This is a genomic window from Enterococcus pernyi, assembly GCF_045371165.1.
GTDB lineage: Bacteria > Bacillota > Bacilli > Lactobacillales > Enterococcaceae > Enterococcus_B > Enterococcus_B pernyi.
This window is the reverse complement of the sequence record NZ_JBIQDM010000006.1, coordinates 115,343-173,013: the sequence shown is the minus strand read 5'-3', so window position 1 is coordinate 173,013 and position 57,671 is coordinate 115,343. Positions and strand designations below refer to the sequence as shown.

58 protein-coding genes (2 of these 58 running past the window's edge) are annotated in these 57,671 nt (G+C 38.6%); 9 read left to right on the top strand and 49 right to left on the bottom strand.

From position 1 onward, the window contains the following. The 4 genes from ACH0AK_RS09295 to ACH0AK_RS09280 form a co-directional block, all read right to left on the bottom strand. Positions 1-332 carry the 5' portion of an AraC family transcriptional regulator gene (locus ACH0AK_RS09295; protein WP_137072133.1) on the bottom strand. 472 nt of this gene lie to the left of the window's left edge, so 332 of the gene's 804 nt are visible here — the first part of the coding sequence; it begins with the start codon at positions 330-332; its stop codon lies beyond the left edge, outside the window. A 159-nt stretch (positions 333-491) separates the two neighbouring features. Next, positions 492-2,426 (bottom strand): threonine--tRNA ligase, encoded by a 1,935-nt coding sequence (thrS, locus tag ACH0AK_RS09290; protein ID WP_019723795.1) that lies wholly within the window; start codon positions 2,424-2,426, stop codon positions 492-494. Between the two features lie 324 nt (positions 2,427-2,750). Further along, complete coding sequence (gene thmT, locus ACH0AK_RS09285; protein WP_002287649.1) at positions 2,751-2,930, bottom strand: 2-hydroxymuconate tautomerase; 180 nt, start codon at positions 2,928-2,930, stop codon at positions 2,751-2,753. 110 nt (positions 2,931-3,040) lie between these two features. Then, entirely contained in the window at positions 3,041-4,852 is a 1,812-nt protein-coding gene (locus tag ACH0AK_RS09280) for a heavy metal translocating P-type ATPase (RefSeq protein WP_023519423.1), read from the bottom strand. Between the two features lie 196 nt (positions 4,853-5,048). Between ACH0AK_RS09280 and helD the strand changes: the two genes are divergently transcribed. Next, positions 5,049-7,331 carry an RNA polymerase recycling motor HelD gene (gene helD, locus ACH0AK_RS09275; protein WP_224434622.1) on the top strand — a complete coding sequence of 761 codons (2,283 nt, stop codon included), beginning with the start codon at positions 5,049-5,051 and terminating at the stop codon, positions 7,329-7,331. A gap of 199 nt (positions 7,332-7,530) precedes the next feature. Here the strand turns inward: helD and ACH0AK_RS09270 are convergent, their stop codons facing one another. The 16 genes from ACH0AK_RS09270 to ACH0AK_RS09195 form a co-directional block, all read right to left on the bottom strand. Then, the gene (locus ACH0AK_RS09270) at positions 7,531-8,169 is read right to left on the bottom strand and encodes a hypothetical protein (RefSeq protein WP_010735856.1); all 639 of its coding nucleotides are present in this window, start codon (positions 8,167-8,169) and stop codon (positions 7,531-7,533) included. A 480-nt stretch (positions 8,170-8,649) separates the two neighbouring features. Further along, a complete protein-coding gene (locus tag ACH0AK_RS09265) occupies positions 8,650-9,369 on the bottom strand; it encodes a YebC/PmpR family DNA-binding transcriptional regulator (RefSeq protein ID WP_029594248.1) in 720 nt (239 codons plus the stop codon). 98 nt (positions 9,370-9,467) lie between these two features. After that, the gene (locus ACH0AK_RS09260; RefSeq protein ID WP_499796864.1) at positions 9,468-10,649 is read right to left on the bottom strand and encodes a nucleotidyltransferase; all 1,182 of its coding nucleotides are present in this window, start codon (positions 10,647-10,649) and stop codon (positions 9,468-9,470) included. 77 nt (positions 10,650-10,726) lie between these two features. Then, complete coding sequence (locus ACH0AK_RS09255; protein WP_010735859.1) at positions 10,727-11,488, bottom strand: class I SAM-dependent DNA methyltransferase; 762 nt, start codon at positions 11,486-11,488, stop codon at positions 10,727-10,729. Between the two features lies 1 nt (position 11,489). After that, on the bottom strand, positions 11,490-11,843 hold the full coding sequence (gene rsfS, locus ACH0AK_RS09250; protein ID WP_034688417.1) for a ribosome silencing factor: 354 nt from the start codon (positions 11,841-11,843) through the stop codon (positions 11,490-11,492). 24 nt (positions 11,844-11,867) lie between these two features. Further along, a complete protein-coding gene (yqeK, locus tag ACH0AK_RS09245; RefSeq protein WP_023519420.1) occupies positions 11,868-12,452 on the bottom strand; it encodes a bis(5'-nucleosyl)-tetraphosphatase (symmetrical) YqeK in 585 nt (194 codons plus the stop codon). Beyond that, entirely contained in the window at positions 12,442-13,089 is a 648-nt protein-coding gene (locus ACH0AK_RS09240) for a nicotinate-nucleotide adenylyltransferase (protein ID WP_137072127.1), read from the bottom strand. Before ACH0AK_RS09240 ends, yqeK begins: the two co-directional genes overlap by 11 nt. Positions 13,090-13,101: 12 nt before the next feature. Further along, a complete protein-coding gene (yhbY, locus tag ACH0AK_RS09235; protein ID WP_010735863.1) occupies positions 13,102-13,413 on the bottom strand; it encodes a ribosome assembly RNA-binding protein YhbY in 312 nt (103 codons plus the stop codon). A gap of 15 nt (positions 13,414-13,428) precedes the next feature. Next, positions 13,429-14,538 carry a ribosome biogenesis GTPase YqeH gene (gene yqeH, locus ACH0AK_RS09230; protein WP_010735864.1) on the bottom strand — a complete coding sequence of 370 codons (1,110 nt, stop codon included), beginning with the start codon at positions 14,536-14,538 and terminating at the stop codon, positions 13,429-13,431. Next, the gene (locus tag ACH0AK_RS09225; protein ID WP_010735865.1) at positions 14,535-15,062 is read right to left on the bottom strand and encodes a YqeG family HAD IIIA-type phosphatase; all 528 of its coding nucleotides are present in this window, start codon (positions 15,060-15,062) and stop codon (positions 14,535-14,537) included. Before ACH0AK_RS09225 ends, yqeH begins: the two co-directional genes overlap by 4 nt. 315 nt (positions 15,063-15,377) lie before the next feature. After that, a complete protein-coding gene (locus ACH0AK_RS09220) occupies positions 15,378-16,112 on the bottom strand; it encodes an amino acid ABC transporter ATP-binding protein (RefSeq protein WP_010735866.1) in 735 nt (244 codons plus the stop codon). A gap of 13 nt (positions 16,113-16,125) precedes the next feature. Further along, on the bottom strand, positions 16,126-16,815 hold the full coding sequence (locus ACH0AK_RS09215) for an amino acid ABC transporter permease (RefSeq protein ID WP_226076818.1): 690 nt from the start codon (positions 16,813-16,815) through the stop codon (positions 16,126-16,128). Positions 16,816-16,826: 11 nt separating this feature from the next. Further along, positions 16,827-17,645, bottom strand: a complete 819-nt coding sequence (locus ACH0AK_RS09210) for a transporter substrate-binding domain-containing protein (protein ID WP_226076820.1) — start codon at positions 17,643-17,645, stop codon at positions 16,827-16,829. Between the two features lie 327 nt (positions 17,646-17,972). Then, on the bottom strand, positions 17,973-18,830 hold the full coding sequence (locus ACH0AK_RS09205; protein ID WP_194179747.1) for a nucleotidyl transferase AbiEii/AbiGii toxin family protein: 858 nt from the start codon (positions 18,828-18,830) through the stop codon (positions 17,973-17,975). A 12-nt stretch (positions 18,831-18,842) separates the two neighbouring features. After that, a complete protein-coding gene (locus tag ACH0AK_RS09200) occupies positions 18,843-19,436 on the bottom strand; it encodes a type IV toxin-antitoxin system AbiEi family antitoxin domain-containing protein (protein ID WP_195514478.1) in 594 nt (197 codons plus the stop codon). A 465-nt stretch (positions 19,437-19,901) separates the two neighbouring features. Then, positions 19,902-20,417, bottom strand: a complete 516-nt coding sequence (locus tag ACH0AK_RS09195; protein WP_226076821.1) for a hypothetical protein — start codon at positions 20,415-20,417, stop codon at positions 19,902-19,904. 180 nt (positions 20,418-20,597) lie between these two features. Here ACH0AK_RS09195 and ACH0AK_RS09190 point away from each other — a divergent pair, with 180 nt between their 5' ends. Then, positions 20,598-20,957 carry a hypothetical protein gene (locus ACH0AK_RS09190; RefSeq protein ID WP_499796863.1) on the top strand — a complete coding sequence of 120 codons (360 nt, stop codon included), beginning with the start codon at positions 20,598-20,600 and terminating at the stop codon, positions 20,955-20,957. Then, positions 20,954-21,286: a hypothetical protein gene (locus tag ACH0AK_RS09185; RefSeq protein WP_226076825.1), complete on the top strand. Its 333-nt coding sequence runs from the start codon at positions 20,954-20,956 to the stop codon at positions 21,284-21,286. Before ACH0AK_RS09190 ends, ACH0AK_RS09185 begins: the two co-directional genes overlap by 4 nt. A gap of 774 nt (positions 21,287-22,060) precedes the next feature. Here ACH0AK_RS09185 and ACH0AK_RS09180 read toward each other — a convergent pair. From ACH0AK_RS09180 to fabT, 11 genes are all read right to left on the bottom strand, one after another. Next, positions 22,061-22,846, bottom strand: coding sequence for an acetyl-CoA carboxylase carboxyl transferase subunit alpha (locus tag ACH0AK_RS09180; RefSeq protein ID WP_224434616.1), 786 nt, complete (start codon positions 22,844-22,846; stop codon positions 22,061-22,063). Further along, the gene (gene accD / locus ACH0AK_RS09175; protein WP_137072115.1) at positions 22,839-23,708 is read right to left on the bottom strand and encodes an acetyl-CoA carboxylase, carboxyltransferase subunit beta; all 870 of its coding nucleotides are present in this window, start codon (positions 23,706-23,708) and stop codon (positions 22,839-22,841) included. Before accD ends, ACH0AK_RS09180 begins: the two co-directional genes overlap by 8 nt. A gap of 1 nt (position 23,709) precedes the next feature. Next, complete coding sequence (locus ACH0AK_RS09170; RefSeq protein WP_137072113.1) at positions 23,710-25,089, bottom strand: acetyl-CoA carboxylase biotin carboxylase subunit; 1,380 nt, start codon at positions 25,087-25,089, stop codon at positions 23,710-23,712. 7 nt (positions 25,090-25,096) lie between these two features. Continuing rightward, on the bottom strand, positions 25,097-25,516 hold the full coding sequence (fabZ, locus tag ACH0AK_RS09165) for a 3-hydroxyacyl-ACP dehydratase FabZ (RefSeq protein ID WP_010735872.1): 420 nt from the start codon (positions 25,514-25,516) through the stop codon (positions 25,097-25,099). Positions 25,517-25,535: 19 nt separating this feature from the next. Beyond that, positions 25,536-26,015: an acetyl-CoA carboxylase biotin carboxyl carrier protein gene (accB, locus tag ACH0AK_RS09160; RefSeq protein ID WP_306795953.1), complete on the bottom strand. Its 480-nt coding sequence runs from the start codon at positions 26,013-26,015 to the stop codon at positions 25,536-25,538. A 2-nt stretch (positions 26,016-26,017) separates the two neighbouring features. Beyond that, entirely contained in the window at positions 26,018-27,253 is a 1,236-nt protein-coding gene (gene fabF, locus ACH0AK_RS09155; protein ID WP_010735874.1) for a beta-ketoacyl-ACP synthase II, read from the bottom strand. A gap of 12 nt (positions 27,254-27,265) precedes the next feature. Beyond that, positions 27,266-28,003, bottom strand: a complete 738-nt coding sequence (gene fabG / locus ACH0AK_RS09150; RefSeq protein WP_010735875.1) for a 3-oxoacyl-[acyl-carrier-protein] reductase — start codon at positions 28,001-28,003, stop codon at positions 27,266-27,268. Between the two features lie 10 nt (positions 28,004-28,013). Further along, entirely contained in the window at positions 28,014-28,934 is a 921-nt protein-coding gene (gene fabD, locus ACH0AK_RS09145) for an ACP S-malonyltransferase (RefSeq protein WP_010735876.1), read from the bottom strand. Positions 28,935-29,043: 109 nt separating this feature from the next. Next, positions 29,044-29,268: an acyl carrier protein gene (locus ACH0AK_RS09140; RefSeq protein ID WP_010735877.1), complete on the bottom strand. Its 225-nt coding sequence runs from the start codon at positions 29,266-29,268 to the stop codon at positions 29,044-29,046. A 54-nt stretch (positions 29,269-29,322) separates the two neighbouring features. Further along, the gene (locus ACH0AK_RS09135) at positions 29,323-30,285 is read right to left on the bottom strand and encodes a beta-ketoacyl-ACP synthase III (RefSeq protein ID WP_137072111.1); all 963 of its coding nucleotides are present in this window, start codon (positions 30,283-30,285) and stop codon (positions 29,323-29,325) included. Positions 30,286-30,294: 9 nt separating this feature from the next. After that, positions 30,295-30,735: a fatty acid biosynthesis transcriptional regulator FabT gene (fabT, locus tag ACH0AK_RS09130; protein WP_010735879.1), complete on the bottom strand. Its 441-nt coding sequence runs from the start codon at positions 30,733-30,735 to the stop codon at positions 30,295-30,297. A 309-nt stretch (positions 30,736-31,044) separates the two neighbouring features. On the opposite strand from fabT, the gene ACH0AK_RS09125 reads away from it, so the two are divergent. Next, positions 31,045-32,001, top strand: a complete 957-nt coding sequence (locus tag ACH0AK_RS09125; protein ID WP_010735880.1) for a GIY-YIG nuclease family protein — start codon at positions 31,045-31,047, stop codon at positions 31,999-32,001. 30 nt (positions 32,002-32,031) lie between these two features. Here ACH0AK_RS09125 and ACH0AK_RS09120 read toward each other — a convergent pair whose 3' ends face one another. The 6 genes from ACH0AK_RS09120 to ACH0AK_RS09095 form a co-directional block, all read right to left on the bottom strand. Further along, positions 32,032-32,262 (bottom strand): YkuJ family protein, encoded by a 231-nt coding sequence (locus ACH0AK_RS09120; protein ID WP_010735881.1) that lies wholly within the window; start codon positions 32,260-32,262, stop codon positions 32,032-32,034. Between the two features lie 85 nt (positions 32,263-32,347). Beyond that, the gene (locus tag ACH0AK_RS09115; RefSeq protein ID WP_194179750.1) at positions 32,348-33,235 is read right to left on the bottom strand and encodes an NAD(P)-dependent oxidoreductase; all 888 of its coding nucleotides are present in this window, start codon (positions 33,233-33,235) and stop codon (positions 32,348-32,350) included. An 87-nt stretch (positions 33,236-33,322) separates the two neighbouring features. After that, positions 33,323-34,546 carry a glycosyltransferase family 4 protein gene (locus ACH0AK_RS09110; RefSeq protein WP_010735883.1) on the bottom strand — a complete coding sequence of 408 codons (1,224 nt, stop codon included), beginning with the start codon at positions 34,544-34,546 and terminating at the stop codon, positions 33,323-33,325. 23 nt (positions 34,547-34,569) lie between these two features. Continuing rightward, the gene (locus ACH0AK_RS09105) at positions 34,570-35,610 is read right to left on the bottom strand and encodes an LTA glycolipid anchor biosynthesis glycosyltransferase, IagA/BgsA family (protein ID WP_137072109.1); all 1,041 of its coding nucleotides are present in this window, start codon (positions 35,608-35,610) and stop codon (positions 34,570-34,572) included. A 164-nt stretch (positions 35,611-35,774) separates the two neighbouring features. Beyond that, positions 35,775-37,502, bottom strand: coding sequence for a phosphoenolpyruvate--protein phosphotransferase (ptsP, locus tag ACH0AK_RS09100; protein ID WP_019723966.1), 1,728 nt, complete (start codon positions 37,500-37,502; stop codon positions 35,775-35,777). Continuing rightward, positions 37,502-37,768 carry a phosphocarrier protein HPr gene (locus ACH0AK_RS09095; RefSeq protein WP_002287602.1) on the bottom strand — a complete coding sequence of 89 codons (267 nt, stop codon included), beginning with the start codon at positions 37,766-37,768 and terminating at the stop codon, positions 37,502-37,504. The genes ptsP and ACH0AK_RS09095 overlap by 1 nt, the downstream gene beginning before the upstream one ends. A gap of 543 nt (positions 37,769-38,311) precedes the next feature. Here ACH0AK_RS09095 and ACH0AK_RS09090 point away from each other — a divergent pair. After that, complete coding sequence (locus ACH0AK_RS09090; RefSeq protein ID WP_499796862.1) at positions 38,312-40,549, top strand: ATP-dependent Clp protease ATP-binding subunit; 2,238 nt, start codon at positions 38,312-38,314, stop codon at positions 40,547-40,549. A 195-nt stretch (positions 40,550-40,744) separates the two neighbouring features. After that, positions 40,745-41,065 carry a DUF1827 family protein gene (locus ACH0AK_RS09085; protein ID WP_023519401.1) on the top strand — a complete coding sequence of 107 codons (321 nt, stop codon included), beginning with the start codon at positions 40,745-40,747 and terminating at the stop codon, positions 41,063-41,065. A gap of 18 nt (positions 41,066-41,083) precedes the next feature. On the opposite strand, the gene ACH0AK_RS09080 is transcribed toward ACH0AK_RS09085, so the two are convergent. From ACH0AK_RS09080 to ACH0AK_RS09065, 4 genes are all read right to left on the bottom strand, one after another. Beyond that, positions 41,084-41,305, bottom strand: a complete 222-nt coding sequence (locus tag ACH0AK_RS09080) for a hypothetical protein (RefSeq protein WP_010735888.1) — start codon at positions 41,303-41,305, stop codon at positions 41,084-41,086. 244 nt (positions 41,306-41,549) lie between these two features. After that, positions 41,550-43,130, bottom strand: a complete 1,581-nt coding sequence (locus tag ACH0AK_RS09075) for a peptide chain release factor 3 (protein ID WP_010735889.1) — start codon at positions 43,128-43,130, stop codon at positions 41,550-41,552. Positions 43,131-43,375: 245 nt separating this feature from the next. Then, positions 43,376-44,752 carry a hemolysin family protein gene (locus tag ACH0AK_RS09070; RefSeq protein WP_010735890.1) on the bottom strand — a complete coding sequence of 459 codons (1,377 nt, stop codon included), beginning with the start codon at positions 44,750-44,752 and terminating at the stop codon, positions 43,376-43,378. A gap of 126 nt (positions 44,753-44,878) precedes the next feature. Further along, positions 44,879-46,003 (bottom strand): AI-2E family transporter, encoded by a 1,125-nt coding sequence (locus ACH0AK_RS09065; RefSeq protein ID WP_023519400.1) that lies wholly within the window; start codon positions 46,001-46,003, stop codon positions 44,879-44,881. Positions 46,004-46,138: 135 nt separating this feature from the next. On the opposite strand from ACH0AK_RS09065, the gene ACH0AK_RS09060 reads away from it, so the two are divergent. After that, positions 46,139-46,573: a GNAT family N-acetyltransferase gene (locus ACH0AK_RS09060; RefSeq protein ID WP_023519399.1), complete on the top strand. Its 435-nt coding sequence runs from the start codon at positions 46,139-46,141 to the stop codon at positions 46,571-46,573. A 60-nt stretch (positions 46,574-46,633) separates the two neighbouring features. On the opposite strand, the gene ntdP is transcribed toward ACH0AK_RS09060, so the two are convergent. From ntdP to recX, 3 genes are all read right to left on the bottom strand, one after another. Then, on the bottom strand, positions 46,634-47,167 hold the full coding sequence (gene ntdP, locus ACH0AK_RS09055; RefSeq protein ID WP_010735893.1) for a nucleoside tri-diphosphate phosphatase: 534 nt from the start codon (positions 47,165-47,167) through the stop codon (positions 46,634-46,636). Positions 47,168-47,259: 92 nt separating this feature from the next. Beyond that, positions 47,260-48,444, bottom strand: coding sequence for an A/G-specific adenine glycosylase (gene mutY / locus ACH0AK_RS09050; RefSeq protein WP_010735894.1), 1,185 nt, complete (start codon positions 48,442-48,444; stop codon positions 47,260-47,262). Then, positions 48,437-49,237 (bottom strand): recombination regulator RecX, encoded by an 801-nt coding sequence (recX, locus tag ACH0AK_RS09045; protein ID WP_010735895.1) that lies wholly within the window; start codon positions 49,235-49,237, stop codon positions 48,437-48,439. Before recX ends, mutY begins: the two co-directional genes overlap by 8 nt. Positions 49,238-49,342: 105 nt before the next feature. Here recX and rlmD point away from each other — a divergent pair, with 105 nt between their 5' ends. Beyond that, entirely contained in the window at positions 49,343-50,719 is a 1,377-nt protein-coding gene (gene rlmD / locus ACH0AK_RS09040; protein ID WP_499796860.1) for a 23S rRNA (uracil(1939)-C(5))-methyltransferase RlmD, read from the top strand. Positions 50,720-50,834: 115 nt separating this feature from the next. On the opposite strand, the gene ACH0AK_RS09035 is transcribed toward rlmD, so the two are convergent. From ACH0AK_RS09035 to ACH0AK_RS09025, 3 genes are all read right to left on the bottom strand, one after another. Then, positions 50,835-51,551: a YcjF family protein gene (locus ACH0AK_RS09035; RefSeq protein WP_226076829.1), complete on the bottom strand. Its 717-nt coding sequence runs from the start codon at positions 51,549-51,551 to the stop codon at positions 50,835-50,837. 214 nt (positions 51,552-51,765) lie between these two features. Further along, positions 51,766-52,344: a lytic polysaccharide monooxygenase gene (locus tag ACH0AK_RS09030; protein ID WP_010735899.1), complete on the bottom strand. Its 579-nt coding sequence runs from the start codon at positions 52,342-52,344 to the stop codon at positions 51,766-51,768. Between the two features lie 365 nt (positions 52,345-52,709). Next, positions 52,710-54,260 carry a fibronectin type III domain-containing protein gene (locus ACH0AK_RS09025; protein ID WP_499796859.1) on the bottom strand — a complete coding sequence of 517 codons (1,551 nt, stop codon included), beginning with the start codon at positions 54,258-54,260 and terminating at the stop codon, positions 52,710-52,712. Positions 54,261-54,625: 365 nt separating this feature from the next. Between ACH0AK_RS09025 and ACH0AK_RS09020 the strand changes: the two genes are divergently transcribed. Continuing rightward, positions 54,626-55,108: a TspO/MBR family protein gene (locus ACH0AK_RS09020; protein WP_010735901.1), complete on the top strand. Its 483-nt coding sequence runs from the start codon at positions 54,626-54,628 to the stop codon at positions 55,106-55,108. Between the two features lie 113 nt (positions 55,109-55,221). Here the strand turns inward: ACH0AK_RS09020 and ACH0AK_RS09015 are convergent, their stop codons facing one another. Beyond that, positions 55,222-56,985 (bottom strand): carbohydrate-binding protein, encoded by a 1,764-nt coding sequence (locus tag ACH0AK_RS09015; RefSeq protein ID WP_499796858.1) that lies wholly within the window; start codon positions 56,983-56,985, stop codon positions 55,222-55,224. 397 nt (positions 56,986-57,382) lie between these two features. After that, a protein-coding gene (locus tag ACH0AK_RS09010; protein WP_137072099.1) for an LCP family glycopolymer transferase crosses the window boundary here: on the bottom strand, positions 57,383-57,671 show its 3' portion. It continues 926 nt past the right edge of the window; only the last 289 of its 1,215 coding nucleotides appear in the window; its start codon lies beyond the right edge, outside the window; its stop codon occupies positions 57,383-57,385.

The following is a 57,671-nucleotide window of genomic DNA, read 5'->3' as shown; positions in this document are numbered from 1 at the left end:
ATCGCTGCTGTTGCCTCTCGACCAGTGAAAGCAGAAAAAGCACCTGGCTTTAAGCGAAAACCAATATAGTGTTCGGGAAAACTTGAGAGAAAGTTGAAGTCCGTTTTACTTGAACCAGTATAGAAAACAGATTGCTCCAAAACATTGACAATCAAATCAATGCAACCGTCGGCGATGATCACGTCGGTGACCGTACCGCTAAAGTCAAATGAAATAGACTCCCACATACACACCAAGACATCTGCTAAGACTGGGAGAACCGTTTCTTTATAATGTATTTTTTCTTCATATGCTTGATGAAACAGATGATGAGGTTGGATTGGTTGATACATTCTCTACGTTCCCCCTTATTTATCTAATACATTTATTTTAGCACGATCTAGCGTTTTGACGTGTGTAATGAGTGCCCCATAAAAAAACAGGAAGGAACAATTCTTTGTTGTCCTTCCTGTTTTTATTAAATTAGGCGTTGGTTCTCTTGCTAACTCGTCTTAACGGCTGTAATTATGAACCTCTTCTGCCATTGCATCGACAAAGATATTCAAGTCCTCTACAGCAGTTTCTTTACTACCATATCGGCGGATATTGACTGTTGCATCTGCCACTTCTTTATCCCCAACTACGATTTGGTATGGGATTTTTTGCGTTTGTGAGGCACGGATCTTATAACCCATTTTTTCATTGCGATCGTCGACTTCTACACGCAAGCCTTTCATTTGTAGACGTTCTTTGATTTCATAAGCGTAATCTGAATGAGCATCAACTGAAACTGGGATGATCGTTGCTTGGATCGGTGCCAACCAAGTTGGGAATGCGCCTTTGTATACTTCTGTCAAGTATGCCACAAAGCGTTCCATTGTTGAAACGATGCCTCGGTGGATAACGACTGGGCGATGATTATTTTCGCCATCTTCTCCTACATAAGTTAAATCAAAGCGTTCTGGTAATAAGAAGTCTAATTGGATCGTTGATAATGTTTCTTCTGTTCCCAATGCTGTTTTAACTTGGACATCTAATTTTGGTCCATAGAAGGCTGCTTCTCCTTCCGCTTCGAAATAGTCAAGTTCCATTTCATCCATCGCAGCTTTTAACATGATCTGTGCTTTTTCCCACATGGCATCATCGTCAAAATATTTGTCTGTGTTGTTTGGATCACGGTAACTTAAACGGAAGCGATAGTCTGTAATATTGAAATCAGCGTAAACTGCGACCATCAACTCCAACGTACGTTTGAATTCATCTTTGATCTGATCAGGACGAACGAATGTGTGTCCGTCATTCAATGTCATTTCACGTACACGTTGTAATCCAGACAACGCACCTGATTTTTCATAACGGTGCATCATACCAAGTTCAGCGATACGGATCGGTAACTCACGGTAAGAATGGATTGTATTTTTGTAGACCATCATATGATGTGGGCAGTTCATTGGGCGTAGCACGAGCATCTCGCCATCTCCCATATCCATTGGTGGGAACATATCTTCTTGGTAATGATCCCAGTGACCTGAAGTTTTGTATAACTCTACGTCCCCCATGATCGGTGTATACACATGTTGATAGCCTAAGCTGATTTCTTTGTCTACGATGTATCGTTCGATCGTACGACGGATTGTTGCACCTTTTGGTAACCAGAAAGGTAAACCAGAGCCAACTTCAGGAGCTACCATGAATAATTCTAGCTCTTTTCCTAGTTTGCGATGGTCTCTTTCTTTTGCTTCTTCACGCATTTGGATAAACGCTTTTAACGCTTTTTTATCAAAAAATGCTGTTCCATAAACACGTTGCATCATTTGGTTATTTGAATTTCCACGCCAGTAAGCTCCTGCCACAGATAATAATTTGAAGACTTGGATACGACCAGTTGATGGGACATGTGGCCCACGGCATAAATCGATGAATTCTCCTTGTTGGTAGGCAGTGATGACTTCGTCTTCTGGTAATTCGCTGATCAGTTCCACTTTGTAAGGGTCACTTGCAAAGATTTCTAATGCTTCTTGTTTTGATAACACACGACGTTCGATCGGCAAATTTTCTTTGACGATCGCCATCATTTCTGCTTCGATCGCTGGTAGGTCTTCGGCACTGACTTGGCTCTCACCGTTATCAGTATCGTAGTAAAATCCTGAATCGATTGCTGGTCCTACACCAAAGTGGATATTTGGATATAAACGGCGCATGGCTTGTGCCATCAAATGAGCACTTGAATGACGAATCAAAGCAAGTGCGTCTTCATGATCAGGTGTCACAATCTCGATTGAGCCATCCTCTTCGATCCCGCGGTTCAAGTCGATCAGTTCGCCATTCACTTTTCCAGCTAAGGCTTTTTTGGCTAAACTTTTAGAAATACTTTCTGCAATTTCTGCAGTGGTGATCCCTGGCGCAAACTCTTTGACTGCACCATCAGGAAATGTCATTTTTATCATAGGGGTTCCTCCTTTAAATTTCCGTTTTTAGCCTCGCCACCAATAAAAAAAGTCCTAGTATCTGTACAGATACTAGGACGAAAAATTCGTGGTTCCACCTAATTTTGAATACGACATGCGTATTCCTCAAGCGTGATAACGGTACGACCGCCTCTGTTTCAACAAAGGTTTCGAAAGTGGTCATCCTTTGGTTTTCTCCTGGAAAAGTTTCAGCCTAGCTTTTCCTCTCTTATCGAAGACTCTCAAATTCAGTTGTCTTTCTCATCAATCATCTATGTGTTTATTTAACCACTATTATTTCAAAAAATCAAGTCTCGAATTCACTTATTTTTTCCATTCACCATTGACACCATACGTGCCTTTTTTCATTTCGTTGATAATTACATGAATGTGTTCTTTTGGTGCTTGCGTATTTTTATGGACCGCCTCGGTGATATCTTTCATCATGTTTTCTAATTGTTCTGGGCTACGTCCTTCGACTAATTCAACATGTACGAATGGCATGTTTTCAACTTCCTTTCATCGTTCACTTTTGTATTGATCAACTATTGCTTCTCTCTTTGCATCATACCGCAAAAAGATTTTGCTGAAAAGTCTCTTTTATCATTTTGCCTTTAATTTTGTGTGATCATGGCATGTGGTTGTTGTTTCGCTGATTTTTTTGCACGTAACGCACTTAAAATGGAAACTGTATCAACCACTTCTTGAAGCATCGCGCCAAACAATGCTGGAATGACTCCTGTACTGGCAACGAGCATCAAAAAGACACAGACAAAAATCCCAATCAAAACAGATTGTTTCGCTACTTTCATCGTTTCTCTAGAAATCATCACTGCTTCTGCTACTCGTTCTAAATCATCTTTCAAAATGACGACATCTGCGCTTTCACTTGCAGCAGTTGAGCCATGTGCGCCCATGGCGATGCCTACATCTGCGACAGTCAAGGCAGGAGCATCATTGACACCATCTCCTACCATCGTGACAGGCCGCTTTTCTTTGGGGATACTAGTTAAAATCGTTAATTTATCTTGTGGTAAACAACGAGCATGAACTTCGGTCAAGCCAACTTCCTCGGCAATTGCTTCTGCAACCGTACGACCGTCCCCAGTCACCATCAGTAAGTCGGTGATGCCTTGAGCTTTCAAGCGAGCGATTGTTTTACTTGCTTCTGGACGGATTGTGTCTGAGAAGTAGATCGTGCCGGCGTATTTTTCATCAATCGCCACATAGATCGCAGTTGTATCTGTTTTAGCTTCTGGAACATCAATAAAGCGTGCATTCCCTACTTTAACCTGCCTGCCATCAACCGTAGCGGTAATCCCTTGCCCTGAGATTTCTTTCAAATCAGTGACTGGCAACAATTGGGGAACTGCTTGAACTAAGGAACGGGCCAAGATATGGGCTGAGCCTTGTTCCGCACTCGCCGCCACACGTAATAATTCCGCTTCTGAAAACCCTTGAACGGGAGCGACACCAGTTACTTCAAGCATCCCTTTGGTGATTGTTCCTGTCTTATCAAAGGCAATCGTTTTAGTCTCTGCTAATTTTTCCACAGCGGTACCAGTCTTGACAACGATCCCACTTTTACTTGAACGACTCATTCCCGCTACTAGAGCAACAGGTGCAGCCAAAATCAATGGACATGGCGATGCTACAACTAAGACTTGCACAAAGCGTACAGGATCACCACTAGCCCACCAAGCGATTCCGCCGATCAAGTAAGCGATCAAAGTAAAGGGAACAGCATAACGATCTGCTAGACGGACAAAACGTGCGGGTTTTTCTTTCGATTCCTCTACTAGTTTGATAATTAATTGATACTGGCTATCTTCTGCCCGTTTCTCAACCACCATTTTGACAGATGAGTCCCCATTGACCGAACCGGACATCAATTCATCACCGACTTTCTTGCTCATCGGTTTTGCTTCTCCAGTCAATGACGCTTCGTCAAAAGTAGATTCCCCCATGATCACTCGTCCATCAGCTGGAACGATTTCCCCTGGTTTGATCACCAGATGATCGCCGATCTCAAGTGTGTCTACCGCAACATCAAGTTGTTGATCTCCTTGCAATTTATGGGCAGTTCTTGGCGTATTATCTAATAGGGATTGCAATTCCTGACCTGCTTTTTTTTGCGCATAGTCTTCCAAACTTTCGCCACCTGTCAACATGATCAAAATCATCAAACTCGCCCAATATTCATTGACGAGCAATGTCGCAACAATAGCTGTAATCGCTAAAATATCGACCCCATATTTCCCTGAACGCAGTGTTTTGATCATTTCGACAAACATCAAGAAGGCGAGTGTGCCACCGGTGATAGCAATGATCATAAACGCAAGGCGAGGATGGTCGAACATAAACTCACTGATGAGGGCCACCGCTCCAATCAGTAGTGTCATTGCAAATTTTTTAAAATGTGTCATTTCGTTCAGCTCCTTTCTCCACATTTAGAATACCTGTTCTCTAAAGCCATTTAAACTAAAAACCCCTAAATGAAAACAACTATCACTCTCATGTAGTTTTGCGTTTATTTTTAGTTAACTCACTTGTGTACCTTTTTTAGTCAAACTGTGCTATACTTTTAATTCGTTATTTACGGCGGAAGGAGTAAACGATGCAATGAATGAAAGACAATTAGAACAACAGCATGTGGAAGAAACCACACAAATGATCCAACTTGAACAACGCCTATTGAATCGCAAATTAAGCGACTTGACTGAAAAAATGAATGACTCCACAAAAGAAACAGCTAATCACAAAATACGTAGCGGCTCCAACGAGTCTTTTTATGAGTCAGTGGTCGAATACCGCCAACATGAACAAGAATTGCTTTTAAAATACCATACATTAGAATCTCAGCAAAAACGTCTGCAAACATTAGAAGTAATGAAAGAAAGTCCTTACTTTGCTCGTATCGATTTCAAAGAAGAGACGGAAAAAGAAACTCTCTATCTTGGCATCGCCTCATTGAGAGATACAGAAGAAGAAACCATCGTGATCGACTGGCGTGCACCGATCGCTAACCTGTATTACGAAGGAGAAATCGGCCCTGCTTTTTATGAAACAGATGTCGAAAAAATCGACGTCGAACTTCTCTTGAAACGACAGTTCAAAATCGTTGAAGGAAAAATCGTCTCCATGGTCGATACATCTGAAGTCATCAATGATGATTTTCTATTAGAAATCTTGGATGACGCATCAAGTGCTCACATGAAAAACATCGTGTCGACGATCCAAAAAGCACAAAATGCCATTATCCGTGACACCAACAGTAAAGTGATGCTGATCGAAGGAATTGCTGGAAGCGGTAAGACTTCAGCATTACTTCAACGTATCGCATTCATTCTTTATCACAATCGGAAATGGCTAGATGCTGAGAACGTCTTATTGTTCTCACCAAACCATCTGTTTTCTGATTACATCTCCACTGTTTTACCATCTCTTGGTGAAAGTGGTGTTCCGACACAAACCTTCAAAAATTATTTACAGCAATTAGTTCCTGAATTTGAGTTGACTGAAGAAGAACAACAAGAAGTCGGTTTCCTTTCTGGTGCTGATGACCCGATAAAAACGTTGAAATCCGGATTGACTTTCGTTGATCTCCTGGAGACTTACATCCAGACGATCACTGATTTTGGGCCATTGTTCCGTGAGATGAAAATCAATGGTCGAACGATCCTATCCAAAGAAGCGATCCGAAAATGGTACCAAGAAACCAATGAACTACTTCCATTGCATCAACGTCTATCTTTATTACAGACAAAGTTATTGAAAAAATTAGGCGGTCTGCAAAAGGATGAAACCCGTCAGAAGTGGGTCAAAGAGCTTGCTGAAGAACAACTTCAAGAACTATATGCAACCGATCCAAATTTAGAATACACCGAACAAAAAGAAAAATCATTGCGTAAAAAACTTACGAATCAAATCGTGAAAAAAAGATTCCGTAAAGTTCACCGAGGAATTTTACATTATCAATTCGTCAACTTACCGAAACAGTTTCTTCACTTTTTACAAACGATTCCTAAAACGATGTTAACCGCACATGGAATCAGCGAAACTTCTTGGAACGAACATCTTCAAGAAGTCAAAATGAACTTACGGAAAAGAGAATTGCCACAGGAAGACGCCGTCTTGTACTTCCTATTGATGCGTCGAATCCATCCTGTATCAGTCACACAAAAGGCAAGGTATATTTTTATTGATGAAATGCAAGATTTTGCTCCTTCGCAGGTCGCATTGCTGCAATCAATCTATCCAACTGCCAATCTAACATTTTGTGGGGATCTGAACCAAAATGTTTTTGGGAACGAGACGATCACTGGTTCGTTAGAGTCGCTTTTCCCAGAGAAAGAAGTGACCCAATTCCAATTGACGACGAGCTATCGCTCCACGAAGCAAATCACTGATTTTGCCAATCATTTCTTAGCTCACGACAATCTTGTAGAAACAACGGCTCGTGAAGGTCGCCTACCGTTGATCGTCCAAAGTGATTCATCTACAAGCCAAATCAACTGGTTGGAACAAACGATCATTGACACGAAAGAGCAAGCAAAATATTGGCGTACCGCGATCATTGGTAAAACGATCGCTGAATGTGAAGCACTCTATGAACAATTGCCTGTATCCCTGAAAGATCAAGTCCAATTGATTGCTGATGAATCTGATTTTATGAAACGTTCGATTATTCTTCTTCCTGCTTATCTAGCAAAAGGATTAGAATTTGACCGAGTCTTTTTATGGAATGTCGATGATGCACATTTTAATTCTGGTCATGACAAACAAATCTTATATACAATGTGTACGCGTGCCATGCATGAATTGATCCTATTTACATCAGCGAAAGACGCTTCTTTTCTACAAGCATTGGCTACTGAAAATCATGAGTCTCTCGCTTTAGATTGATTCGTTATTAAAAATAAAAAGCATCAGGGGAATCAGTCCTCTCGCACCACTTTAAACTGAATATACGGCGAGAACAGAAGTAACCTCTTCAAAAAATAAGGCGTCATCCACAAAAATTGAAAAAACAATTTTCGTGGATGACGCCTTATTTCTCGAGGCTAAACACTTCTGTCTCTGCCTCTTTTTATTCATCTATCGATCATAACATCAATTCTGTGTTTGGGTATTTCAAACGAACAAGTGCGACGATCATTCGCAATTCTTCGATATTTTCGGGATATTCTGGGTCAAATACTTTACTATGGCGACCAATCCCTCCGTTATCGATCAGACGATAAATACGATTCCAATCCATAAATTGTTCGACTGTTTGGAAATTACTGATCGGGTAACCCCCACTATCTAATATTTCTGATACACGAAAAGCCAAATAAGCTGTATCAATGACTTTTTCTTTTTTCGTATCTACTTTTTGACTTGTTTCGATCAATATCTTTTCTGGTTGATGCTTCAGACTCCAGTCCAATAATAAAAAGAAAGCTTCCATCCGATAATCTTCTTCAAACAACTGAAATGCTGAGTCAGAACGTCGAAAAAGCAATGGAATCAAATATTTTTTTTTATAGATCAGCATGGGCGCGCGATCAACCATACATTCTAGATAACGATTCAAATAGCCTGTGCCTATATAGTTTCCTAAACGATAGCCTTCTACCCCATAAGGTGCATATTTTTGTGCAAGCTTTGAGCAATCGGTGATATTGACTGCCAACTCTTCTACTTTTTGGTAACCGCTTAGAATACGTTCGAAAGGCTCTAGATTAATTTTTGCTTCCATTATTCTTTCCCCGCCTACATCAAATTACTATTCGTTTACTCACGATACTTTAATAATAACACAGGTTGAAATAGAAATGATAATAAATCACAAAAAAACTGTAACAAATAACACAGGATTTTTAATTTAACTACTCTGTATTTGTTCTCTTTCTTTCATATCGTATGACTATACTTCTTTTTTAGCTTCACCAATATTTTCTCTTCTCCGAAAAAATCGTATAAATAAAAGTACGAAAGCAAAACATGACATTAGCTTTTTAAGCAGGATAACAGCTGTTTGTTTTTTTAGGAAAATAAAAAAGTGTCTGGACATTCATCCTCTCGTAACACTTAAAACTGAACAAACGGCGGGAACAGAAGTATCTCTTCACAAATAAGGCGCCAGCCACAAAAATTTGAAAAACAATTTTCGTGGCTGGCGCCTTATTTCTCGAGGTTAAACACTTCTGTTCCGACCTCTTTTATCCGCTTTATTCGATTAATCTTCTAAAGCAACATTATGGAAGACATGTTGGACATCTTCTAGATCTTCTAATACATCGATCATTTTTTCGAATTGTTCTAAGTCTTCGCCAGTCAATGTCACTTCATTTTGAGGGATCATTTGGATCTCCGCAATTGAAAAGTCAGTGATGCCTTTTTCTTTTAGTGCTTCTTGAATACTGTGGAAATCTGGCACTTCTCCGTAAACGATGATTTGGCCATCTTCTTCCATGACATCACGTACATCGATGTCCTTTTCCATCAAGTATTCTAAGATCTCATCTGCATCTTCACCGGCAAAACCAAAAATCGCGGTATTGTCGAACATATAAGATACTGCCCCAGAGACACCCATATTTCCGCCGTTTTTACCGAATGCTGCACGCACATCAGCGGCTGTGCGGTTTACGTTGTTGGTCAATGTGTCTACGATCACCATTGAGCCATTTGGTCCAAATCCTTCATAGCGCAATTCAGAGTATGTTTCATCCCCTGAACCTTTTGCTTTTTCAATTGCTCGGTCGATGATATGTTTTGGTACATTGTAAGTTTTAGCGCGCTCAATGACGAAACGTAGTTTTTGGTTAGCGTGTGGGTCAGGATCACCTGATTTTGCTGCTGCATAGATTTCAATTCCGAACTTCGCATAAACTCGGCTGTTGTTTGCATCTTTAGCTGTTTTTTTAGCTACGATATTGGCCCATTTACGTCCCATAGTTTCACTTCGCTTTCTGATTTGATATAGGATAGATTCTTTTTGATTCGTGCGGGAACACACAAAACGTCCTGTTTCATTATACTTGTGAATCAGGTTTATGTGAAGCTTTTTTTCTCTTCGATCGTTTCGATAAAGACTGGTTTTCGCCCAAATACTTGTTCCGCTACCTCGCCACCTAAGCGATAGATTTGATCACTGCGAACGAGTAGTTTTGCCACTTGCGCTTCTTTTTTGCCGATTTTCACAAAAAGGGCTAAGGCTTTTTTATTTTTGAGACATGCTCTACCTGCTGCTGTAAAGCCCAACACATTGATGTATTCTTGCATCTGTTGCTCTCTCATCTCTTCTTTTTGGATATTCAATAACACGTAGCACGACAGGCGTTGGATCCTCGTCCACGTATAGCGTTTTGTTTTGACTTGTTCGACAAACTCGTAAAATGTATTAGCTGTCTTGGCCGCTTCTAACATCCTGATCTCTAAACCTTCCGTCATCTGGTAGATTTTTTGCAACGAGTCAACGGTGGAAGAAAGAAGACGGTATTTTAGCAAGGGCCAATAGGATGTCCAAGTTTGCAAACTTTCTGTCTTTAAAAATCTCTCTGTCTCTGAGGGAACTGTTGCAGAAATCGATCGATTTTCCGTTAATGCTTTACGAATCGCTGTGGCACTGGCTATTGTTTCTTTTGGTAACTCTTCATCATGATAACCAGCCCCTTTACGGTTGATCGGAACTAGTTCCATTGGATGTTCATAGGTAGCATTTTCTTTTGCATAGCTCAGCCCTAGAATATGATTAGGCGAGGAAAAATCAAGTGAGATTTCTGGGTAGACGTGCTTGAATACCTGTGTCATCTTTTGCGGATAACTCATTGTCTGATCGGGCAACTCTTGAAATGCTTTGGTGATTTGATCCTGATGGTGCAAAACAAATTGACCAAATGCTTGATAATCGAAGGTCGCTTCATCTTCTGTTCCAAAACATAAATAGTCACAGTTTAATTTTTGCAACAGTTGAACTGCTCCTTTAGCAAAATAATCAGCAGATTGTACTGCCCACTCGATTGGTAATTCAACCACGAGATCCACTCCGTTTTTCAAGGCTACTTCTGCACGTTGCCACTTATCTAAAATCGCCGGTTCACCTCGCTGCAAAAAATTGCCACTCATCACCGCAATCACTACGTCGGCACCGGTTCGTTCCCGTGCTTGCTGGACATGATAAAGATGACCATTGTGAAAGGGATTATATTCAACAATGATGCCACATACTTTCATTCGCTTTTCTCCTTTCGCCTAGTAAAAAAGAAGAGACTAAGCTTTTTGATCCAGCCGTCTCTCCTTTTTATTGTTTGCTACAGTTCGTCGATTTCGCCTTCTTCTTTCTGGGCGACAAAAAACCAACGTCTGGATTCTTCGTTAGGTGTTTCGTCTGTAAAATCAGCGAATACTTCTACTTTAGCAAATCCGCTATTCTCTAACATCCGCAAGTAGTTTTCTAGTGGATACGTACGTTCTTGATGTAATTCATCTTCACGTGTGAACGTACCGTCTTTTTCTTGTGATTCGACAAAGAATGTCAAATAATGTTCAATGCTATGTTTTTCTTTCCCCGTATAACTATCCCAAAGAAAGGCAAAATCGTCTCCTTGGTAATGATAACTATACTCCGGAAATACTTGATCGATTTGATAAACGGAATGGACATCAAACAAGAAACGGCCGTTTTCTTCCAATGCCTGATAGACTTCATCGAATACTTGTTGTACTTCTTGATCGTTTTGCATATAGCACAAAGAATCTGAGAAACAAGTGATGGCTTGGTATTGCCCACTCTCTGATAGATCTAACATATTCCCTTCAACAAACTGTACCGATGCTTCTTCTTCATAGGCACGTTGACTGGCGATCATCAGCATTTCTTCTGATAGATCCAAGCCAGTTACATTGTAGCCGTCTTTGGCAAAAGCCACAGCTAATGCTCCTGTACCACAAGCTAGTTCAAGGATGTTTTTAGTTGTTTCAGGCAAATGGCGTTTAGAAAATGCGAGCCATTGTTCATAAAGCCCGTCATCCATGACTTCATCGTAAATAAAGGCAAATGTTTCGTAGGCCATGTTAATCCAACCATTCAGTCAAATCGACAAGTGGCGCATCTGACCATAACTTCTCTAAATTATAAAACCCACGTTCTGGGGCATGGAATACATGGATGATCAAATCACCTAGATCGATCAGAATCCATTTGCCGCCTTCTTTTCCTTCTACGCGTTTTACTTCGTATTTGCTTTCTTCTTCTTTTTCAATGATTTCTTCCACGATGGCATTGATCTGACGTTCACTGTTTGCTGAACAGATCATAAAGTAGTCAGCTAATAGCGACACTTTACGGACGTCTAAAGCTAAAATATCTTCTGCACGTTTTGAATCTGCTGCTTGGACAGCGATTTTTAATTGTTCTTTACTATCGATGATGATTTCCTCCTAATGGGTCAGCTATTTTGCCACCCAATGATTATATGTTTCAATTGTTTTTGGATAAATTTTGCTCTCTTGCGCAATCAAATGTGCTAATGTATGTTTGGTTTCGAATGCAACTGCTTCATCTAAATCGATCATGGCGATCTCACGGGCTTCTTTGACACCTGGAAAAGAACGTCCTGGTTCGATATAGTCAGCCACATAGATGACTTTATCGAGTAAGGACATCTCAGCAGCTCCTGTCGTATGGAGACGGATTGCTTGTAAGATCTCCTCATCAGTGATGCCTAATTCTCGTTCAACAAATGATGCACCGACTAATCCGTGCCAAATTGCATTTCCATAAGCTAATAACTCTGGATCAAGTTGCTCACGTTCGATGAATAAGATAAACTCATCGTCTGGTCGTTCTTTCGCATAATCATGTGTCAATGCGGCGATACTCGCTTTTTCTGGCGAGCAACCATACCTTTCAGCAAGTGCAACAGCTGTTTGTTCTACACCCAAAACATGTTTGAAGCGTTGTTCACTCATTCTCATTTGGACTTTTTGCATCAAGATTTCTCGAGTATAGGCCGTATAATCTGTACTATAATTCATGTTGATACAATCCTTCTTTCTGAATATAATCCAAGACTTTATCTGGGATCAAATAACGGACGGAACAACCTTGTTGAATTTTTTGACGAATCTTTGTCGAACTTAGATCAATCTCAGGGACATCGACCCAGATCACAGGATACGGGGTTTCCACTTGATACCCACGTCGATGGATACCGACAAAGTGGACCATTGTCAATAACTCGTCGATTTTGTACCACTTTGGTAAATATTCGACCATATCACCGCCGATGATAAAATAGTAGTCCGTATCAGGATTATTTTGAGTCAAAGCCTTCATCGTGTCATACGTATAGCTTTTGCCGCCTCGTTCGATTTCAATCGTTTCAATCGTTAGAAAAGGATTGTCTTCGATCGCAAGTTCCAGCATGTTTAAGCGATGTTCTGCCGGTATAGTTGGCTTTTCATCCACATGAGGTGGTTGATAGGAAGGCATTAAACAGACATGGTCTAGTCCTAAATTCTGTCCTGCTTGTTCTGCCATCACTAGATGGGCTAGATGCACAGGATTGAAAGTTCCGCCCAAGATCCCCACCTGTTTTCTTTTCGCATAAAGATGGGGCATTTCTTTTGGAAATACTTGAGGTCGAACAAAGGATTTCGCTTGCGATTTCATCTTCGTCACTCCTTAGATTGCATGTACTTCTTTAGATATCCGTTGGTATTTCTCTTTAGATGATGCTTTGTATAAAACAAGCACGCGTCCGATGATCTGAACCACTTCACATGCGATAGCTTGTTCTAATACTTGTGCCGCATCTTCTGCGATCTCATCTGTATTTTGCAACAATGATACTTTGATCAATTCTCTTTTTTCAAGTGCTTCTTCGATTTGGACGATCATTGCTTCATTGATCCCACCTTTACCGATTTGGAAGATCGGTTGAAGATGGTGTGCCTGACTACGTAAAAATCGTTTTTGCTTTCCTCTTAAACTCATGTTTTTCCTTCTTTCTTAAATCAGTGCTTTTCTTCTTAACACATGTACCCCTTTTGGCGCCCAGCCTGCGATGACTGCTGGTTCCGTTACCGTGATCCAGCCTAGTCCTGCAAAGACGATATCTGTCTTTTCTTTTACAGAAAACTCAAAGCGAACAAGTTCAGGGAATTCACTGACTTCATTCGGACGTGGTGGTTGCAATAAGCCGCCTACATGTTTTTCATAAAAAGTATCGGCTTTTTCTAATTTTGTCCGATGTAAATTGACATCATTTGATACATAAGCAATAAATGAACCTCGTTTGCCACTGATAAAGTCGAATCGAGCTAATCCTCCAAGGAAAAGCGTTTGACCTTCATTCAGCTGATACACCTTAGGCTTGATTTCCTTCGTCGGTGCGATGATACGTAAGTCTTTTTTGCCTAAATAGTGGGCCATTTGATGGCGATGGATAATTCCTGGTGTATCGATCAAAAATTGGCCATCATCCAATGGGATCTCGATTTTATCTAACGTTGTTCCTGGGAACTGCGAAGTCGTGATCACTTCTTGGACGCCTGCCGTATTTTTGATGATCTGATTGATCAATGTCGATTTCCCGACATTCGTCACACCAACGATATACACATCTCGACCCTCACGATATTTTTCGATTTTCTCTAGAAGTGTTGTCATTTCAGGTGCTTTTTTTGCGCTTGTCAACAACACCTCGACAGGTCTTAGCCCTGCTTCATGGGCACGCTCATTCATCCATTGGATCATTTTTGATTTTTTTAATGATTTAGGTAAAATATCGACTTTGTTCCCAACCAAAAGAACTGGATTGTTTCCGACAAAACGATGTAATCCAGGAATCAGTGAACCGTTGAAATCGAAAATATCCACCACATTGACGATCAATGCGTCTTTTTGACCTAATTCATTTAGTAATCGCAAGAAATCATCATCTGTCAGTGATACATCTTGGATCTCATTATAATGTCTCAAACGGAAACAACGTTGACAATAAACATCCCCTGTTGCTAACCCTTTTTCGAGTGCTGCTTTTGGTGTATAGCCTAATTCATCAGGATGTTCAGTTTGGATCATCACGCCACAACCGATACATTGCAATTCTTCGTTCATTCAATGCCACCTCGCCAATCCATATCTGGATGTTTCTTTACTAAATAACTCATGATCTTACGTTCCCAGAACCGATTGAATTTCGTCTTCCAACTATCAGTTTCAATGATTGGTTTAACTAAGACACTACGGATACCGGCACTATTCGCGCCACGAATATCGGTCATGATCTGATCACCAATCATGATGATTTCTTCATCTGCCAGATCCAACATTTTTTTTGCTTTATTGATTCCCACTGGCAAAGGCTTCAAAGCTCTTGCAACATAAAGTAGCTCAAATTTTTTAACTGCACGAGCTACGCGTTCTGAGTTGTTGTTAGAAACAACGACTACTGGTATGCCCGCATTTCTCATTTCTAAAATCCAAGTGAACAATTCTTCCGTTCCATCTGGATTATTCCAAGCAATCAGTGTATTATCAAGGTCCGTCAAGACGGCTTTGATCCCTAGTTTTTTCAGTTGTGCAGGGGTAATTTTATAGACGGCTTCTACCATCCATGTAGGTTTATAATTTGAAAACATGTTGTCTCCTCATCTGCAAAAAATGAAGGAGCACGATATGTACTCCTCAACCCCATATTATACTGTAAAATCTAAAAAAAAACTACCTCTATACATTAAACCTTTTAATGGAGGTAATAACAGAAGGAACCAGCTCCAAAAAATAAGCAATCAGCTCATAAAATAGATTCTTCTATTTCTTGAGTTGGTTGCTTATTACTGAAAGAGTTGCTTTTGGAACATCATTCATATAATTTTAGAAAAACCTAAAGAACTGAAATCACTATCCATAGGTAATGTTGGAAAAGAGCGCCATTTCTTATATCTTATTTTTTACTACAATACTTTGGCCAAAAAATCGATAGTCCGAGGCTGGCTCGTCCGCTCCAGCACCTCACTAGGTGTCCCCTCTTCCACGATCTGTCCTTGATCCATAAAGATGATTCGATCACCCACTTCTTTCGCAAAGCCGATTTCATGAGTGACAATGACCATCGTCATCCCTTCTTGTGCCAATTGCAACATAACCGAGAGTACTTCACCCACCATTTCTGGATCAAGTGCCGAAGTAGGCTCATCGAACAACATGACGTCTGGTTGCATTGCCAACGCTCGGGCAATCGCTATCCGTTGCTGCTGTCCACCTGATAAAGAGTAAGGATAGGCGGTGGCTTTATCTGACAAACCAACTTTTGCCAATAATTCCAAAGCGATCGCCTCGGCTGCTTTCTTAGGCATTTTTTTCACTTTGATTGGTGATAAGGTGATATTTTCTAATACTGTCATATTGGGAAATAGATTGAACTGTTGAAAAACCATCCCCATTTTTTCTCTTGTTTTAAAAATATCGTGTTTCTTATGTGTGATATCCGTTCCCTCAAACTCCACCGTACCGGCTGTAGGAGATTCGAGTAGATTCAAACAACGGAGAAACGTACTTTTCCCTGAACCTGAAGGGCCGATGATCACTACGACCTCCCCGGCGGAAATAGTCGTAGTAATTCCTTTCAATACTTCTGTTTCCCCAAATGATTTATTTAATTGTTTGATCGTTACTATTGATTTTTCCATACGACATTCTCTCCTAACGTTGATACCCTTTTCCGAGTTTTTTCTCCCAACTACTCAACAACCGCGATGTTACAAAGGTCATAACGAAGTATAACCCTGCGGCAATAAAATAAGGTTCCAATGGGATATAGGAGTTTGAGATAACGATCTGAGCAGATCCCATCAATTCATTGATACCGATCACTGTCAGTAAAGAAGAATCTTTGATCAACGTGACAAACTCATTTCCTAATGGTGGCAGGATATTTCTCAACGCTTGTGGGAAAATGACATAACGCATCGCCTGTATAGGACGTAAGCCTAGTGAATACGAAGCTTCTGTTTGTCCCATATCAACAGCCGCAATCCCTCCACGAATGATCTCAGCAACATACGCCCCAGAGTTCAGTGATAATACGATGATTCCTGGTATCAAACGCCCTAAGTCGATGGTTAAAATCCCCACGGACCAATCCACCGCTGGAAAGAAACGTTGCAATAAGATGAATCCGATCATGATCTGCAATAACATCGGTGTGCCTCTTAGTAATTCGATATAACTATTAGCTAACCAATTCCAAGGCTTGATCTTTGAGCGCTTCATCAATGCCATGGCTAGGCCAATCATTGTACCAAAGATGACTGTCAAGATCGAAATGACGATCGTAACGACCGCGCCGGATAAAAAATACGGTAAGTACTTATCTAAAAACGAAAAATTCACACTGCGTCCCTCTATTCTGTCGCTGTTTGTTCAGCTAGTTCATGATTTTTTTTGATGAATTCATCGATTTTTCCCTCATCACTTAATTTTTTGATGATTTTATTCAACTCTTCTTGTAATTCTGTACTCCCTTTTGGTAAGGCAATAGCAAAAGCTTCATCATCTGATTGTTCCAAAGGGATATCTGCAATCATCAAGTTGGGGTTCTGAGCAATATATGCTTCGGCAATCGTTTGTTCAACGACCATGCCATCCAGTGAACCTTGATTGATCTCGATCACCATATTTGGCACTTTATCGATCGTGACTACTTTAGCTTCTTTGATTTGTTCGTTGATCACTGCTTCTTGGATCGAGCCTTTTTGCGCCCCTAAGCTTTTACCTGCCAAGCGATCAATGCTTGTGAACGTGTTTTCATCTTTTTTATTGATCACGAGAACTTGTGGCGGATTGTAATAGTTGTCGGTGAAGTCAAATTGTTCTTTTCGTTCTGCGGTCGCTGAAATCGCTGAGATCGCTACATCGACTTTCCCTTCTTTTAAAGAGGCTAACACCGTGTTGAAACTCATATCTGAGAGCTCCAATTTCACACCAAGCTCATCTGCGATGGCTTTAGCTAAATCAATATCCGATCCGACGATTTGATCTTTCCCATCGACGATCGTATGAAATTCAAACGGCGCATAATCAGCAGACGTCGCCACTTTCAATACACCACTTTCCTTGATTGCTGCTAATTGATCGTTTGATTCAGCTGCATCCCCATTCCCGCAAGCTCCTAATGCGAATGTTGTAACTAAAAATAAAATAATTCCGGAAATCTTTTTCATTGTCTCGCCCCTTATTCATTTTGTTCTGTCATTATAGCATGAAAATTTCAAAAATAAACTATTTTTTGTATATTTATTTAATTTAATTCGTTTTTATGCTTTTAAAATGAATAATAATCACAAATTAAGAATATTTATTTTAATATTTCAAGGGAAGAAATGAAAAAGCTGAGAACCAAGTCTCAGCTTTTTTATTTGATTTTCAGTCTATTTTACTTTGTTTCTCAAAGCCAAACACCTCTGTACCAAGCTCATTGGTTCCGCTGATTTACGCTAAATCACACAATTAATATCGTTTGTCATCTTGATTTGTTCAATTCTTGTAAACTATTGTTTTCTTTCTTGATTTTCAATTTTGATTACATTTTGCATTAGATAAGCAACTCCGTTAACTGTATCTGCAAATGAAATAGAATTCGCAAAAGAATTAACTGAGCGATATTTGTCCCATAGTTTTTCCAAATAACCGCTCCCTTTTATCTTTTCGATTTCCCTTTCATAATAAAAAGATAACGGTTTGTTGTCTCCACGTTTTGTAAATGTATTTCGGACACTTTTATATAGCTCTTTCATATCAATATTTTCTAGTTTTGGGATGGCAAATAGGTCGTAGTAATCTTTCAATCTCGAATTGTCTGTCCCAAAGTTAAATGTAGCACTCAGCTTTTCTGCAATAATCTGTTCTGTTGGATAAGCTGGAATCTCCACTTTTTTATCTTCAAACATCAATTGATGATGATGTATATCTACTTCAGGATAAATAGAATCTCCTGTTGTTACATCCAATTTAAATGGGACACGTATTTTTTCTAAATGAGCAATCAATTTAATTTGAAACCCAGGATAAAAATCAATTTCCCTTGTCTCTTTAATCTCTTGAACAGAGAAAACAATTCCCTCTTTCGTAGGTTTACTAGTTAATTCTTTAAAGATGTTCTTCAATTTTTCTTTAGTTAATTTACTATTTCTAAATGTCGTATCAATATCAATTGTTGTTCTTCTATCAATTCCATATTTTGAACCTAATAGAAAACCACCTTTCAAAATAAAGTCATTTTTATACTTCGATTCAGAGATTTGTTCAACTAAGCGATCCATCATAAAATGCCTTTGAACTAACTGTGCATTTAATCCTATACTTTTTGCAAGATTTCTTGTTTTTGCTGTAAATTGTGTAGGGGTCATATTTTCTCTCCATCAATACAAACTCTGCATATGATATTTCATTTCTTTCTCTACATGTAGTTTTGTCATATAATCTCTTAATTTACTTGGGTCTCTCATAGGATCTCTCATGTACTCTTTTAAAGCTTCTAATTTCATTTCATATTCAATTTCATATCTCGGATTCCAAATATCACAAAGAGTTCGTTCCTTATCGTATATAATAATAGGATTTCCTTGAAAGGAAGTGCCCTCCACTTTCCCTAACTCGTATACTTCCTTCTTCACAAAATGAAATTGTAACTGTTGCTCTTTCGTAATTGAACGATTCACATTATAACCATGTGGAAAAGTCAAATGAATGAAGTTCGGCATGTTTGTAGAAAGTTGATATATATCTAATGTCGTTTCATGAGAAAATATTCCTCTGGAAAATCGTTGCTGAAGACAAAATAAATCATCGATTCCATGACCAGTCTCTACATAATAACCACGATCAACTTTCATCAAAATTCCTTGATTCACCAATCTTTGTACAGTAGTTGCTGAAATTCCTAATTTTCTAGCTTCCTTCATAGATAAATTTCCATCGCGAATACGCAACAACTCTTTCAGCTTATCTTGCATTTAATCCCCTCACTTACGTTACAAATACACTACATTAAACTTATCATAATAGTGTAATTGTAACAAGGCATTCTTCATGCGGGAAAGAAATGGTCGATTACTGTGTAATGGATGTTTCGCGAATATCTGGACAATATAACTTCCTGAAAGCTATACCAAGACGATAAGATACGTTAGCAAGTTTATGCACACACCAAGAACGCCTTACACTATAACTATTCAGATGGCCTACTTAAATAGTTAAGTACCAATATCCAGCACTAAAAAGAAATACCTATGGTTTCAACAACTTTTAAAATTTCAAATCAAAAATCCTGATTCGGTACAGAAAAATATTTTTAATCAATTAAAAGAACAGGGAAAAGATGGTGCCCCCTTCTTTCTGTTCAAATTATTCTGAAATTCCTCTACTTCAATAATCATTTTGCAAGAAGCATCGTTTTTTAAGGCTATTCCTTTACTCAACTATTCCTCATTCCCTGACACAAAACTATATTCAATCTTATGTGAGTCAGATAAACGATTTCCACTTTCACCTACCCAAGAAAATTCTTTTCGATAATCCTTTCCGACTAACGTTGTCGTTTTCTTCTTCTGATTGACTTCGACTGTTACATGTTCGATCTCTTTAACAAATGTTTGAAAAAGTTCATTCGTTTTTAGGTCTTGTTCTGCGGATGTAAAATCTGGTGTCAGCAAACTTTTGATTTCTTGTTCTTCACTGCTTGAGAGTTTTAAATCTGCGGGATCTTGATAAAGGCTTTGTGCCAGTTGGATTTCTTTCATGATCTCTAAATTTCCCTCTTTAAGAGTATAACTTCCTCTGTTTTGTAGCGTCCCAGCATTCGTCACTTGAACAATTTCGATGTTTTTTAATCGGTCCTCATTCGATTTAGAGCAGCCAGTCAAGAATAGCGACAAAGAAATTACACCTCCCAAAAAAAGAACATAAAATAACTTACTTAACAACTTATAAAACACAACATCAACTCCTTTTTAATAAGAATATCACACACAAAAAAATATCAAATAATAACTAAGTTATGATTTGATCGGAAATAATAAACTAACTATAATAAAATTGTAACAAATAAAAAAAAGAGGTTTAATATAAAAAAAAAGGTTATTTTTAGTTGTTTTGTTGGCGTTACTTTTTTCAGTATGTTGTTACCTAGCCAAATCGTCCAGACCCAAGAAATAATCGAGCATACAGAACCATTTTCTAGCATCCAATCAATAGGTTCAAATTCAGATAACTTAGACTCAAAAGCAATATTGACTAGATATTGGACGTCAGGATGGATTAAAACAGGTAGCCCCGCTCCCGCAGTAGCTTTCTTTCAAAGCGGTGCATATAGGGGATGGTTAAGCAGATATCGTGAACTACCAAGTCATTATGGTACAACTGGTTATTATGAAGGTTACTTTTATCATAACTCCGTTCCATTTCCAGTTCCATCAAAATTAAATATTTTGAACAATGACTTATTATCACCAATTGATGAGGAGGATCTAAAATGAAATATTTCAAACAAATTTTAATAGCTTCAATAGTAATTTCTGGTCTATTTTTATTTACTGAAAGACACAATGCAAACACAAACTTAGCAATAGCGGAATATACCTCAATATCTATAGAACCTTTAGGTAGTAAAATCATCTATCACACAAGACGATCTACTACGTTAGCCGGGTTAACTAACACCATGATTTATAATGATGGAATTTATTGCGGACAATTAACTTTACAGTCTTGGTCTTATGAAAAAGATTTTTCAACTGGAAGAATGTGGTATGTGGGTATATATAAAGGAACTGTACGTTCTAATGGTGGTTGTTCTATTGGTTAATTAATTAGTGAGAAAAATGAACAATAAATAAACTGCAATAAAGGACAACTTCACTTCATTTTTTCTCGCTATTATCTTAGACATCTCAAAAAGCTTGTACATATATATATATTGAATAGTAGTATCTAACCACAAATAGCCCGATTTGATAAACCAAATCAGGTTATTTGTGGTTAGAAGATGTTTATTTTTATGTATTGCGATAATTACACAGTAAATAAGTGGGATATACTTCATTAAAAGAATAAAAACGGTACATTTAATTACGCGTTAACCTAGTTTTTTTCAATTTTTAGTGTATAACACAACATTCAATATATACTCTATGAAAAATTACTAAATTTTTTTAAGTTACAGAAATTCAAATTATCTCTATCTTTAATATCATTCTTCCAATTAACATTTTCCATTTTTCTTTTATATAATCAACAATCAAAATCTAATACCTAAATAATTACACATCAAGATACAATCTCTAATAACTAAATATCAGTGTAAGTTTAAAAATCTAAGAAAATTCAATGAAATTAGTTTTTTATATTAAGTTAAATATATATCATAAAATTTTTTCCATTTTAACCCTTACAATCAAAAAGAAACAAGAATATTTTCTAAAAAAATCATATAATTCCTATTTTATTTCCCCTTTTAACTAGCAAATCATACAAATAAACACATTAAATATATAAATCATAAACCAATATTTATCCATTTATAGGATAAATCAGAAAAAACTGTAGAGGCAATTCTCTACAGTTTAAATCAAAAAACTTCTTAATATTTACGAAAACGTTGGTAGCGTTGTTCGATCAATTCTTCGGTTGGTTTCTGACAAAGTTTGGTCAGTTTTTCGATCAATGCTTTTTGCATCATACGCGCAACTTTTTCTTTGCCTAAAGGTTCCCCATTGAATGTTTCGGGGATCACTCGATCAATGACGTCTAACTCTAATAATTCACCAGCAGCGACTTTCATCAATTCAGCGGCTTCGGCTGCTCGGCTGCCGTCTTTCCAAAGAATCGAAGCAAAGCCTTCTGGTGATAAAACAGCATAGATCGTTTGTTCTAACATCCAGACTTCATCGGCTAATGCTAAGGCTAGTGCCCCACCACTACCGCCTTCACCAATAATAATACTGATGATTGGTACCTTCAAATCCGACATTTCTAATAGATTACGGGCAATCGCTTCCCCTTCACCACGTTCTTCTGCACCGATCCCACAATAGGCACCCGCAGTGTTGATCAACGTAATGACCGGACGGTTGAATTTTTCTGCTTGTTTCATTAAACGCAGTGCTTTACGATAACCTTCCGGATGAGGAGAGCCAAAATTCCGACGAATATTTTCTTGCAAGTCACGGCCTTTTTGGATGCCAATGACGGTCACTGGTTTTCCGGCTAATTTTGCTACGCCTCCGACAATCGCTTCATCATCACCAAATAAGCGATCACCATGAAATTCTTGGAACCCTTCAAAAATCGTTTCAAAAAAATCAAGACTTGTCCAACGATCTTTTGCCCGCGCCAGTTGGACGATATCATGAGCAGTTTTATTCATGGTTGATCCATCCTTTCTGCGTATGCAATTCTAATAATTGATGGATCGTGTCCTTGAGTTCTCTTCTTGGAACGATTTGATCCACAAAGCCATGTTCCAGTAAAAATTCTGCTTTTTGAAAATCTTCTGGTAGTTCTTGTTTGATCGTTTGTTCGATCACTCGGCGGCCAGCAAAGCCGATCAAACTTTGCGGTTCAGCTAAGATGATATCCCCTTCCATCGCAAAGCTGGCGGTAACACCACCTGTCGTCGGATCTGTTAAGACAGTCAAATAAAATAGCTGTTTATTGCTATGACGTTTGACCGCTGCGGAGATTTTGGCCATTTGCATGAGAGAGAAAATTCCTTCTTGCATCCGGGCGCCCCCTGAAGCAGTGAATAATACGACGGGTAATTTTTTACTCGCCGCACGTTCAAACAAACGAGTGATCTTTTCCCCTACGATCGTGCCCATACTTCCCATGATAAAATTAGGGTCCATGACACCAATAGCAAAAGGAATGCCTTTAATAGTCGCTTGACCAGTTAGAACTGCTTCATGTAAGCCAGTCTTTTCTTGCATCTTGCCGATCTTTTCTTGATAATCAGGGAAATCAAGAGGATCTTTTGTAACGAGATCCGTATCCCATTCCTCTAAACTTTTCTCATCAATGATCAACGCTAATCGCTGCCATGCGCCGATTCTAAAGTTATAACTACAGTGTGGACATACTTTTTCTTCCCCGATATCTTTTGTGTAGATGATATGTTTACAATTTGGGCATTTCGCCCACATATTGTCAGGGACTGATGGTGCATTCGTTGGCTTGATTTCTCGATTAGGATTGATTCGAATGTATTTTTTCTTTTTGAATAAAGTCATCTTATTCGTCTCCTATCTCCGTCTCGGGAATCCAGTTTGGTAAAAACTCTTCTTGTAAGAATGCGGTACTGTAATCACCAGCAATCACTGCAGGGTGACTGATCAGATCCATTTGGAATTCAGCATTCGTGATCACGCCATCTGTCACGATCTCGCTCAATGCCCGTTGCATTTTCATCAACGCATCGAAACGTGTATCGCCATGTACGATGACCTTAGCAATCATTGAATCATAATAAGGGGGAATCGTGTAACCTGAATAAACCGAACTATCGACCCTTAATCCCATACCACCAGCTGGTAGCAACAAATTCTTGATTTTGCCTGGTGAAGGAGCGAAATGAAATGCTGGATTTTCTGCATTGATCCGGCATTCGATCGCATGCCCTTGGAAAATGATATCTTCTTGTTGGATCTCTAGTGGTCGTCCGGCCGCAACCTCGATTTGTTTTTTGACAAGATCGATATTTGTGACCATTTCTGTTACTGGATGTTCAACTTGGATGCGGGTGTTCATTTCCATAAAATAACAATCACCGGATTCATCCATTAAAAATTCGATCGTTCCTGCATTTTCATAATTCACTGCCTTTGCTGCTCTGACAGCTGCTGCACCTAAGTGATTTCGTTTTTCCTCAGAGATCACAACAGATGGTGATTCTTCTAAGACTTTTTGATTATTCCGTTGTAAGGAACAATCACGTTCACCTAGATGCAGAACATGACCAAATTGATCACCTAATATTTGCACTTCAATATGTCTTGCGGGATAAATGATTTTTTCCAAATACATATCATCGTTACCAAAAGCAGCAGCTGCCTCTTGTTGGGCGGATGAAAAATGTTGTGGTAATTCTTCTTTTGACAAGACTTTGCGGATTCCTTTACCGCCACCACCAGCGGCGGCTTTAAGCATCACTGGATAGCCAATTTTTTCTGCCACTTCCAGTGCTTCTTCAACAGTCGATAGCACACCATCACTACCTGGGATCACAGGAACATCTGCTTGTTGCATCAACTGACGTGCGTTGATTTTATTCCCCATATCATCGATCGTTTTGCTTTTAGGTCCAATAAAGACGATATTACATTCTTCACACATCGAAGCAAATCGACTGTTCTCAGATAAGAATCCAAATCCAGGATGGATTGCTTCTGCTTTTGTAACGATGGCCGCACTTAGAACTGCTTGTACATTCAAATAGGAATCTGTTGCTCTTGCAGGACCGATGCAGACGGCTTCGTCTGCTAATTGTGTGTGCAATGCCTCCGCATCCGCTTCAGAATAGACCGCAACGGTTTGGATTCCAAGCTCACGGCAGGCACGAATGATCCGTACGGCTATTTCGCCGCGATTTGCTATCAAGACTTTTGAAAACATAACTCACCTATCCAATCATAAAGGTTAATTCAGCTTCAGCAACTTTTTTGCCGTCCACTTTTGCAATTCCTTTGCCTATTCCTGCAGAAGACTTGATTTTAGTGATTTCCACTTCTAATATCAACGTATCTCCAGGAGTCACTTTTTTACGAAACTTCGCTTTATCTAATCCGCCAAAGTAAGCAGTTTTTCCTTTGAACTGTTCCAATGATAATAGAGCTACTGCTCCTGCTTGGGCCATCGCTTCTACGATCAATACCCCCGGCATCACAGGTTCTTCTGGAAAATGTCCTTGGAAAAAAGGTTCATTGATCGTCACATTTTTTTTAGCAACGATCCGTTCGCCTTCGACAATTTCTTCCACTCGATCAATCAGCAACAGCGGATAGCGATGAGGGATGATTTCTTTGATTTCTTGTATATTCATAGGTCTGGTTCTCCTTGGCTTAATTTGGTTGGATGATAAAGAGTGGTTGTCCGTATTCTACGACTTCTTCATTGTCGATCAAGATCGCAACGATCTCACCATCGACATCACTAGTTACTTCGTTCATCAATTTCATTGCTTCAATGATACAGATCACTTCACCCTTAGCGACTTTATCTCCTACTTTTTTGAATGCTGGTTTGTCAGGAGATGGTTGTAGATAGACGATTCCAACGATTGGTGATTTCACTTCAGTCCCATCAATTGTCGGCGCAACTGCTTCTGGTTGAACAGAATGGCTTTCTTCTTTTGGTAAAGCCGGTACAACTTGTTGAGGTTGTGGTTCAGAAGCACTCGTTGTTGGTACTGTTTGCCCCATTCCCCGACTCATTTCATTTTTATTCATATATAATTCAAATTGTCCGTCTTTCAAGTCAAATTCTGTTAAAGTTGACTGATCAAATTGACTGACTAATTCTTTGATTTCATGGATCTTCAACATTATTCCTCCCAGCGTTTCATACATAGTACAGCATTATGTCCACCAAATCCTAATGAATTACTCATGGCATAAGACAGTTCAGCTGGTTTACTTTCGTTGATCACAACGTTCAGATCGATTTCAGGATCTTGTTTTTCAACATTGATGTTTGGTGGAATAAACTGATGCTCTAACGCCATCAAAGTGGCAAGTGCCTCAATCCCACCTGCAGCACCTAATAAGTGACCAGTCATTGATTTCGTACTGCTGACATAGGTTTCTTTGAAAGAGTCTCCTAATGCGATTTGGATCGCTTTAGCTTCTGCTTGATCATTTGCAGGTGTACTTGTTCCGTGTGCGTTGATATAGCCCACTTCTTTTGCATCGATCCCGGCTTCTTCCATCGCCAATTTCATTGCTTTTGACGCACCAGAACCATCTGGTGTTGGAGCTGTCATATGGTAAGCATCACAATTTGAGCCGTAACCCACGACTTCACCATAAATTTTTGCGCCACGAGCTTGTGCATGCTCCAGTGATTCAAGGACTAATACTCCTGCCCCTTCACCCATGACAAAACCATTACGGTCTTCATCAAATGGCATCGAACCACGTTCAGGATCTGTCGATGTTGACAAAGCAGTCAATGCCGCAAATCCGGCGATCCCCATTTCACAGATTGTTGCTTCTGTTCCACCTGCAAGGATGATATCGGAATAACCATGTTTGATGTTGCGGAATGCTTCACCAATCGCATTCGTTCCACTGGCACAAGCGGTCACGATCGACGTACAAATTCCTTTCGCCCCTACACGCAACGCAATATTACCAGCTGCCATATTGGCGATCGACATTGGAACAAACATAGGTGATACGCGATTGGCCCCTTTGTCGTGCATGCGGATGACTTGGCTTTCGATTGTTGGTAAACCACCAATCCCAGAGCCAACGATAACACCAAAACGATCTTGGTTGATCGTTTCTTTTTCGATCCCACTCATCGTCAATGCTTCCATCGCAGCATAAATGCCATAGATCGAAAACATATCCATGCGTTTGCTATCTTTTTTTACAAAGTATTTATCAAAAGGAAAGTCTTTTACTTCACCTGCTAAAGTGATTCCTGTATCTGTTGCATCAAATTTTGTGATCGGTGCAATGCCATTCGTCCCAGCTTTTAAACTAGCTAAAAAACTATCTGCATCATTACCGATCGGTGAAGTGACTCCATAACCTGTAATTACTACTCGATTCATAAATTTTCCTCCCTATCCGTGCATGACCAATCCGCCGTCAACATTGATGACTTGACCTGTGATATACGAACTTTTCGCTAAGAACAATGCGGCTTCCGCAATATCTTCCACTTGGCCGAAACGTTGCATTGGAATTTGTTTTTCTGCTTGTTCTCTTACTTTTTCGGATAATACATCTGTCATATCTGTAGTGACAAACCCCGGAGCAATCACATTACATGTGATTCCTCGTGTGGCAACTTCTCTTGCCACAGATTTAGTAAAACCGACAACTCCTGCTTTACTTGCTGCATAATTGGCTTGACCCAAGTTACCGATCAATCCTGAAACACTTGAAAGATTGATGATCGCGCCTTCTCTTTTTTTCATCATTTTCTTTAACACGTGCTGTGTCATATTGAAAGTTCCTGTTAGATTGATATCCAAACATTTTTTGAAATCATCTGCATCCATACGTAAGACAAGTTTATCATTCGTAACTCCCGCATTATTGACCAAAATATCGACAGAACCCAGCTGCTGTTCTGCTTCTTTGATCATCTCTCCTGCTTTATCATAATCGGAGATATCACCTGAGATTCCTACACATTCAACCCCATGCGCTTTGATCGCATTGATTTTTTCGGCTGGGATCTCTCCACGACCATTTAAGAAGATGTTTGCGCCTGCTTTGGCAAAGGCTAAAGCGATTGCTTCACCAATTCCTCGTGTACTGCCTGTAATAAATACATTTTTTCCAGTTACGTCCATAACTTGCCTCCTATGACAATCGATTGATTGTTTCTTCAAATGTTTGTTGATTCTCCACACGTGCAACGGCGATCGACTTGTCAATTTTTTTCATAAAGCCACTTAATACTTTACCGGGACCGACTTCGACCACTTGGTCGATTCCTAAATCTTTAAGTTTTTCGATACTTTCGTAAAAACGAACGGGTTTCATGACTTGTTGTTCAAGTAAACCTAGGATTCTTTCTTTCGTCATGATCTCTGTCGTGGTGTTGCTGATCACAGGTATTTCAGGTTCTGAAAAAACGATCTTGCTTAGTTCCTCCGCTAATTGTCTAGCAGCAGGTTCTAAGATTGCTGTATGGAAAGGGCCACTTACATTGAGTGGGATCATTCGTTTGATCCCTTGTTCTTGTAATAGTGCTACCGCTTGATCCACTGCTTTTTCTTCGCCTCCGATGACGATTTGCTGGGGTGTATTGTAATTTGCAGGGGAAACGATCCCCATTTCTTCCGCCTGCTTACAACAGCTCTCGATAACATCTACCGGTGCATTCATCACAGCTACCATTTTCCCACTACCGATAGGTGCAGCGTCTGTCATAAACGTGCCTCTTTTTTCGACCAATGCGACTGCTTCACTAAAGGAGAGCGCACCACTGGCTACTAAAGCAGAATACTCACCTAAACTAAGCCCTAAAACGGCTTGAGGAGTGATCCCATGTTCTTTCAGCAAACGATAGAACGCAATGCTGACAGTTAAAATAGCTGGTTGCGTATAGATCGTTTGATCCAAACGTTCATTTGTTGAAAAACAAAGCTCCGCCATATCATAGCCTAAGATCTGACTAGCTTCATCAAAAGTCTGTTTCACGATGGGTTCATGGTAGAGGTCTTGACCCATTCCTTGGTATTGTGCACCTTGTCCGCTAAATAAAAATGCTGTTTTCATCATAGTCTCCAATTTATATTCAGGATAGATAGCTTTTTGTTTCATTTAAAAAAAGGCTAAGACATTCCTTTTTCGGAAAATGTCCCAGCCCCCAACCTAATCTTGATGATTATGCAGTTTGTTTTTCAACATAAGTGACTAAATCTTGAACTGTTTTGATGCCGTCTTCTGTTTCGATTTTCACATCAAATTCATCTTCGATCTCGTTGATGATTTGGAATAAATCCAAGCTATCTGCTTCAAGGTCTTCTTGGATGTTTGTCGTTAATTTGATTTCTTCTGTGTCTTTCCCTAATTCTTCCGCAATGATTTCTTGAATTTTTTCGAATACCATATGATAATTCCTCCGATATTGTTTCTTTATTTTATATTTTTTATTTTTATCAGTTTATAGTTCCATGAGGATACTTCCCCATGTCAATCCTCCACCATAACCTGTAAATACCACTTTTTGTTTTTGACCTAAGGTAATTTTTCCGCTTTCTATCGCTTCATCTAAAAGAATCGGGATGCTTGCTGCGGAAGTATTGCCATATTTATCCATGTTCGTTAGGAATTGCTCCTGGGGAATTTTTACCTTGCGAGCAATCTTTTCGATGATTCGTAAGTTCGCTTGATGCAAAAGCAGATAATCAACAGGTGTGTCTTGAATGAGTTCCTTGATGTTCATCGCGACGTCTCTTACAGCAAAGTCAAAAATATCCCGTCCAACCATTTTTAAATAGTAAGAACCTTCTGAATCTTTCGTGTATAAAGGCGATTGATTTGGTAGATAGCCAGAAGTAAGAGATTGCGCACGCGAACCATCTGCCGCTAGCGATTCTCTCAATAATTTTTGATCTGAGCCAGCTTCTAACAAAATCCCACCAGCACCATCACCAAACAAGACAGCGGTTGAACGATCCGTCCAATCGATCAGTTTAGATAATGTTTCGCCACCAATTACTAAACCTTTCATTGAGCCACAGCGAATCAGTTTCTCTGCAACACTCAAGGCATAAACAAATCCTGAACATGCGGCGCTGATATCAAAGGCGATTGCTTTGGTTGCGCCGATCCTTCCTTGAACTAAAGTTGCGACAGAAGGCGATGTATAATCAGGCGACATCGTAGCAACGATAATAAAATCGAGTTCCTTTGGATCGAGTTTTTTTTTCTTTAGTAATTTTTCGGCAACGAGGTAACACAAATCGGAAGTCTCCTGCTCGGTCACACAATGTCTCTCTTTGATTCCTGTACGGGATGAAATCCATTCATCCGAAGTGTCCATCATTTTTGAGAGATCATCGTTTGTGATGATTTTTTCCGGTAAGACACTTGCCGTTGCTGTGATCGTTCCAAATTGTTCCATTAAACTTCCTCACTTGTAATCTCGCAAGAAATCATGCAAGTTTTTCAATGCAGACAGCAAAGCTTGTTGTTCGTCGGTAGCCATACCATCCATAATGTTTTTGACCATTTCACGATGGAAATGCTGATGCACGCGGTAAAGTAACTTACCTTTTTTGGTCAACCCCAGCTTCACCACTCGTCGGTCGTCTTCACTACGGATACGCTCAACGTAGCCTTTCCTAACTAACTTGTTGATAGCAGTGGTCAAGGTCCCAACAGTAATCGACAGTTCTTTGGCTACTTCTGAAGTTGTCTTTTTCTTGTACATACCGATTGCCTCGATCGTATGCATCTCTGTAATCGACAGATCTTTGAATTGTGACTTTTTTAATTCGGATTCTTCGATCGTCAAAATATCATTGAAGACACTAACGAGATAATCATTTACTGTATTAAAATCAGGTTCCATGTTCCACCATCCACTAAAATTAGTTTGATTATCAAATCTTTTGATGTTCAAACTATATCTTAACTTGTTTCAAAATGCAACCTTTTAACTAGATTTTTTTGCATTATTAATTTTTTTTAATTTTAATTTTATGAAAAAATGCTTTAATATCAACCTTTCAACCTCTAAAAATTAAAATAAAAGAATAAAAAAATATTTTGATTATCAAAGTATCTCTATAATTTATTTATAAAATATAATCCCTTTTATTGTTCATTTTTTTAAATCTGTTATAATCTTTTTAGTTCAAATTCAATTAGAGGAGCGCTTATGCACTTAAAAGAGAAAGTAAAAAACCTGCCTTTATTACCTGGTGTTTACTTGATGAAAAACAGCGATGGAAAAATTATTTATGTGGGGAAAGCTAAAAATTTAAAAAATCGCGTAAGTACGTATTTTCATCAAAATAAACAACACTCGAAAAAAGTCTTGCGCTTAGTTCGTTCGATTGCAGATTTTGAGATCGTTGTCGTTGATACTGAACTAGATGCCTTATTATTAGAGTGTCAATTGATCCAACACTATCGTCCTATCTACAATCGTCGGATGAATTATTTTGACAACTATAACTATTTACATATTCAATCCGATGGTCTTTTTCTCACGAATATACCTACCGCAAGAACTTATGGCCCTTTTCGTCTTTATAAAAAAATGCCTAGTATCCTTCGAATCATCGAAGAAAACTATCAAATGCCTTGGCTTTCTGAAATCAGTCATTTGGCGTTACAAGTTCAACTTCCTGAAATGAAGGCATTGAGCTTTGATCAAAAAAAGAAAGAGATCCAAGGTCTATTGCAAGGAAGAAACAAGAAATTGTTAGGCTATTTAAAAAAACGACAATTACATTTTGTTAACCAGCTTAATTTTGAGAAGGCGGCTATTCTGCAACGAGATATCGAATTGATCACGTACTTTACTGGTCGGATACAAGAACAAAAAAAATTTTTACGAACACCGAGAATCACATTGAGCATGCCGTTAGCTAGCGATGAGACCAAGATCAAGCATTTCTTGGTTTCCTACGGACAAGTGGCTGATACAACGATCACAGAACCTGGACAAACGCCTCATTTCTATTATGAAAAAGACAACAGGTTGTCACTCAAGCGACAACTGTCTCAAGAAGAAATCGATCCTGTTCAAATCTTGATCAGCTACCAACGTAAACTGGCAAAAGACGAACAGGAAACAAAAAAAGAGTCTGGAATCCAACGCATTGGTTGAATCCCAGGCTCTTTTAGCTAGCTCGAAATCTTATTGAATCAAATCATAGATCTCCATCGCAACGATATCGATATTGTCGAATTCGTATTGTTGATGTGTGTCTGTTTCAGTTAGTTCAAATGTTTCTGTCGCTTTATCATAAGTTACGGTGCATTTTTCTACGCCCTCTTTTTCAAAACGACGAACTTGCAGCTCATTGTCTGCTGATTCGACCATAGCCTCCAGTCGTTTAATGATTGCGACTAATTGTGAATGTGCCATCGGAGGTCCTCCTTTTCTTAGTTCTGTTATATTGTATCAAAAGCATCGTCGACTTGCATTGATTTTCTCCAAAAAAACTAGTTTTTTAGGATTTTTTTTTCGGCTGTCTGCCATCTTCCCACCAAAGCTTGATCAATGCTTGTGTTCCATCGTTCTCAAAACCCTTTTCTGCTAACTTCTCATACAGCTTTCGGGCTTCTTTGGTCGCTGGTAAGTCCAACCCTACTTTTTCTGCTTCGGCTAAAGCAATCTTCAAATCTTTGATAAAATGTTTGACAAAAAATCCTGGTGTATAGTTCTCTTGTAAAATACGAGGTGCATAATTACTTAATGACCAGTTTGCCGCACTACCGCCTGAAAGCGTGGCAATCACTTTTTCTAAGTCTAAGTCAGCTTTCTGTGCATAAACAAGCATCTCTGTCATACCAGTCATTGTTCCGGCAATCATGATCTGGTTTGCCATTTTTGTATGTTGTCCTTTTCCAGCTGAACCATGTAACGTAAATGTTGTTCCAAACTCACGAAATAGTGGTAATACTTGCTCGTAGGCATTCTCTTTTCCACCCACCATGATCGTTAAGGTGCCATTTTTTGCACCTAGATCGCCTCCTGATACAGGGGCATCTAAGGCATCCGCTCCAAGCTCTTGTGCGCTTGCTGCAATTTTTTCAGCAAGTGTTGGCGTACTTGTCGTTAAATCTATGACTGTTTTTCCATTTATAGCTGCTTGGAAAATGCCTTTCTCACCATAATAGATTTCTTCCACATCTTGAGGATAGCCAACCATTGTAAAGATAACTTGGCTCATCTCAGCTACTTCTTGTGGACTATCTGCCCATACTGCCCCTTCTTCCATAAGTGGCGCAGCTTTTGCTTTCGTACGATTATAAACAGTCAGTTCGTGGCCAGCTTTTTGTAAATGACGAACAATCGCGCTTCCCATAACTCCTGTACCGATAAAACCAATTTTCATCTTTTGCCCTCCTAAACGATAAAATCCTTGTTTCTATGCTAGTATACGCTAGAAACAAGGATTTTTTTAGGATTATTCACTGTTTTTTTATCTTTTGAAAGAATTTAATTTAATTTTAATCCGTTCGATGGATGCTTCTTCTTCTTTTTTACGCATCTCTTCTTTGTAATACACAAGCATATCTTCATAAAATTCGATCATTGATTGACCAAAATGAGTAGCTGAGATCTCGTAAAGTTTCTTTTCAAAAACTTCTGGATCTTTTTCAACTTTGCTTTCAATATAATCAATAAGTGCAGGTGCAAAGTCTTCATCTCGTTCAAATGTTCGGCCAAGGGAAGCATGATCAAATAAACGATTCAAATAATCATTTCCTTCAACTACACATGGTGTACCAGCCGCCATTGCTTCTGTATACGTCAATCCTTGTGTTTCTGATGTCGAAGCACACACAAAATAATCAGCCGCACGATAATAGAACGCGACGTCATTGTTATCGACTTCCCCAGTAAATTGAACCGCATCAGCTAAATCCAGCGACGTGATCAGTTCTTTTAGTTGCTCAACATAAGGTCCGTTTCCGACTATGACTAGTCGTGCATCTGGATAGTGTTTGATGACTTCTGGAAACCCTTGGATCAACGCTTGGATATTTTTTTCGTAAGAGATTCGACTTAAAGATAAAATCATCAAGCCGTTTTCTTTAACTCCTAATGAGGTACGTAATTCGTTGATTTGTTCTTGTGTAATTTCTGGACGTTTGAATTTTTCGATATCGATCCCTGTTGGTATCACTCGTAATGGCGCTGTCACCCCATAGCTTCGCAGTGTTTCGATCACACGCTCACTTGGGCAAACCACACCTGTCGTATGGTTCACAAATAGACGAGATAAGTATTTGACATGGGATTGTCGAATCACTTTCCCTTTTGCAATATAATGCAGATAATCTTCATACATCGTGTGATACGTATGAATCGATGGGATCTTTAATTTTTTTGCGACCATCTTGCCAAGAACACCCGCTCCAAACTCAGTGTGCGTATGGATAAGATCTAACTCTAATTCTTTTGCCACTAAATAGGCGTACCACATTCCTCGTACCACTACTCGACGTTCTTTAAATGATACAAAAGGAACACTTGGCATACGAATTACATCTTTTTCTAACTTGTCTGCATTGGGATCTGTTGTCGTAAATATATACACGTCATGTCCCATTTTTTCGAGTTCTTCTTTTAATGTCTTGATCGACGTAGCTACACCACTTACCTGTGGAAAATAGGTATCGGTAAAAAAGCCGATTTTCATCTTTTCTCGCCTCCAAACTACCTTTATTTTGATTCTTGCATTTGTTCATCTGAAGAATCGGATGCCTTTAGCACTTGTTGATAAACGGATTGAAGTTGTTCACCAATTCTTTTGATACTTCGTTCTTCAGCCGTTTGATAGCCAGATTCAACTAAACTAGGTACTTCATGTTGAATGATTTTTTGAATGAGTTGTGAAAACTCTTCATTGTTTCGCCCCATATAACAATTTTTTTGATCTTCGAGCCAACCATCATAGACTGGAATATCACGTACTAACACATTTTGTTTACTTGCTAAAGCTTCCAGTACGACAATACCTTCCGTTTCTTCATAAGAAGGGAAAAAGAACAAATCCGCTCCTGAGTAAGCTCCTTCGATGATCTCTCCTCGAATATAGCCTGGAAAAATGACATTATCGGGATGATCTTCTTTCACGATTTTTCGGATATTACTTGGGATCGAATACATCGGCACATGACCAAACCAGATGAATGTATATTCCGGTAATTGTTTGGCTATTTCAACAAAATCAATGATTCCTTTTCTTGCAAAGAACAGTCCTACACAAATAATCACTTTTTGATCAGGTGAAAGATTGAAATACTCCCTGAATTTTTGTTCTTTGACAGAGTCTGGTTGGTACTTTTCCAAATCGATCCCATTGGAAATCGATTGAATAGGTAAATCAATGCCATAACTTTGCAATAATTTTTTTGAATATGGGGTTGGTGTAATCAAGTAATCTGCCTTTTCATACAATCCGACTAAATATTTTTTTACAAATGGTGCTAATTGATTCGAACCGATAAAGGAATTACGAAAATCCTCCTCCGTTGAATGCGCATGATAAATTATTTTTTTACCATTTTTACGCGCTTTGTTGACCATGTTGTGACTATTGATACCATATGTATTGATGTGCAAAATATCATAGTCTTCCTTACTATCTAAAGTATAGGAGATCCCTACATCTTTAAGCGCACGCTTTTGATGATCAAGTGCACGACCAATGCCGGACTTAGAAAGTATCTTCTCACTTTCAAAATATAATAATACCTTCATCTACGTTCCCCCTCACTCTTATATTATAACACAGCGTGAAAGCTGTCACTCAACCTTAAGTCCGATTTTTTCCCAACAAACTTGTAAGTTTGGACAGAATTTTATTTATTATTGCAAGAAGACAAAAAAACAGGCACAGCAAAATACTGTGCCTGTTCCAAAAATCAAGCTAGATATTCATTCACAAGTTCTACGACTTCTTCCATTGTGTCGCACTCGTTTAGGGCACGATCCGCTAGTTCAGCCATTTTGCTTGTATCTAAACGTTTCATCAAGCTACGTGTTTTTAAGATCGATGTTGCACTCATTGAGAACTCATCTAATCCCATACCTACTAGTAAAGGAACAGCCATTTGATCGCCGGCCATTTCTCCACACATACCAGCCCATTTACCTTCAGCATGTGCTGCATCAATGACGTTTTTGATCAAACGTAGAATTGATGGGTTGTATGGTTGGTACAAGTAAGAAACACGTTCGTTCATACGGTCAGCTGCCATTGTGTATTGGATCAAGTCGTTTGTTCCTACTGAGAAGAAGTCTACTTCTTTAGCAAATTTGTCCGCAATAACGGCTGCAGCTGGAATCTCGATCATAATCCCTACTTGGATCGAATCAGAGACTTCAATGCCTTCATTTACTAATTTTTGTTTTTCTTCTTCAAAGATTGCTTTTGCACCACGGAATTCTTTTAGTGTAGCAACCATTGGGAACATGATACGCAAGTTTCCATGTACAGAGGCACGTAATAACGCACGCATTTGCGTACGGAACATATCGTCACCTTGTTCTGACAAGCTAATACGTAATGCACGGTATCCTAAGAAAGGATTCATTTCATGCGGCAATTGCAAGTATGGTAATTCTTTATCTCCACCGATATCCATTGTACGAACAACGACAGGTTTTCCTTCCATTCCTTCCAATACTGCTTTGTAAGCAACGTATTGGTCTTCTTCAGTAGGAAAATCTGGTGAATCCATATAAAGGAATTCAGTACGATAAAGTCCAACTGCTTCACCACCATTGTTGTGTACACCAACTAAATCTTTAGGTGTACCAATGTTGGCTGCTAATTCAAAGTGTTTGCCATCGGCAGTCACTGTCTCAGCATGTTTCAGTTTTTCCCATTCTGCTTTTTGTGCAGCATAATCTGCGCCGATTTTTTCAAATTCGGCTTTTTGTTCTGCTGTTGGTTCAATGACTACATCGCCTTCGATCCCATTAACAGCTAACATTACGCCTTCTTTGACCTTCGCAGTGATTTCTTTTGTTCCAACGATTGCTGGAATTTCAAGAGAACGAGCCATGATTGCAGAATGCGATGTACGTCCACCGATATCTGTTACAAAAGCTTTTACGAAGTTACGATCTAATTGAGCAGTGTCACTTGGCGTCAAATCATGCGCCACGACAACAACTTCTTCATTGATCATTGAAGGGTTTGGTAAAGTCACACCTAATAGATGTGCTAAAATACGTTTTGCAACGTCACGAATATCTGCTGCACGTTCTTGCATGTAAGCATTATCTTCCATTGCTTCGAACATACCGATATACATATCCGTTACTTCTTTAAGAGCTGATTCAGCATTTACACTGTTATCTTTGATGTTTTGTTTGATTTGACCTATCATTTCAGGATCTGAAAGAACCATTAAATGTGCGTCAAATACTTGCGCTTCTGCTTCACCTAAGCTTTGCGCTGCTTTTTCACGAATTTGTTGTAATTCTTCAGTTGATTTTGCTAAAGCATCATCTAAGCGAGCTTCTTCAGCTGAAGTATCCTCAACTGTCGTCTTACTGAATGATAAATCCGGTTGAACTAGCAGGTAAGCTTTTGCAACGGCTACTCCGTCACTAGCGGCGATCCCTTTTAGCATTTCAACCATTATTCAGATAAGCCTTCTTTCTTCATTGTTTCAACGATAGCTGCCATAGCGTCAGCTTCGTCAGCACCTTCAGCAGTGATAGTAACGTCAGAACCTTGACCTACACCTAAAGACATAACGCCCATGATAGATTTTAAGTTTACTGATTTACCTTTATACTCTAAGTTTACATCAGAGTTAAATTTGCTTGCTGTTTGTACTAATAGTGTAGCTGGACGTGCGTGGATCCCAGTTTCTGCTACTACGTGAAATTCTTTCTTTTCCATATTAATCGGTCTCCTTTAAGTGAGTGTTGTTTTTATGTGAGGGTTTTCTTTTTTAGCAATCCATGATAGAACTAATCAGATGAACCCTTTCATCTGTAAAGATTACCATTTTTTTTCCTTAGATACAACAGTTTTCATTTAAATTGAGAGAAAATCCAATAAACTATTCTGTAGAACTGTTTCATGCATAGTGATGATTATTCCTGTTTTAATAAATTCCATGTTTTTTTATATCTCATAAATCGATTGACCAATCATGTTTGTCGAGTAATTGAACGATTCATGAAATTTCAGCTTTATCCCCTACAAATTTGTCGACAACTTAAGGTTCTTACCCAAATGTTTTGTCACATTGTCTGAACAAAAGAATCAATTGCTTGCGTCAATTCAAAAAATTAGTATAATAAAAATTAAATGGTCAGTAATGGTCAACGAGGTATGACTTTTACAAGTTTTGTTGATCGAGTGTTATTCTTTTACCCAAAGATAGGCGCGATGTAAAATAGACTTAATGACCAATGTTTGAAAGGACGTGAATGTTTTATGCTTTGTCAAAACTGTGGAAAAAATGAAGCAACGATTCACTTGTATGCGACTGTCAATGGCCAACGTACACAACTTGACTATTGTCAGAGCTGTTACCAAAAAATTAAAAATCAGCAAAATGGAGGTCTAACAAGTATGGCCCAAAATGATCCATTTGGCTTTGGTAGTCTGGACGATCTGTTTCGTTCGATGTCTCGTCAAATGCAACAACAAGGAAATTACGAACAAACACCCCCTACTCAATTTGGTGGGAACAACAACTTCAATGGTGGACAACCACCACAAGGACTCGCTTCAGATGGTCTTTTAGGCGAATACGGTATCAATATTACAGAAGAAGCACGCCAAGGTGAAATCGATCCAGTCATCGGTCGAGATGATGAAATCAAGCGCGTGATCGAAATCTTGAATCGCCGCACAAAGAACAACCCTGTATTGATCGGAGAACCAGGTGTCGGTAAAACGGCTGTGGTTGAAGGACTCGCTCAAAAAATCGTTGATGGCGATGTACCACAAAAATTACTAGATAAAGAAGTGATTCGCTTAGATGTTGTTTCACTTGTCCAAGGCACAGGAATCAGAGGACAATTTGAAGAACGGATGCAAAAACTGATCGAAGAAATCAGACAAGCAGAAAACGTTATTTTATTTATAGATGAAGTTCATGAAATCGTTGGGGCTGGTTCAGCTGGTGATGGTAACATGGATGCCGGAAACATATTAAAACCTGCGTTAGCTCGTGGTGAATTACAAATGGTTGGAGCAACGACATTGAATGAATACCGGATCATTGAAAAAGATGCTGCGTTAGAGCGCCGCATGCAACCTGTTCGTGTCGATGAACCTTCTGTAGATGAAACGATCAGTATTTTAAAAGGATTGCAAAAGCGCTATGAAGACTACCATCATGTCAAATACACAGATGCTGCGATCGAAGCTGCGGCTAGATTGTCCAATCGCTATATCCAAGATCGTTTTTTACCGGATAAAGCCATTGATTTACTGGATGAAACAGGATCTAAGAAAAATTTAACGATCCAAATCGTTGATCCAAAAATGATCGAAAAGAAATTGGAAGAAGCGGAAGAACAAAAGTTGTTGGCTTCTAAAGAAGAAGATTTCGAAAAAGCAGCTTATTATCGCGATCAAATCAATAAATTGAAAAAAATGCAAGAACGCCAACTTTCAGAAGAAGAAATCCCAGTAATCTCTGAAAAGGATATGGAAAAAATCGTTGAACAACGTACAGGCATCCCAGTTGGTGAACTGAAAGAAAAAGAACAAACTCAATTGAAAAACTTAGCGGACGACTTGAAAAAACATGTGATCGGGCAAAACGATGCGGTTGATCGGGTAGCCAAAGCCATTCGTCGTAATCGAGTTGGTTTAAGCAAGAAAAACCGTCCAATTGGTTCTTTCTTATTTGTTGGTCCTACTGGTGTTGGTAAAACAGAATTAGCGAAGCAACTAGCCTATGAATTATTTGGATCTGAAGAATCGATGATCCGTTTCGATATGTCAGAATACATGGAAAAACACAGTGTCGCAAAATTGATTGGTTCCCCTCCAGGCTATGTCGGCTATGAAGAAGCTGGTCAATTGACTGAAAAAGTACGTCGAAATCCGTATAGTTTGGTTCTGCTTGATGAAGTAGAAAAAGCACATCCAGATGTCTTGCACATGTTCCTACAAATCTTAGATGATGGACGTTTAACCGATGCGCAAGGTCGTACGGTCAGCTTCAAAGATACAATCATCATCATGACAAGTAATGCAGGAACTGGAAAAGTAGAAGCCAATGTTGGCTTTGGTGCTGCTCGTGAAGGTGTGGCTCGTTCTGTCTTGAATCAATTGAACAACTACTTCACACCAGAATTCTTGAATCGTTTTGATGGAATCATTGAGTTCAGTGCTTTATCAAAAGAAAACTTGATGATGATCGTGACTCTTATGCTTGATGATGTCAACCAATTATTGGCGGCTCAACAATTACATGTGGACGTTCCTACAAATGTCAAAGAAAAGCTGGTTGATCTTGGTTACGATCCAGCAATGGGTGCCCGACCATTACGTCGGACGATCCAAGAACAAATCGAAGACGGCATTGCCGAATTCTATCTTGATCATCCAACGATCTCAGATCTTAAAGCAAAATTAGATAAAGACGACAAAATCGTCATTACTTCTAAACCTGAACGTTTAGTCAAAGAAGCAAACAATGAACCGACAGAATAATTTCACACTCAAATGGTAGAAAAAATGGAGCGGAGAGTTTGCCACTCTCCGCTTTTGATTTTATTTTTGGAAAAGAAAGTAACAATTTTTTTCTTATTCGTTTATTTTTAAGAAGACAAAATGCTGTTCATTTTACTAAAAAAAAATTATACTTAATATAAGTTATTTCTTAAATACATAAGAGAGGTGAGCGCCATGAAACTAGTTAATGTAACAAACAGCCATTCACGATTAGTTTTGAACCAATTAGAAAATACAGATGCACATATGGTCAAGGTGTATACCGCAGGAAATACAACTGTTATTTACACAGAAGCTCCTGAGCACAATGAAATCGTCCTGATGAATGAAAACCGCAATATCCAACCAAAGGAAATTGAAGAAATCCAACACTACTTCTTAAAAAAAATCCATGACGCTTTGTACCATCCTGAAGACATCCAAGTGATCGAGTTACCGGGCTTAGTAGAAATCTCTATTCCAAAAAGAAATTTAAATGCACCAATTGCTATGTAGAAAAAAATAAATCATGAATCAAAAGGGTTTTGTCGAAGGCACTTGGCATTCCCTTTTTTTCTTTTTACTATTTCCAACTTCCCTCCCCTTTACAGGTCGATCCGCTTGGATGATCGAGCGGATTTCATTGACGATCCGTTCATTTTTTTCCCAGTTCTCAATATCCAACATTTGACATACTCGACGCATTTTTGCTTTTTTTCTTTCAATACGCTGTTTTTTTTCGATTTCTGTTTCCATTTGATCCCTACTTTCTTTGCTTATTTTATATATATGTACGCAAAAATATTCTAATCTATTTTTTTATTTGTTTTTAATTGATTTTTTCAAAATAAACAAAAAAACGTTAAAATCCAACAAAAACACACGACAATTCACTGAAAATATGAATCGTCGTGTGTTCGTTTTAATTTATATACTAAATGAATATTTTTAAGTTTTTATTTTAAAAGGAAACAACTGTACAGTTAATGGGAATCACTGATTACATCAAACTTTTTAATTTTACGTTTGGATATTTGTCAGCAAACCAACGCTCTGCAAACTGATTCTCAAATAAGAATAGCGGTTGATCAAAGCGATCTCTCGCTAAGATATTACGGCTTGAACTCATTTTCTCATCCAGATCTTCCGGTTCGATCCAACGGGCAATCTTGTTCCCCATCGGCGACATGATCACTTCTGCATTGTATTCGTTCAACATCCGATATTGGAAAACTTCAAATTGCAATTGTCCAACTGCCCCGATGATGTATTCTTCGGTCACATAGGTTTTATATAATTGGATGGCACCTTCTTGTACCAATTGATTGATTCCTTTGTGGAATGATTTTTGTTTCATCACATTTTTAGCCGTTACTTTCATGAAAAGCTCAGGGGTAAATGAAGGTAACTCTTCATAAGCTACTTTTAGTTTTCCTTCATATAATGTGTCACCGATTTGATAATTTCCAGTGTCATACACACCAATGATATCTCCTGCCACAGCATTTTCAACGTTTTCTCTGGCATCTGCCATAAACTGCGTGACATTACTCAATTTCAATTTTTTGTTCGTCCGCTCTAATGAGACGTCCATTCCACGTTCAAATGTACCTGAACAGATTCGTACAAATGCAATACGATCTCGGTGAGCTGGATTCATATTGGCTTGGATCTTAAAGACAAAACCAGAAAACTCTTGTTCATACGGGCTGACTACTTGCTCTTCACGTGTTTTATGTCCATAAGGAGATGGCGCCAAATCAACGAATGTTTCTAAAAATGTCTGAACACCAAAATTAGTTAAAGCTGAACCGAAAAATACTGGCGTCTGCTCCCCACGTGCAATTTTTTCTTCATTAAAGGAATCTCCGGCTTCTTTTAACAGCTCTACTTCTTCTAATACTTGCTCGTACAATGAATTATTTCTTAGTGGATGATCCTCCGGTAAGTGACCCTCTTCATCTAATTGAGCCAAGCGTTCATCTTGATAATTCTCAGGACGATAAAATTCTACTCGGTTATGGTGGATATCGTATAATCCTTCCAATCCTTTCCCCATACCGATCGGCCAATTCATTGGGCAAGATTCGATATCTAATAACTCTTCTAATTCTTCTAATAGATCAAGCGGTTCTCGACCATCTCGGTCCAACTTATTGATGAAGGTGAAAATAGGAATTCCTCTTCTTTTGACTACTTGGAAAAGTTTTTTCGTTTGCGCTTCAATCCCTTTTGCGCTATCGATGACCATGACCGCACTATCGACCGCCATCAACGTACGATACGTATCTTCTGAAAAGTCCTCATGCCCAGGGGTGTCTAGAATATTGACTCTTTTTCCGTGATAATCAAATTGCATCACTGAACTGGTAACAGAAATCCCACGTTGTTTTTCGATTTCCATCCAGTCAGATTTTGCAAAATTACCTGTTTTCTTTCCTTTGACCGTTCCTGCTTGGCGAATCGCACCACCGAATAAAAGCAGTTGTTCGGTGATCGTTGTTTTTCCCGCATCCGGATGGGAAATGATCGCAAATGTGCGTCGATTGTCCACTTGCTGTTTTAATTCTGGATTGTTCATAAATTTACTCCATTCTTCATTTGTCTATTGCTTCATAAAAGAGAACCCCTTCGACTATTCGATAGTTCCTCTATCCTTTTCTTCAACTCAAATAGTATAGCATGGATATTCAATTTGAAAAAGTAAGCGAAACAGTTTTACTTTTTCTTTTCATTTGATATCTCCAAAAAAAGAACAGATACATCACTTCAGAAAGCAAGTAATATATCCGCTCTTCGTTTCGTTAAAAGATCATCGAAGGTGCTTTATCTTCGTGGTTCGTCGTCTTCAAAATCTTTTTTGAAATAGCGACGTTCTTCTTCAGGCTCAGCTTCTATTTCTTCTGGATCATGGAAGATCACACGAATTTTGAGTACTCTAGAACCTTCCATTTCTTCAGAAATCAAGGTAATGTTTTCAACATCAAATGAAAGTTTTTCTCCTTCATCGGGAATCATGCCTAAAGCTGTGATCAAGTAGCCGGCCATCGTATCCACATCACTCATGTGGAGATTACTTTCAAACGCCTCATTGAATTCATCGATCAGCATTCGACCTTGAATGATGTATTCATAGTCACCGACTTGTTCGTAGAGATTTTCTACTTCATCTGATTCATCATCGATTTCTCCAACGATTTCTTCAAGTAGATCTTCCAAGGTCACTAAACCTACGACTCCGCCATATTCATCTAATAGGATCGCCATTTGGTTTTGTGTTTTTTTCATTTCATACAATAGATCATCAATAAAAATCGTTTCTGGAACAAAAAGTGGTTCCTGCATGATTTTTTTGATCTCTAAGTTTTCGAACCCAAATTTATGGGCAGCTTTTAATAAATTTTTCGTATGAAGGATTCCGACAACTTTATCTTTGTCTTCATTATAAACAGGAATCCTTGAGTAATTCTCCGATAGTACTTCGTTGACATTTTCTTCAATGGAGTCATTAATGTCGATCATAAAAGCATCTGTTCGAGGAACCATTACTTCCCTTGCAACTTTTGTGTCTAAGGAAAAGACACCTTGAAGCATTTCCAACTCTTCGTTGTTCAATACCCCTTCGTTTTCAAGCATATACCGCATTTCGTCGCGGGTCATCTTTGAATCTTCATCGTCAAAAGTCATTGGTGTTATCCGTGCCAGCAAGCTGGTAGATGCAGATAACAGCCACACGAAAGGTTTCGCTACGACACCGATCATTCGGATCATACCTGAGGTAAAATTCGCTACCTCTTCTGATTTATTCAAAGCGATCCTTTTCGGGTATAATTCTCCAAAAACAATCGAAACATAGGTCAAAATAGCCAGTACGATAATATTTGCAATACTTCTTGCTGCGGCACCGCCACCTAGTAGTGGGGCTAATCTTACGGATAAAGTATTAGCTAAAGATGCACCAGATAAAATATTGACCAAAGTGATTCCTACTTGGATAGTTGATAGGAAGTTATTTGGGTTCTGCAATATTTTTAAAAGCTTTTTAGATTTAACATCTCCTTCTTCCGCTTTTTGTTCGATCCGATTTTTATTGATCGATACAACTGCAATTTCGGAAGCTGCTAAAAAAGCATTGATCAATGTCAAAATGATCAATAATAAAATTTGCGCTAACAGCGACTGACTCTCAGGGTCAGCATTCATAATCGCATTCTCTCCTTATTCATTTAAATTTTTATTTTTTTAAAGAAAAAAACGTGGCTAAAGGTAGCCACGTTAAAATGGTATCATAAAGCGATTTTCTTTGCAATAAAAATAGCCATTCGATCATTAAGATTCAAGAGTCGTCGCGATTTTTTTCTTGTTCTCGTTTTGTTTATCTTCTTTTACGATCTTGACGACATAAGAAATGATTGTTTTGCAGATCGCATAAAAAGGTACACCTAGAAAAATCCCTAGTAAACCGGCAATGTTTCCCGCAACAAGTAAAACGATAATGATCGTTAGTGGATGGATCTTCAATGATTTACCAATGACATTCGGATAAATGATATTTCCATCTAGTTGCTGAACGATCAAAACGACTACACAACATAGCAATGCTTTGAATGGATCATTGAATACTGTCACTAAAAAGGCAGGAGCTAAACCTAAATATGGGCCTAAATAAGGAATGAGGTTGGTCAATCCAGCAATTACTCCGAAAAGGAAGGCATAGTCTACGCCTAGAGCAAAGTAACCTAGAAAGGTGAATGTACCAACGAATAAGCATTCGATTGCTTGGCCACTAATATAATTAGCTAACGTTTTATTCAACTGTCCTAACAACTCGACGATTTGTTCTCTTCGTTTTTCTGGAAAGAAACGTTTGATGTTCGGTACAAGTTTTTCGCCATCTTTCAACATGTAAAACAAGATAAACGGCGCGGTAATAATAACGATGGTCGCTGAAGCAATCGTTCCAACGATCGAACCTAAGCTATTAGATAAGCCACTCAGAAATTGTTGGATGATCGTGCCATATGAAATATCCAGTTGTTCAAAATATTTATTGATATCGACATCTTTGAATACGGACCATTGTGCAACTTCTGCTAACCAAGTCTCTACTTGGCGAATAAAGTTCGGCGTGTTAGAGGCCAAGGAAGATATTTGTTGGACTAAACTTGGGATGACACTTAACAAGATCCAGACCAGAGCGGCAACTAACAATAACAGTACAATTGCTACTGCCCAGATCCGTTTCATTTTTGTTTTCATCAATAATCCAACGATTGGATTCAAAATATAATATAAAAAACCAGCAATCAAAACTGGTGCAAATAATGTGGAGAAGAATGTCCCGATTGGTTGGAAGACAAAGCTGATTTTCGAGGAGACTAAGATCAATGTTGCTAAAATCAGCAATTCAAATGACCAGAACATCAACTTTGATTGTTTTAACTTATCGAACAAATAATTCACTTCTTTCCTTTTTTATGATAGTATATAACATTCTTTTGAAAAAATCTGTTATTTTTGATTTTATTTTATGCACTTTCCATTCCGATCACTTTACAGTATACTACTGAAAAGAAAGGTGGCTATTTGATGAAAGTAGTTCATACAAAAGATACGATGAGTCCGATCTATCTCGATGCTGTACGTATCAGAAACCAAGTCTTCGTTGTCGAGCAAGGTGTTCCCTTTGAGAGAGAAATCGATCAGGATGAAGCGCATTGTATCCATTTCGTCCTTTATACAGATGCACAGGAGGCGCAAGGTACTGTTCGTTTACTGCCACTCGAAAATGGCCAGATAAAAGTCCAACGTATGGCAATCCTTGCTGAATACCGTCAACAAGGTTTGGGGCAAGTCTTGCTAAGAGAAGCAGAGGCTTTTGCTAAAAAACAAGGATTTGATACGATAAAATTAGGCGCTCAACTGACTGCTATTCCTTTTTACGAGAAGCTTGATTATCAAGCCTACGGTGAAGTCTTCGAAGATGCGGGCATCCAACATCTCAACATGAAAAAAAACTTGTGAAGCATCCAAGTAAAAACAGTAAGCAAGATGAAGATTCCTTCACTTACTTACTGTTTTCGTTTACTTTTGCGACAATTGCTTGTAACGGTCATACCAAATATCAATATAGCCTTCTGAGAATGGGCCATCTCCATTATTGATCCAGTCAACCAAAATCTTCACGTTTTCTTTTAAAATGAAGTCAATATCACTTGGATAATTCATCATTTGACTGTGCATTTCATATTCATCGACATCTAACAAGCGCTTCTCGCCATCAGGAAAAACCTTGATATCTAAGTCATAATCAATATATTTTAATGCTTCATCATCTAATAAAAAAGGTGAAGCCAGATTACAATAATAGGAAACCCCCTTTTCTCTGATCATTGCTATTACATTGAACCAGTATTTTTTGTGAAAGTATACAATCGCTGGTTCTCGCGTCACCCAACGTCGTCCATCAGACTCTGTTACAAGAGTATGATCATTGACACCGATCATTGAATGTTCGCTTGTTTTCAATACCATGGTATCGCGCCACGTTCGATGCAATTTGCCGTCGTGTTTATAACTTTGGATCGTTACAAACTCTCCTTCTTTTGGAACTCCCATCGCAATCCTTCCTTAGCAACATTTTGTGCTTTGTGTTGGGGTGTTCATTACACCGACATCGTAATTATTATAGCAATAAAAATCATCTTTGCCTAGAAAGGATTACTATTGTTTCGATTTTTATCCAACTGCTCGACTAGCTTCATTTGTACTTTTGGGAAAACCACTTGTTCAAATGCTTCTGGTATCAGCCACTGCGTCTGTTTGCCAGTCTCAGATAGGTCTTTTTCAGTCTTAGGCAACCGACCATAAAACAATAAAACATGCCATTTCAAATGACTGAAGATATGCGTCACTTCCCCTAGATGCCTTTTTTGCCATACGATTTTGTCCGCATGAGCAAAAGGCAATACTGAAGCACCTTCTTCAGCGACTAAAACCTCATCGAACAAACTGATTTCGTTCTTAGGTTGCCAGTCTGCTTCTAGTTTTTCGTATACCTCTTTCGTTACTTCTACCATCGGAAATGTCCACATATCAGCCAGTAATTTTTGTTGATCTCGTTGTTCAAAATAAAATGCACCTTCTGCGTTTTCAATCGCTGCACAAACATAATAAACATCTCGCGGCTTTGCTTTTTTTGTTTTGACAGGATAGGCGGTTTGGATCCCTTTTTCTTTTGCTAAACAAAATGCTTGGATTGGGCATTCCTCACATTTAGGCGAGGTCGGCGTGCAGATTGCTGAGCCAAGATCCATCAATGCTTGATTGAACTCACCCGGATGCTCTTCGTCAATGATTTTCCGCATGGCTTGATCAAACACTTTGCGACTCGATGCTTTCGCAATATCTTCTTCAATACAGAACAGCCGACTAACCACACGCATGACATTTCCATCGATCGCTGGTTCAGGTAGCCCAAAAGCAATACTTGCGATTGCCCCTGTCGTATAAGGACCGATCCCTTTTAATGTACTGATTTCTTCCGGTGTTCGTGGCATCTTTCCGTCAAAATCTTCCATGATTTGTTTTGCAGCAGCTTGAATATTTCTGGCCCGTGAGTAGTAACCTAAGCCTTCCCAAGCTTTCAACAGTTTTTCTTCGGGTGCTTGCGCCAACGCTTCGATGGTTGGGAACCACTCCATAAAGCGATAAAAATAATCAATGACTGTATCGACTCTGGTTTGTTGCAACATGATTTCTGATATCCAAATACGATAAGGGTCTTGATTGTAACGCCAAGGGAGATTTCTCTTTTCAAGCTCATACCATTCAATAAAACGTTCTTGAAATTCTTTTGTTTTTTCTAAGGACCAGTTTTCCCATTCTCTACTCACTTGCTTCTTCTTCCTTTTCTAAAATAAAGCGCTGGATCATCTCAAAATCAAAGCCTTTTTGATAGAGACTCTGTTTTACTTTCATCTTTCTCTTTTGAGGTTCAAAGCGACTATTCTTACGCCAGATCTTCTCTCCTTGTTGTACTAAAAGCTCATATTCAACTTCTGGATCAGTTTCTTGAGGTAAGGTTTGCATCGCTTCTTGGATCACATCATTGGTAAATCCTTTTGTCATCAATTTCTGTTGGATATTCCGTAATAGATCCTTTTGACTTTTGGCACGATTTTTTTCGTAAGTCTTTTCCGCTGTTTGCCGTGCATTTTCTACTTGCTCTTCAAATGGGTACTGGCTTAAAGACTGCTCGATCACTTCTGGTGATAGCCCTTTTTGTTGCATTTGTTGTGCTAATTTTTTTGGTCCCTTGTCACTCAAACGCATATTCGTTCGGACGTAACTTTCACCAAACGTCAAATCGTCAACAAGACCTAATTCTTTTAGTTTTTCAACGATTTTATGACGGTCTTCTTGTCCGATCTCTTTATCTTTTAAATAGATCCGAATTTCTTTTTCCGTTCGTAATTGGTAACTCAAATAATTTAATGCTTGTTGTAAACCAAAATCATAACCTGTACTTTTTTTGATTTCAGCTAATTTATCTTCTGTCAATTCTTGTCCTTTTAATAAACGATAGCGTACTAAAATATCTTCTGATACTTGTAGTGTTTCGCCATCTGATAGATCGATCTGATAAAAAGGCCCCTTGCCTTTACTGATTCTTGCAATAGAAAGCAAACTATCCCTCCTCGAACATATATTCCTATCATAACATAGAAAATCCCCAACTTTCGCTATAATATGTTAAAATATAGCCACATAATGATAAAAAGGGAGATACCTATGCCAGAAGCAATTGTTAAAAACGGCCAAACGATCACATTAAAAATCAAACGTTTAGGGATCAACGGAGAAGGAATCGGCTACTTTAAACGCATGATCGTCTTTGTTCCGTATGCCCTTCCTAAAGAAGAAGTCCTAGTGAAGATCACCAAAGCGACCCCTCGCTATGCCGAAGGACAACTCGTTAAAGTCAAAAAAACAAGTAGTGACCGTGTGACTGCTCCATGTCCAGTCTACTATGAATGTGGTGGTTGCCAATTGCAACATTTAGCGTACCATGCACAACTCGATTTCAAAAAAGATTTGCTTTTGCAGGCTTTAGAAAAATTCAAACCCGCCGGTTATCGTGAGTATCCACTTTTACCAACGATTGGAATGGAGGATCCATGGCGTTACCGGAACAAAGCGCAATTTCAATTGAGAAAAAATAAACAGACAGACAAAATCGAAGCTGGACTCTATCAAGCCAATTCTCATGACTTAGTGGCAATTACTGATTGTTTAGTGCAAGAGCCTGCGACACAAAAAGTGATGAATACAGTCGTCGATTTATTGAATAAATATGATTTACCGATTTATGATGAACGTGCGGATAGCGGAATTTTCCGCACGATCATGGTTCGAGTGGGTATACAGACAGGTGAGCTACAAGTTGTCTTTATCACCAGGAGTCAAAAATTCCCACAAAAAAATGCCCTGATTTGTGAGATCAATCAGCAACTCCCTGAAGTCGTTTCGATCATGCAAAACGTGCAACCTTTAAAAACCTCCCTCGTGATGGGTGACGAAACAAAACACCTTTGGGGAAAAGAAGCCATTGAGGAACGGATCAATGAAGTAACTTTTGATCTTTCACCTCGTGCCTTTTTCCAGTTGAATCCTCAACAAACAGAAGTCTTATACGGTGAGGGAATCAAAGCTTTAGCCATCCAACCAGAAGAAACGATCGTAGATGCTTATTGTGGTGTTGGGACAATTGGTTTGAGTGTGGCAAACAAAGCAAAAGAAGTACGCGGAATGGATACCATCCCCCAAGCCATTTCAGATGCACAGAAAAACGCACAACGATTAGGCTATGAGAATACTCGTTATGAAGTGGGTACGGCAGAAGAGCTATTACCAAAGTGGTTGAATAAAGGCTTTCGTCCGGATGGGATCATTGTTGATCCGCCACGTACTGGTTTGGATGAGCAGTTGATCCAAGCAATTTTAAAAAACCCACCGCAAAAATTAGTTTATATTTCTTGCAATGTTTCGACTTTAGCAAGGGACCTCGTCCAATTAGCGAAAGTATTTCACGTCGAGTATCTACAGTCTGTCGACATGTTCCCTCAGACAGCACGTTGTGAAGTCGTCGTGAAATTAACAAAAAAATAATTCAATAGCGCCAGCCAGAATCCTTATAAAAAATAAGCATTTTCCTTTACTTAATAGTCAAAACTATTTCCGAGGTCAATGCTTATTTTTTTATCCGATTATTTCTGATTAAACCTTATTTCATTTGTTTTTTTCGTTTCAATAAAGTAAAAAGTGTTTGAACTTGCCCTTTGAAAGACATGACATCATCAAAAATATCTTCGCCATCATTCAACATTTTTACTGTGATCCAGCCTAATGATTCGGTGATCGTACTAGCGACTGTTGCGTTGATCGCTGCACCAGCCACTGTACCTACTGCCGGAATGATCTTAATGATATTCCCTACTGCACTTCTACCTAAACTAACAACGATCAACTCTTTTGAGACACTTTTACCTAATGATTCAGACCATGATTGTCCAAATAACTTGTGGAGACGTCCCATCATCGTTAGCTGAACTGGTACAAGTAAAAAAGCATCTGAAAAAGGGATCGGTGAACAACCGATGATCGCCGCTGTCAAAGAGGCCGCATGAATCGTTGCATGGCATTTTCTACGTAAGGGTTCATCTACCCCTTTTAAGAATTCTTCAAATAAACGATCGAATTGTGTTTTACTCTTTGCTAATGTTTGTTCCGCTTTGCTTTTTGACGAATCAAAATTTCGTAAAATAGCTGCGGTTGTTTTTTTAGGAAGTCTTTTCATTGTTTCAGCGAAAAAGGAAGCAAATTCCTTTTGTTCCTCAGGTGTTTGCTCCAATGTTTCTTCTACTTTTGTTTCTTCGTTTTCGATTACAGTATCTTCAATCGATTCTTTGTTTTTCTTTTTTTTCCGTAAAAATTTTTTCATTTGATTTCCTCCGTAACCCTTCCCTTTTGGTATCCTTATTTCTATCATACAATACAACCTGAAGTTCGCCAAAAAATGGGATCATCATCGAACCTCGTCCTATTGATTTTAAATGGTTCGAACATACAAATAAACACCCATGAAGTGAAAATGAGAGTCACTTCATAGGTGTTCTTTATATGATCAGTTAAAAAGGTTTCTCTTCAAGGTTTTTCTATTGAACATTGACATCAATTACTTGATAGAACGCATTTGTTGTATCTGAAATATTCCAAACAGCTAAAATCACGTTGTAGCCTTTTCTATCTTGAGGAACAGTAATTGTTTGATTTACTGTTTTTGGCGGAACTGTTGCTTTATCATCGATTTTTGTAATCAATTCAAAATCGCTGAATTTCAAAGGTTGATTTTGGTTCCAACCTGGTTTTGTAATATAGTAATCCCAAGTACTTGTACGATGTTGTGCAGTTAAGTTCCAAGTGATATTCAAAGGACCAGCATTAATTACACTTTTATGCCAACGATTTGCTGTCTGTTCATCTAATGGTTCAAACCCACTAACACCTGCACTTGCGATTTTTCCATCAATAAATGTATTTTTAGGCGCTTCAATACTTTGTGGTTCCCATTGTGCGCGCCCAACGTTTTGATTCAAATTACCTGCAGCTGCTGTACCGAAATAGGCACGACTCCCTGGAGATGTTACATAACCATGTGCATAACCAGATGTACCAAAACCAAACAAACCTAACATAACAATTCCTACGAACATCATAATACTAAACTTTTTCATAACTGAACCTCCTATATTTGATAGGTTTATTGTAAACGTTTTCTAAAATAAAAACAAACGTTATGCTTTTATAACTTTATTGCAGATAAGCTAATTTTAAAACATCTAATAAAAAGATTGATTTAATAGGATTTAACTAGCAATAAGGATAGTTAATCACCTAAATGTTTCTATTGTACACTTAATATTTTCTTAATGTTTCAATATACATATTGTTTTTCCAACAAAAAGAAGAGAGCTTATTTAAGACTCTCTTCTTTTACACATCTATATAAATAATAACTTAAATATCATTTTACAATACAAGTTATTAATAATTTTTACGATTTATCATTTTATCTATGGAGTAATAAGAAATCGCCGGATTATTCAGTCACAAGTCTCCATGGACCATAAGGACCAGATTCACTTGGAATATCGTTTTGTGTCCAATGTCTCGCTTCATAGATCAGCCCTTCATATGTAACACGCTCTCCACCTAAGTAAACTGTTGCAGGGTCCCAAGCGGGCAGAGTAGATTCTGATTCTTCAAGCGTAGTAAAAGTATAAGTTGCTGCATCCGAAACATTTCCAGAACGGTCTTCTGCAATCACTTCAACTGTGTAAGTCGTATTGCTCTTCAAGTTTTCAAAGGTATGAGAAACAGCCATTGTTGTCGCTGATACTGTTTCGCCTGCACCAGTTAATTTAAGGTTATAACGAGCAATGCGGTCATTATCCGTTGATGTTGTCCAATTGATACGCGCACGCTGTGTCGTAATGAAATCTGAACCTACATTTGTCGGTGTTGATGGATTTTGTGTATCTTCAGGCATCTCAGAACCATCTGTAAATCTTTGACCCACAGTTAAGAATTCATATTGATTTTTCACTTGCCCTTGTCCGCCATCTACTCTGGCATCACGATTCATTGACCAGTATGAGACCATACCGATTTTGCGTTCTTTGGCATGTTGTACAACTAAGTTGAACATATCTGTTGTAAAGTAAGGATGTTGTTCATTTTCAAATCCTACAGAAGGAGTCGTACCTAATTTTGCATAAGCTTGCTCATCCGTTAATGTTTTACCAGCGTATTGTTTGTAGTGATTTTTCAATTGGACCATTGTATTGTCTACCGCATCTAACGAACCTTGCGCATAGTCTGTAACACTTGATCCATAACACATCGTCATGATATTCACGTTAGTTAAGTCAACACCCGCTTCTAAATAAGCTTGCAAGACAGATAATCCTGTTGAGATCAATCCTGTAGGCATAACTGGTAATGTCAACGTCACGTCAACCCCAGTTGCATCTTGTAATCGTTTTACTGCTTTCGCATTTGCTAAATTTTCGTGGTACCCCATAGCAGCAGCTTCTACGTCAAAGTCAATACGTGTAAAACCATAACCTTGGATAACTTCCATGTAAGCATCATAAAGCATATCTTCATCTTGCGTTACTTCCCAGAAGGCACCAGAATTTAATCCGCCAAATGACACAGCTGCATCTCCGCCTACTTCTCTTAACTCACGGATCGATTGCTTGATTCCTTCATATTGCCATTGGTCACTATCACTTTCACTCAATCCATTGAAGCTTCCCCAAGCCCAATCAAGTTTCCCATTTTTGATCCCTCTAGCTTGCATAAACCCTAGATTAAAGAAACGCTGACCTGTTTCTCTAGCAATTGCTGCCATATTCAAGGCACCTTTATTTGACAGCACTTCATCTGAAGTATACGCCGTGATATCTACGAATGGCGCTACGACTTGTTCTGGCCACTCGATTCCTTGACCTACACCAAAATCAGGTGTTGCGCGAACTGTTTGCACTGTTGCCGCTCCTTGCTCTTCATTTAAAAACAACGGTGCAACTAATAAGCTACACAATGCTGCTCCAGCTAATAATCTTTTTACACTTTTTTTCTTCATTTTCCAAACTCTCCCCATTCAACTAATTCATTTCCTTGTTCGTAATCGATTACAAATTTTATAATATCAGATAACTCAAAATAATATAACGAAAACAAAAAAGAAATTAAGGTTATTTAATCGTTTTATCTCCGTTTTATAGTTAAATAAAAAAGTAAAAACAAAAATGTTCGGTATTGCAACAACGTTTAAAAATCAACCTAAAAAAGCTTTTATCACCGATTTAATCACCTCGTCACTAATTTATTTCGGTCAATATGTACGCTATATCAACATTTTTTAAAATAACTTAATAAATCACAAGCCATAAATAGGTGCTGTTATAAATAATTATGTTAAACTGTCTAAAGAAAGGAGTTTTTGTTATGGTATACACTATCAATCGATTAAAAGATTATCGTTTGTGGGTTTGCATTATCGGAATCGTTGCTTTGGGATTTTTATCTGGCATTCTTAGCGGCAATCCAGGAAAATATTATTACTCGTTACAACTCCCAGCTTTTGCACCACCTAGTTGGATTTTTGGTCCTATGTGGACGGTCCTCTACATTTTAATAGGCATTTCTTTGTACTTTATTCTAAATACACAAAATCAAAAACACCGCTCTAAACTACTGTGGCTCTTTACTATTCAATTCATCTTCAACCTTTTATGGTCAGCTTTATTCTTCAACCTTGGAAATACTTTGATTTCAGCAATCGATATCACTTTATTAATGATTTTCTTAACAGCTTTGGTCTATCATTTATGGCTGCACAATCGCACAGCAATGTGGTTGACGATTCCTTACTATTTATGGGTATTTTTTGCATCTATCTTGAATTACGCGATTTTTATTTTGAATTAATCGATAGGTTTTAACTAATAACAACGTACTAGAATGAATCACACAACAATGATTTAAAAAAGCTACGTGATCGCTCACGTAGCTTTTTTATATGATTCTATTATTCGAATGTTTTATCCAACCTGTTTCCAAGGACCGTACAATCCAGCTTCGCTTGGCTTGTTGTTTTGTGTCCAATATTGCGCTTCATAAACGATCCCATTATACATCACTCGATTTCCTTGTACATAAACTTTATTCGCTTCCCACGCGGCGATCTCATCGCCACCTTCTGACGTTCCTGAAATCAATTCCCAAGGACCATATTGGCCTGACTCGCTCGGTACATTGTTTTGCGTCCAATGCTTAGCGCGATATAAAGCACCTTTATAAGATACAACTTCTCCACCTAAATAAACCTTTGTCGCCTCCCATGCAGGTGCCTCCCCTGGTTCACCAGGTTCTCCCGGCTCCTCTGGATCTACTACATCCGCTAAAGTTGTGAATGCAACTTTTGCCGTATCCGAAATATTTCCAGAACGATCTTCTGCATTGATTTCTACCATATATTCTGTATCGGCTTTTAAGTTTGCAAACGCGTATGAAAGAGAAGTAGTCGTAACATTGATCGTTTGTCCATTCCCTACTAATCTCACGTTATATTTTGCCACACGGTCATTGTCAGTCGCCGCCGTCCAGTTGATATGCGCACTATTTTTTGTAATGTCCCCAACAGAAAGATTTGTCGGAACAGACGGTTTTTCTTTATCTTCCGGAGTTTCGCTTCCGCCGCCCTCATTACCTTCAGCAAATGCTTCACTCACTTTTAAGAATTCAAATTGGTTCTTTATTTGTCCTTGTCCACCATCTGTTTTTGCATCACGGTTCATCGACCAATAAGAAACCATACCAATTTTACGTTCTCTTGCATGTTCGACAACTTGATTGAACATTTCTGTCGTGAAGTACGGATGTTGTTCGTTCTCAAAACCAATCGAAGGAGTTGTACCTAATTTTGCATACGCTTCTTCATCAGTCAAAGTGATACCAGCATATTGGCGATAATGATTCTTCAATTGGACCATTGTATTGTCGACCGCATCTAATGATCCTTGTGCATAATCAATGACGCTCGGACCATAACACATCGTCATAATATTGACATTGGTCAAATCGACACCTGCTTCTAAATAAGCTTGCAATACGGATAGTCCAGTCGAAATCAAACCAGTCGGCATAACAGGTAATGTCAACGTTACTTGTACTCCTGTAGTATCTTGTAGTCGTTTGACTGCTTTCGCATTGAGTAAGTTTTCTGTATAGCCCATCGCCCCTGCTTCCACGTCAAAATCTACACGAGTAAAGCCATATTCTTGAACCACTTCCATATAAGCATCATAAAGCATATCTTCATCATGGCTGACTTCCCAGAAAGCACCTGTGTTCAGTCCACCAAATGAAACAGCAGCATCTCCACCAACCACTCTTAATTCACGGATCGTTTTTTTGATACCTTCATATTGCCATTGATCACTGTCATTCTCACTCAATCCGGCAAATCCGCCCCATGCCCAATCGATCTTACCATCTTTGATTCCTTTCGCTTGCATGAATCCTAAATTAAAGAATTTTTGCCCAGTTTCCTTTGCAATTGCCGCTAGATTCAACGCGCCATTATTCGACAACTCTGTACCTGATGTATAAGCTGTCATATCAACAAATGGTGCAACGACTTGTTCTGGCCATTCAATACCTTGACCTACACCAAAATCAGGTGTTGTTTTGATTGTTTGTTCTGTTGCTGCACTTTGTTGTTCATTCAAAAACAATGGTGCGACTAGCAGACTGCATAATGCAGCGCCAGCCAATAATTTCTTTACACGAACATTTCTTTTCATTAGTATGTATATCCCCCATCAACAATTTTATCTCGTGCTATGTATTTCCCTCTTGCACAACGATATCATAACAAATAAAAACTAAAAATATAACATTTTTAAATAAGAATTAGCGTTTTTTAATTTTGAGTATAAAAATAAAAATATATAAAACTACTCTGTTTTGAATAAATTAACGTAAAAAAATCTGATAAACAAACATTTTCAAGACATTTCTGTAATCAAATAAAATCTATCTATCATTTTAAATTATTTTCCGTTATAAGAAAAACACTTAAAAAAAATAAAAATAACATAACTTAAAAAACTAAAAAAATATCGAAATTTAAGGATGTATCCTTAAATTTCGATATCTACTCGTTTTATTTATTGTTTAAATCATAAGAACAAAGCTTTGTTAATAGCCATTGCCTGTCCAAGTCTCTGTGCTTTGATCATTTTGTTGACCGCCATATGGGTCATAATATTGTTGCTGGTTATACTGATTTGGGTCGTAGTATTGAGAGGTGTCTTCTGAATAGACCGACTGCTGACCGTACCCATCGGTGCCATACTGATTGTACGTATCTTGTGAATATTCAGATGTCTCACCGATTGTGGTATTAGCAGTGGTATCTCCTTCACCATTTTCTGAGTCATCATAAAACATCATATAGGCATTATCATTTTTTAAGTTAGGCAACGTA

What these genes read in the sequence shown, in the direction of transcription:
- thrS (WP_019723795.1), bottom strand. Translation starts at nt 2,426, where the DNA reads ATGATAAAAATGACATTTCCTGATGGTGCAGTCAAAGAGTTTGCGCCA.
- thmT (WP_002287649.1), bottom strand. Translation starts at nt 2,930, where the DNA reads ATGCCATTCGTACATGTTGAATTAGTCGAAGGACGTAGCCCAGAACAA.
- ACH0AK_RS09280 (WP_023519423.1), bottom strand. Translation starts at nt 4,852, where the DNA reads ATGACACATTTTAAAAAATTTGCAATGACACTACTGATTGGAGCGGTG.
- helD (WP_224434622.1), top strand. Translation starts at nt 5,049, where the DNA reads ATGAATGAAAGACAATTAGAACAACAGCATGTGGAAGAAACCACACAA.
- ACH0AK_RS09270 (WP_010735856.1), bottom strand. Translation starts at nt 8,169, where the DNA reads ATGGAAGCAAAAATTAATCTAGAGCCTTTCGAACGTATTCTAAGCGGT.
- ACH0AK_RS09265 (WP_029594248.1), bottom strand. Translation starts at nt 9,369, where the DNA reads ATGGGACGTAAATGGGCCAATATCGTAGCTAAAAAAACAGCTAAAGAT.
- ACH0AK_RS09260 (WP_499796864.1), bottom strand. Translation starts at nt 10,649, where the DNA reads ATGAAAGTATGTGGCATCATTGTTGAATATAATCCCTTTCACAATGGT.
- ACH0AK_RS09255 (WP_010735859.1), bottom strand. Translation starts at nt 11,488, where the DNA reads ATGGCCTACGAAACATTTGCCTTTATTTACGATGAAGTCATGGATGAC.
- yqeK (WP_023519420.1), bottom strand. Translation starts at nt 12,452, where the DNA reads ATGAATTATAGTACAGATTATACGGCCTATACTCGAGAAATCTTGATG.
- ACH0AK_RS09240 (WP_137072127.1), bottom strand. Translation starts at nt 13,089, where the DNA reads ATGAAATCGCAAGCGAAATCCTTTGTTCGACCTCAAGTATTTCCAAAA.
- yhbY (WP_010735863.1), bottom strand. Translation starts at nt 13,413, where the DNA reads ATGAGTTTAAGAGGAAAGCAAAAACGATTTTTACGTAGTCAGGCACAC.
- yqeH (WP_010735864.1), bottom strand. Translation starts at nt 14,538, where the DNA reads ATGAACGAAGAATTGCAATGTATCGGTTGTGGCGTGATGATCCAAACT.
- ACH0AK_RS09225 (WP_010735865.1), bottom strand. Translation starts at nt 15,062, where the DNA reads ATGTTTTCAAATTATAAACCTACATGGATGGTAGAAGCCGTCTATAAA.
- ACH0AK_RS09220 (WP_010735866.1), bottom strand. Translation starts at nt 16,112, where the DNA reads ATGGAAAAATCAATAGTAACGATCAAACAATTAAATAAATCATTTGGG.
- ACH0AK_RS09210 (WP_226076820.1), bottom strand. Translation starts at nt 17,645, where the DNA reads ATGAAAAAGATTTCCGGAATTATTTTATTTTTAGTTACAACATTCGCA.
- ACH0AK_RS09205 (WP_194179747.1), bottom strand. Translation starts at nt 18,830, where the DNA reads ATGACCCCTACACAATTTACAGCAAAAACAAGAAATCTTGCAAAAAGT.
- ACH0AK_RS09200 (WP_195514478.1), bottom strand. Translation starts at nt 19,436, where the DNA reads ATGCAAGATAAGCTGAAAGAGTTGTTGCGTATTCGCGATGGAAATTTA.
- ACH0AK_RS09190 (WP_499796863.1), top strand. Translation starts at nt 20,598, where the DNA reads ATGTTGTTACCTAGCCAAATCGTCCAGACCCAAGAAATAATCGAGCAT.
- ACH0AK_RS09185 (WP_226076825.1), top strand. Translation starts at nt 20,954, where the DNA reads ATGAAATATTTCAAACAAATTTTAATAGCTTCAATAGTAATTTCTGGT.
- ACH0AK_RS09180 (WP_224434616.1), bottom strand. Translation starts at nt 22,846, where the DNA reads ATGAATAAAACTGCTCATGATATCGTCCAACTGGCGCGGGCAAAAGAT.
- accD (WP_137072115.1), bottom strand. Translation starts at nt 23,708, where the DNA reads ATGACTTTATTCAAAAAGAAAAAATACATTCGAATCAATCCTAATCGA.
- ACH0AK_RS09170 (WP_137072113.1), bottom strand. Translation starts at nt 25,089, where the DNA reads ATGTTTTCAAAAGTCTTGATAGCAAATCGCGGCGAAATAGCCGTACGG.
- fabZ (WP_010735872.1), bottom strand. Translation starts at nt 25,516, where the DNA reads ATGAATATACAAGAAATCAAAGAAATCATCCCTCATCGCTATCCGCTG.
- fabF (WP_010735874.1), bottom strand. Translation starts at nt 27,253, where the DNA reads ATGAATCGAGTAGTAATTACAGGTTATGGAGTCACTTCACCGATCGGT.
- fabG (WP_010735875.1), bottom strand. Translation starts at nt 28,003, where the DNA reads ATGGACGTAACTGGAAAAAATGTATTTATTACAGGCAGTACACGAGGA.
- fabD (WP_010735876.1), bottom strand. Translation starts at nt 28,934, where the DNA reads ATGAAAACAGCATTTTTATTTAGCGGACAAGGTGCACAATACCAAGGA.
- ACH0AK_RS09140 (WP_010735877.1), bottom strand. Translation starts at nt 29,268, where the DNA reads ATGGTATTCGAAAAAATTCAAGAAATCATTGCGGAAGAATTAGGGAAA.
- ACH0AK_RS09135 (WP_137072111.1), bottom strand. Translation starts at nt 30,285, where the DNA reads ATGGAACAATTTGGAACGATCACAGCAACGGCAAGTGTCTTACCGGAA.
- fabT (WP_010735879.1), bottom strand. Translation starts at nt 30,735, where the DNA reads ATGGAACCTGATTTTAATACAGTAAATGATTATCTCGTTAGTGTCTTC.
- ACH0AK_RS09125 (WP_010735880.1), top strand. Translation starts at nt 31,045, where the DNA reads ATGCACTTAAAAGAGAAAGTAAAAAACCTGCCTTTATTACCTGGTGTT.
- ACH0AK_RS09120 (WP_010735881.1), bottom strand. Translation starts at nt 32,262, where the DNA reads ATGGCACATTCACAATTAGTCGCAATCATTAAACGACTGGAGGCTATG.
- ACH0AK_RS09115 (WP_194179750.1), bottom strand. Translation starts at nt 33,235, where the DNA reads ATGAAAATTGGTTTTATCGGTACAGGAGTTATGGGAAGCGCGATTGTT.
- ACH0AK_RS09110 (WP_010735883.1), bottom strand. Translation starts at nt 34,546, where the DNA reads ATGAAAATCGGCTTTTTTACCGATACCTATTTTCCACAGGTAAGTGGT.
- ACH0AK_RS09105 (WP_137072109.1), bottom strand. Translation starts at nt 35,610, where the DNA reads ATGAAGGTATTATTATATTTTGAAAGTGAGAAGATACTTTCTAAGTCC.
- ptsP (WP_019723966.1), bottom strand. Translation starts at nt 37,502, where the DNA reads ATGGTTGAAATGCTAAAAGGGATCGCCGCTAGTGACGGAGTAGCCGTT.
- ACH0AK_RS09095 (WP_002287602.1), bottom strand. Translation starts at nt 37,768, where the DNA reads ATGGAAAAGAAAGAATTTCACGTAGTAGCAGAAACTGGGATCCACGCA.
- ACH0AK_RS09090 (WP_499796862.1), top strand. Translation starts at nt 38,312, where the DNA reads ATGCTTTGTCAAAACTGTGGAAAAAATGAAGCAACGATTCACTTGTAT.
- ACH0AK_RS09085 (WP_023519401.1), top strand. Translation starts at nt 40,745, where the DNA reads ATGAAACTAGTTAATGTAACAAACAGCCATTCACGATTAGTTTTGAAC.
- ACH0AK_RS09080 (WP_010735888.1), bottom strand. Translation starts at nt 41,305, where the DNA reads ATGGAAACAGAAATCGAAAAAAAACAGCGTATTGAAAGAAAAAAAGCA.
- ACH0AK_RS09075 (WP_010735889.1), bottom strand. Translation starts at nt 43,130, where the DNA reads ATGAACAATCCAGAATTAAAACAGCAAGTGGACAATCGACGCACATTT.
- ACH0AK_RS09070 (WP_010735890.1), bottom strand. Translation starts at nt 44,752, where the DNA reads ATGAATGCTGACCCTGAGAGTCAGTCGCTGTTAGCGCAAATTTTATTA.
- ACH0AK_RS09060 (WP_023519399.1), top strand. Translation starts at nt 46,139, where the DNA reads ATGAAAGTAGTTCATACAAAAGATACGATGAGTCCGATCTATCTCGAT.
- ntdP (WP_010735893.1), bottom strand. Translation starts at nt 47,167, where the DNA reads ATGGGAGTTCCAAAAGAAGGAGAGTTTGTAACGATCCAAAGTTATAAA.
- rlmD (WP_499796860.1), top strand. Translation starts at nt 49,343, where the DNA reads ATGCCAGAAGCAATTGTTAAAAACGGCCAAACGATCACATTAAAAATC.
- ACH0AK_RS09035 (WP_226076829.1), bottom strand. Translation starts at nt 51,551, where the DNA reads ATGAAAAAATTTTTACGGAAAAAAAAGAAAAACAAAGAATCGATTGAA.
- ACH0AK_RS09030 (WP_010735899.1), bottom strand. Translation starts at nt 52,344, where the DNA reads ATGAAAAAGTTTAGTATTATGATGTTCGTAGGAATTGTTATGTTAGGT.
- ACH0AK_RS09025 (WP_499796859.1), bottom strand. Translation starts at nt 54,260, where the DNA reads ATGAAGAAAAAAAGTGTAAAAAGATTATTAGCTGGAGCAGCATTGTGT.
- ACH0AK_RS09020 (WP_010735901.1), top strand. Translation starts at nt 54,626, where the DNA reads ATGGTATACACTATCAATCGATTAAAAGATTATCGTTTGTGGGTTTGC.
- ACH0AK_RS09015 (WP_499796858.1), bottom strand. Translation starts at nt 56,985, where the DNA reads ATGAAAAGAAATGTTCGTGTAAAGAAATTATTGGCTGGCGCTGCATTA.